The sequence below is a fragment of the Thermalbibacter longus genome (assembly GCF_023806485.1).
GTDB lineage: Bacteria > Chloroflexota > Chloroflexia > Thermomicrobiales > Thermomicrobiaceae > Thermalbibacter > Thermalbibacter longus.
Genome location: NZ_JAMSLR010000012.1, coordinates 1 through 57671 on the forward strand (window position 1 = coordinate 1; position 57671 = coordinate 57671).

Below are 57671 nucleotides of genomic sequence, written 5' to 3' on the forward strand. Positions count from 1 at the left end.
GCCCGTCGCCGCCTCCACGATCAGCACATCCGCCCGCGACAAGATCCCTCCAGCCCGCCAGAACCCCGTTCCCCAGCGGCCGATCGGCCTATCGTAGCACCAGCAGGCGCTCTGTAGTGACCCCCTCTCTGCCGGTGCTGGGCGGACTCCGTGCTGCTCGGGCGTCCCGCGCTCCGGCTGCGCTCGATCGAACGGTGCCCGCGCACTGGCCTGTCTCGCGCGATAGCCTCCGGCCGGGATGGGGCCTATACTGAGCCGTGCCCTCGATCCGGAGGGTGCCTCCCTCACTCCCGACCGGGGAAGGTCGAGCGCGAACACAGTCGAGAGGGACAATGGGACGTCCACCACGCGCACCGGAGATGTCGATCCGCGAGGAACTACCGCGCGAGCTCAGTCGCGGCGGGCAGATCGCTGTCGTCACCGGCGTGCTGTTCGGCACGTTCCTGGCAGCACTGGACACCAGCATCGTCGGCACGGCGATGCCCACGATCGTCGGCCAGCTCGGGGGGCTGCCGCTCTACCCGTGGGTCTTCTCTGGCTACCTGCTGACATCGACCACTACTGTGCCGCTCTACGGCCGCCTGGCCGACCTGTACGGGAGGAAACGGCTGTTCGTCGCCTCAACGCTGCTCTTCCTGCTCGGCTCGATCCTCTGCGGCATCGCCCAGTCGATGCCGCAGCTCGTGCTCTTCCGCATGCTGCAGGGCCTGGGCGCCGGCGGGATCATCCCGGTCACGCTCACCATCCTCGGCGACCTCTTCTCGATCGAGCAGCGAGCTCGCTTGCAGGGTCTGACCAGCGCGGTTTGGGGTACATCGGCAGTGGCCGGGCCGACTGTGGGCGGCTTCATCACCGACACACTGAGCTGGCGCTGGGTATTTTACGTCAATATCCCCTTCGGGATCGCCTCCCTGCTGCTGATCGGCCTGGCCCTGCGCGAGCGTGTGGCGCGGCGGCCGCATCGCATCGACTATGCCGGCGCGGCCGCTCTGACTGCCGGGCTGACGCTGCTCCTGCTCGGCCTGCTGCGAGCGGGACAGGGGCGTAGCTGGTCGGCGCCCGACGTGGCCGGGAGCCTGGTGGGGGGCGCGCTGCTGCTCGGGGTCTTCCTGCTCGTCGAATCCCGCGCGGTCGAACCCGTGCTTCCGCTGCGCCTGTTCCGGCGGCGTCTGATCAGCGTGGTATTCGCCGGTGGCGTCCTGATCGGCGCTGGGATGTTCGGTGTCACCTCGTACTTGCCGCTCTTCGTCCAGGGCGTGCTCGGCGGCACTGCCATCACCGCCGGTACGGTCGTGATGCCGTTCGCGCTCGGCTGGTCGCTGGCCTCGACAGCCTCGGGCCGGATCATCCTGCGCTTCGGCTTCCGAAGCTCGGTCGTGGCTGGGATGACCGCGATGCTGGTCGCCGGGCTGATCCTCCAGCTCGTGCCGGGCCGCGCGGAGTTGCTCTGGCCGGTCGTGGCAGCGGCGCTCTTCGGAATCGGGATGGGCTTCAGCTCGACGGCGTTCATCATCGCGGTGCAGAACGCGGTCGGCTGGGAGGAGCGCGGCATCGTCACCGCGCTGGTGGGGTTCTCTCGCACGATCGGCGGGGCGGTCGGGGTAGCCGCGCTGGGAACAGTGCTCAGCGCAATCATGCGCTCGCGTCTCGGTGTGGCTGCCTCGGAAACATCGAGCAACGCGCTGCTCAACCCCGAGCTGCGGGCGGCGCTCGACCCTGCCCAGCTCGCCGCCCTGCGCGCGGCCCTGGCCGATGCGCTCGGCGCGGTCTATCTCGGCGTCCTGATCGCGGTCGCGCTGGCGTTCGCGCTGGTCGTGCTGAGCTTCCCCCGCCAGCCGGTTCAGGTCCAGACTCCGCACGTCCCCGCGCCCGAACACAGTGAGAAGTGGCGAGCCGGTGCTGAAGAGGCGGAGTGACGACCCGAACGGTACCAGAGGCCGCGCGCTCATCCGGCATCCTGAGAGCCGGAGCGAAGTCAGACAGATGAAGCCCGGAGCGTGCGCGCCGTCGCTGAGCGCTGGCGGTGGGCGCGACCCGCCGGCGACCGCCCAGCGACGGGCTATGGCCGCCAGACCAGGCAGGGGACGAGCTGCTCCTCGGCTTCCAGACCGGCGTGGGCGCCGAACGACGGGCGCGGGGTGACGCCGGGCGGGTCATAGGGGAAGCTGGCGCCGCCGCGAGCGATCAGGACCAGATCCCCTACCCGCCAGGCCGCCTCCGGGTGGTGCGGCGGCGGGCCGAGCAGCCCCTCGCTCAGCAGCGCCTCGCCGCTGGCGAGCCAGCCGTCCTCGCCGGCCAGCTCCAGCAGCTCCTGCCGGAGCGCCTCCCGCTCCTCGGATCGGGCATACCAGTACACCGCTCGCCGCTCGCCACCTGGAGGGACTACGACCCGCTCGAGGAGCGGCAGCCCGTTCAGCCGGTGCTCGCGCGCGGGGTCGAGCGGCACCATGCCGTGGTCAGCGGTGAGGACAACCAGCACGTCGCGGCGGGGCAAACGGGCCAGTAACTCCTCGACCAGCAGCCGGTCGAGCTGGCGCAGCTCGGTCAGCGTCGCCGGGTGGTCCGGTCCGGAGAAGTGTCCCAGGTTATCGATCGTGTCCCAATAGGCGGTGACCAGGCGCCGCCCGGGCTCGGCTAGCGCCCGGTGAACCAGCGCGACGAACTCGCCGGCTGTCCGGTAGCCGAGGTAGCGAGCCGCCGCGGAGTGCATCCGCGTCAGCGGCGTTTCCCGGAAGGCCTCCGGGGCGACCACGACGCAGTCGATTCCCAGCCCGGCAGCCAGCTCGGCGATGGTGGGCACCGGGAGGAAGGCCCGCGGATCGAGGCCCTGGCTGGCGTAGCTGGGGAATCGGCCGAGGGGAGTCCAGAAGAGCAGGTTGCTGAGCATTCCGAACTCGCGCAGGTAGCAGGTAAAGCCCACCAATCCGTGCCGCGCCGGCGGCTGGCCGGTGGCCAGCGTGGTCAGGCCAGCCGCGGTGGTCGAGGGGAAGATCGAGGTGAGGGGAAACCAGGCGGCCTGCTCGCGCAGCCGGGCCAGCGACGGGGCAACCCCTTCAGCCATCGCTTGCTGGAGCCGGCGGTAACCCAGCCCGTCGATGACCAGTAGCAGGACGGCCTCGACACCCCCGGCGAGCTGTTGCGGCCAGACCTCGGCGGAGACCGTCGGCCCCTCAGGCTCGCCACCGAGCGCGGCGAGGAGCGACCAGGGGAGGTTGACGATGCCGAAGCCATCGTAGCTCGGCCGGATCCAGGTCGGCTGCTCGTCGCCGAAGCGAACGGCGCGCAGGACGCGCTGCTCGGCGCTCTCGTGTGGCCGCACGGTGATCCTCCTATCCAGGCACCGGCTCAGATCGCTCGGCCGGCCAACGCGTCGTGCCGATCCAGGAGCTATAGTCAGGCCGGCAGCCCAGTATAGCCCGCTCTGCCCCACCCGGTTCGTGATCCACTTGGCACGCGTCTCCGAAGCGCATACTATCGGCGCGCGGCACGCCGGGGAGGATCGGGGAGCGAAGGGCGGGAGCGAAGCATGGCGCTGGCGTTCGCGGACCGGCTGGCGGCGGCGCAGGCCGGCACCCACGCGCTGATCGACCTCGACGCGCTGGCCGGCAACGTCCAGGCCGTGCGGGCGCGGTTACCTGAAGACGTCGTCCTGATGGGCGTGGTGAAGGCGAACGCTTACGGGCATGGGCTGATCCCCTGTGCCCGGGCGCTGCTCGCCGCCGGGGCACGCTGGCTGGGAGTGGCGCGGATCGAGGAGGGGCTGGCGCTCCGCGGCGCTGGCATCACCGCGCCAGTGCTGGTGCTCGGCCCGCCGAACTACGCCCTGCTTCAGCCGGCGCTCGACGCCGACCTGACGCTGGCGGTCGGCTCAGCGGCCGACGTCGCGGCTATCGCCCGAGCTGCCAGCGGGGACTTCGGCCCGGCGCGGCTGCACCTCAAGGTCGATACCGGGATGCGCCGGTTCGGCGTGGAGATGGATGAAGCTTTGGAGCTCGTGCAGGCGATCGTCGCCGACCCGCGGCTGGAGCTGGAGGGCCTCTTCACCCACTTCGCCACCGCCGACGAGCCCGACCCCGGCTTTCTCCGGGAACAGGCGCGCCGCTTTCGCCAGGTACGGCACCTCCTGGCCCGGCACGGCATCGCCCCGCGCGTCGTCCACCAGGCGAACAGCGCGGCTGCGCTCCGGGGCGTCGTCGGCGACGCCGACCTGCCCGGCGAGCGGCTGGTCCGCGCCGGGATCGTCCTCTACGGGCTGCCGCCCTCGGCCGCGGTGCCAGCCCCGCCGGACGCCCGGCCAGCCCTGCAGCTGGAGACCCGGCTGGCTCGGGTCTTCACTGTGGCGGCCGGCGAGGGGATCTCCTACGGGCACACCTACGTGGCCGGACGGGAGATCCGCTGCGGCCTTGCGCCGATCGGCTACGGCGATGGCCTCTCCCGGCTGCTCTCGAACTGCGGCTGGTTCGTCGTCCGGAGCACGCGCTGCCCGATCCGGGGGCGGGTGTGCATGGACCAGACGGTCATCGAGGTCAGCCGGGTGAGCGGGGTCGAGGCGGGCGAGCCGGCGCTCGTGCTCGGCGACGGGCGGAGCGGGGAGATGACGGCGGTCGACATCGCCGAGCTGTGCGGGACGATCCCCTACGAGGTCGTGACGGCGCTGGCGGCGCGGGTGCCGCGCATCTTCCTGCGCGGCGGCCAGCCGGTAGCCGTCAGCGACCTCGCCGGCCTGGTCGAAGAGCGCCCGTAGCCAGGACACCGGCGCAGCGAGCCACCGCCGCGGGAGCCAGCCTGCCGCGCTCGCTAGAATCGAGCGGGTTGACCCAGGAAAGGGCACGAGGCCGAGCATCCGGGCTATGATAGAGTCACATATCGTCTATAGATGTTGTGCACTGCGGTGAGAGCGAGCCGGAAAAACGAGCAGGGAACCGACGATGTCGCTTGAGCGCACCCTAAAAGAGAAGCGCGAGGAAATTTTGCGGATTGCTGCGAGATACGGCGCGCGGAACGTGCGGGTCTTCGGCTCTTTGGCGCGGGGTGAGGCGGACGAGCAGAGCGACATCGATCTGCTGGTCGAATTAGAGCCTGGGAGGAGCCTCTTCGATCTCGGAGGGCTCCAGTTCGAGCTGGAACGCCTGCTGGGCTGCCGCGTCGATGTGGTCACGGAGCGTGGTCTGAAAGCGCGCATCCGGCAACGCGTGCTCCGAGAGGCCGTGCCGCTGCGAGGATCGGCGCTACTACCGACCACCGAACAGTGACGTGCTGCCTGCATGTCTGAGCTCTAGTTACCCCAGCTCCCTGATATGTCCCTCGTGGAGCGCTCCGGGACACAGCCGGTACGATCGGGCCTTGACAAGCATTCCGGGGACAACCTACTCTATGTCTCAGCAAGGGGGAGATCTCAGCTACATCCCACAGTGGGTCGATGATTGCGTCCGGATATGGACAACGCGGGTTATCCAGTCCCCAGCCTGCCAATAGCTGGGACAGCGGCGCTATCGTCCACCGTGCCGCCCATCGACGCGTCATCCTTGCCTGCTCTGTGCGAGGCGTGCATGTGCACATGAGCCGAACCCACCGGCAGGCGGGTCAACGCCGACGCCGGCCACGTCTCTGTGAAAAGGATCGGACTCGAGTTCCCGAACCCGCCATGCACGGGACGAGAGCCGCGCCCGCACGTTGAGACAGTACAGTGAGAATTCTAGCGGGGAGGTTCGGCAGATGCCTCGCCGGTCGAACCAGGCGGTGCGAGACGCGAGCGGCGCTCTCATTGGGTATGAGGCCCAGCTCTGGCAGGCGGCGAACGCGCTACGCGGCTCGATGGACGCTGCCGAGTACAAGCACGTCGTCCTGGGGCTGATTTTCCTCAAGTACATCTCCGACGCCTTCGAAGAGCACCGCCGGAAGCTCGAGGCCGAGCGCGCCCAGGGAGCGGATCCTGACGATCCAGACGAGTACCGCGCCGTGAACGTCTTCTGGGTGCCACCGGAGGCCCGCTGGACTCGCCTGCAGGAGAACGCTCGCCAGCCGACGATCGGCCAGATCGTGGACGAGGCGATGGAGGCGATCGAGCGCGAGAACGAGTCGCTCCGGGGAGTCCTACCGAAAGAGTACGCCCGCCCCTCCCTGGACAAGCAGCGCCTCGGCCAGCTCATCGACCTCATCAGCAACATCGAGGTCGGCAACGGCGATGCTAGAGCCAAGGACGTGCTGGGGAGGGTCTACGAGTACTTCCTGGGCCAGTTCGCCAGCGCCGAGGGCAAGAAGGGCGGGGAGTTCTACACGCCCCGGTGCGTAGTTCGCCTGCTAGTCGAGATGCTCGAACCCTTCAAGGGCCGCGTCTACGACCCGTGCTGCGGCTCGTCGGGCATGTTTGTCCAATCAGTGGAGTTCATCGAGGCGCACGCGACCGGCAACGGGAACGGGGGCCGGGCCCGCTCCCAGATCAGCATCTATGGCCAGGAGCTGAACTACACCACCTGGCGGCTGGCCAGGATGAACCTCGCCATCCGGGGTATCGAGGGCAGGATCGAGCAAGGCGACACGTTCCACAACGACCGCTTCCCCGACCTCAAAGCCGACTACATCCTGGCCAATCCCCCCTTCAACATGCGGGAGTGGGGCGGTGAGCGCCTGCGGCACGACAAGCGGTGGAAGTTCGGCGCTCCGCCGGTGCGCAACGCCAACTTCGCCTGGGTGCAGCACATCATCTACCATCTCGCGCCCACCGGCTACGCCGGCTTCGTGCTGGCCAACGGCTCGATGTCGTCCAACCAGTCCGGGGAGGGCGAGATCCGCAGGAACATCATCGAGGCCGATCTGGTGGACTGCATGGTGGCCCTACCGGACAAGCTCTTCTATTCCACCCAGATTCCGGCCTGCCTCTGGTTCATCACACGCGACAAGAGCGGCCGCCCTCCGACCGGACAAACGAAGCCTCTGCGCGACCGCCGCGGCGAGGTGCTCTTCATCGACGCTCGGAAGATGGGGCGGATGGTAGACCGCACGCACCGGGAGCTGACAGACGAAGAGATCCAGCAGATCACCCGGACCTACCATGCCTGGCGCGGGGAGGCCGACGCCGGCGAGTACCAGGACATCCCTGGGTTCTGCAAGGGCGCCACGCTGGAGGAGATCCGCCAGCACGGCTATGTGCTCACGCCCGGCCGCTACGTGGGGACTGAGGAGTCGGTGGAGGAAGAGGAGGCGTTCGAGCAGAAGATGCACGCCCTCACAACCGAACTCCGCGAGCAGATGGCCGAAGCACGTCGTCTTGACGAGGCGATCTGGAGCAATCTACGCGAACTCGGGTTTGACAAGGCCAGAGAGATACACGGCGGGGAAGAACAGACATTACTGGATGTTGCCGTCACCGACCTGCTACGCCGGTTGCGAATCGCCGATCTTCGATCACAGGCATCGCCAGATATCCTGGAGCTCTTAATCGAACGCATTAAGGAGGTGCGTATCGAAATTTATCCAAAGGATCACAATCCGCCGCATTTCCATGCTCGACTGAACGATGGCGATAAGAGCGCAAGCTACCGTATCGATACGCTCCAACGTCTGGCGGGCAAGTTACCAGACTACCTAGAAACGGTAGTTATCCAGTGGGCGAGAGAACACCAGTCACTGCTATGGCAGTGCTGGTATGAGACGAGACCGACCATTGCAGCCGCAAGAGGAAACGTGAGCTAGGCCACAGTTGATCTGGAGACCTGAATCAATCTGGTATTGGCAGCCCAGTTATCAACGTCGTATAGCAAGTAGGCCTACGAGCTGTTGCTTACAAGGGACAATGAATCAAGCACAGTCCGTGAGCCTCGTACCGTGCTCATCACGTAAGCAAGGAGGGGTGGCATGAGCCTACCAAGATGCTCATGTAATCAAAATAAGGATAATGGATGGATAAGCTTTTCTTTGCGTGATCTTGCTGAATATATTAACGGTCGTGTTACTAGATCTTCAGAGCTGAGATCAGATGGTGTACCAGTGATCAAAATTGCTGAATTGAACCACGGCATAACCGAGACAACCGATCGAGTTCCTGCGGAGGTCGTGCAAGACGTTCACCGAGTTACACAAGGGGATGTTCTCTTTTCGTGGTCAGGTTCGGTGGGTATTTATCGGTACAGCGGTCCTCTTGGGGCGCTAAATCAGCACATCTTTCGTGTTGTGGCGAAACCGGGTGTCGATCAGGTATTTCTTTATTATCTATTGCTCTCGCAGATAGATACCTTTCGGTCATATGTCGAAGCCAAGAGAACAACCATGGGACATGTCACCTTGCGAGATCTTGAGAGGATTCACGTCGAGGTTCCTCCCCTCCCCGAGCAGCGCGCCATCGCCCACATCCTGGGCACGCTGGACGACAAGATCGAGCTGAACCGCCGGATGAGCGAGACGCTTGAAGCCATGGCGCGGGCCATTTTCAAGGCGTGGTTCGTCGACTTCGAGCCCGTCCGCGCCAAGATGGAGGGTCGCTGGCGCCGTGGTGAGTCCCTACCCGGTTTTCCCGCCCACCTCTACGACCTCTTCCCCGACCGCCTGGTCGACTCTGAACTGGGGGAGATTCCGGAGGGGTGGCGGGTGGGAACACTCGGCGACATAGCCGAGAATCCGCGCCGGAGTGTTCAACCACACGAAATTGACCCAACTACTCCTTACATCGCCCTTGAGCACATGCCCAGAGGCCGCTTCGCACTCTGGGAATGGAGTACGGCAGACGAGCTAGAAAGTAACAAGTTCGAGTTCAAACGGGGCGAAATCCTGTTCGGGAAACTCCGCCCGTACTTCCACAAGGTCGGGGTCGCTCCGGTGGACGGCGTGTGCTCAACCGACATCGTGGTTGTGAAGCCGAAGAAAGGGGCGTGGTTCGGTTTCGTACTGGGTCACATCTCAAGCACAGCGTTTGTTGATTACACGAGCGCGGGCTCGACAGGAACCCGGATGCCACGCACAAGCTGGAATGACATGGCGCGTTATCAAGTGGCCCTTCCTCCAGAAAAAACTGCAGAGAGTTTTACTGCGGCGATTCGGGCTCCTATTGACCGAATGATCGGAGCTATTCATGAATCCCGCACTCTCGCCGCCCTGCGGGATGCACTGCTGCCCAAGCTCATCCGCGGCGAGATTCGGGTGCACGATGCAGAGCGATTCCTCGCGGAGCGGGGACTATGACCTTTGATCCAGAACGTCACCATCGCCGATCGATCCGCCTGAAAGGACACGATTACGCGCAGGCAGGGGCCTACTTCATCACTATCTCCACGCACGATCGCGCATGTCTCTTCGGGCAGGTGGTCGATGACACGATGGAGATGAGCGACTACGGGCGCATCGTCGAGGAGGAATGGCTGCGGTCGTCCGAGGTGCGCCGGGAGATCCTGCTGCATGCCGGCGAATTCGTCGTCATGCCGAATCATGTCCACGGCATCGTCTGGATCGTCGATACCGGTAGGGGCGACCGGCCGGTCGCCCCTACCGAATTCATTACCCAAACCAGGCCGGGCACCGCTGCGCGCGCCAACGGGCCTGCGCCCCGTTCGCTCGGCGCGTTCGTTGCCGGGTTCAAGGCCGCCACCACGAAACGGATCAACCAGCGGCGCAACACGCCCGGCGTGCGGGTGTGGCAGCGCAACTACTACGAGCATGTCATCTGCGATGAAGCATCGCTCGACCGTATCCGTCGCTACATCGCCGAAAACCCGATGCGCTGGGCGTGCGACCCGGAAGACCCGCAGGCTATCGAGACCGAGCTAGAGGAGCTCTGGAATCCCTCATGCGGCATGAACCACCGCGTGAGTGTGCCTGGTCAGGCAGCACGCGGCCGCTCGGGATCATCCATAGGCAGAGCTCTGCGAGACGAGTTTCAGGAGCGCGGACCATGATCTCTAGCGACGTGACCCATGTTGGCTTCAGCGATGAGTCTAGCTGGAATACAGGTAGATTCGGGAGCGTTGCCCTCATTACTGGGTCAATCGCGCCGATTACACAGGTAGAGCAAAAGTTAGCAGAATCCCTTCAGCAATTACGTGCGCGGGAACTTAAGTGGAGCGAGCTGCGCAGAACACACGAGAGAAGCATTGCGGAGGAGGTTTGCAAACTAGTTATTGATATGATCTGCTGCGACCAACTGCGAGTAGACGTTCTTGTTTTTGATAAGACAGATAGCCGCCATAACGTCCCCGGTAGAGACGATTCCGCAAATCTTGAGCGTCTGTATTATCACCTGTTTCATAATGTACTGAGATTACGATGGCCCAGTGGCGCTATCTGGACGCTATATGCAGATGAACAGTCAACCATTGCTTGGGACAAGCTTGAGGAGATCCTTCAGACCGTCTCTCGTCGCCAGTCCCCCCAGGGTCAGCTGCTCGCGGAAAGCCACAGCTCGCAACAGCGCGACGTGGCATTTCAGGTTGCGGAGATCCACCCCAGTTCATCAAGAGAGCACCCCCTTCTGCAGATGGCAGACCTATTCGCAGGCATGGCGGTATTCGCGGCGGAGCACTGCACCGAGTTTTGCAACTGGAAGAGGAAAGAAACAGGTCAGATCTCCTTTTGGGATGAGTTAAGTACAGGTAAATCCCTTCCAAAGGCATCGCTGCAGAGATTTCACTTTCTGCATTACTTCTGCCGTCTATGCAGTGAGCACAGGCTGGGAATCACTTTAGAGTCGCCACGCGGCCTTCGAACGCGTGACCCGCGCAACCCTCTCAACTTCTGGTGGTACGAGCCGCAGCACCCGGCAGATAAAGCACCGACGAAGAAGCAGGGGTGAGTATGCAATTCACTGAATCACTTGTCGAATCGGCAGCCCTTGCCTGGCTCGAGGCGCTGAGATGGGAGATCAAGCACGGCCCGGAGATCGCCCCGGGAGAGCCGTTCGCCGAGCGCGACGACTACCGCGAGGTCGTTCTCAAGCAGCGCCTGCAGGATGCCCTGATCCGGCTCAACCCGGACCTTCCCCTCGAGGCTGTGGAGGTCGCCCTGCGAACGCTCACTAATCCTCAGGGCTCGACGCTCGAGGCGAGGAACCGGGCCTTCCACCGTATGCTCGTCGATGGTGTCACCGTCGAATACCGGACGTCATCTGGCCAGATGCGGGGCATCCAGGCCCGCGTGCTCGACTTCGATACCCCGGAGAACAACGACTGGCTCGCGGTCAACCAATTCACCGTCACGGAGCGGAGCGGGCGAGGGCTTGCGCCTACCCGCCGGCCCGATATCGTGCTCTTCGTCAACGGCCTGCCGCTGGCCATCATCGAGCTGAAGAATCCAGCCGACGAGGAAGCAACCATCTGGACCGCCTTCCAGCAGCTCCAGACCTACAAGGCGGATTTGCCCACCCTCTTCACATTCAACGAGCTGCTCGTCATCTCCGATGGGCTAGAGGCGCGCCTGGGCACGCTCACGGCCGGGCGTGAGTGGTTCAAGCCCTGGCGAACGATCTCGGGGGAGCAGGTCGAAGACATGGGCGCACCGCAGCTCGAGGTGCTGCTGAAGGGCGTATTCGATCACGCGCGCTTCCTCGAACTGATTCGGGATTTCATCGTCTTCGACGACGACGGGAGCGGCAGGCTGGAGAAGAAAGTCGCGGGCTATCACCAGTTCCACGCCGTGCGGACTGCGGTGAGAGAGACGCTGCGCGCTGCCGAAATCCACGCGGCCGCGGTCGCTGAAGGGCGGGGCCACTACGAGGCGGGCATCAAGCGCGGCGGCGAGCCGGGCGACCGGAGGATCGGGGTCGTCTGGCACACGCAAGGCTCGGGGAAGAGCCTGACCATGGTGTTCTATGCCGGGCGGATCATCCGCGAGCCCGCGATGGCGAACCCGACCGTCGTCGTGCTCACCGACCGCAACGACCTCGACGACCAGCTCTTCAGCGTCTTCGCTCGCTGCCAGGACCTGTTGCGCCAGCCGCCGGTGCAGGTGGAGAGCCGCGCCGACCTGCGGCGAAATCTCGCGGTGCAGTCCGGCGGCATCGTCTTCACCACTATCCAGAAGTTCTTCCCCGAGGAGCAGGGCGACCGCATGCCGGTCCTCTCCGAGCGGCGCAATATCGTCGTTATCGCCGACGAAGCGCATCGCAGCCAGTACGACTTCATCGACGGCTTCGCCCGGCACATGCGCGATGCGCTGCCGAATGCCTCTTTCATCGCCTTCACCGGTACTCCGCTGGAGCTGGCAGATCGCAACACGCGCAACGTCTTCGGCGAGTACATCTCGATCTACGACATCCAGCGCGCTGTCGAGGATGGCGCCACCGTGCCGATCTACTACGAGAGCCGGCTGGCCAAGCTCGATCTGCCCGACACGCTTAAGCCGAAACTGGACGAGGAGTTCGAAGAGGTCACCGAGGGCGAGGAAGCCGAGCGCAAGGAGCGGCTGAAGTCGAAGTGGGCCCAGCTCGAGGCGATCGTCGGCGCGGAGCAGCGGCTCAAGCTCATTGCCCGCGACATCGTGGAGCATTTCGAGCGCCGGCTGGAGGCACTCGACGGGAAGGCGATGATCGTGTGTATGAGCCGGCGCATCTGCGTGGACCTCTACAACGAGATCATCCGGCTCCGCCCAGACTGGCACCACGACGACGATGACAAAGGCCAGATCAAAGTCGTCATGACCGGTTCGGCCTCGGATCCTCCAGAGTGGCAGCCTCACATCCGCAGCAAGCAGCGGCGGGAACTCCTGGCCCGGCGCTTCCGTGACCCGGACGACCCCCTCAAGATTGTGATCGTCCGCGACATGTGGCTCACCGGGTTCGACTGCCCGAGCCTCCACACTATGTATCTCGACAAGCCGATGCGGGCGCACGGGCTGATGCAGGCGATCGCGCGCGTCAACCGGGTTTTCCGCGACAAGCCGGGCGGTCTCGTGGTCGACTACCTGGGGCTAGCCCACGAGCTGAAAGCCGCCCTCGAGGCCTACACCGAGAGCGGTGGGAAAGGGCGAGCGACGATCTCGCAAGATGAGGCCGTCAAGGTGATGCTGGAGAAGTACGAGGTATGTCGCGACCTCTTCTATGGATTCGACTGGTCAAGCTGGTATACCGCAACGCCGCAGGAGCGATTGCGCCTCGTACCCGCTGCCCAGGAGCACATCCTAGCACTCGAAGACGGGAAGAACCGGTTCCTCGCAGCAATGCAGGAACTGGCCAAGGCATTTGCGCTGGCGGTCCCGCACGAGGAGGCCCTCCGTATCCGCGACGACGTGCACTTCTTCCAGGTAGTGCGGGCGGCGCTGGTGAAACGATCACCTGGAGAATCGAGAACCGAAGAAGAACTCGATTACGCCATTCGCCAGCTCGTCTCTCGCGCGGTCGTTCCGGAGGGTGTCGTAGACCTCTTCGCGGCCGCTGGGTTGAAGAAGCCGGATATCTCAGTGCTGTCAGAGGAATTCCTGGCCGAAGTGCGCGGGATGCAGCACAAAAACCTTGCTGCGGAACTCCTCCGCAAGCTGCTCGAGAACGAGATCCGCACCAGGCGGAGCAAGAACGTGGTACAGGCCCGCTCCTTCGCCGAGATGCTCGAGCGGGCAATCCGCCGCTACCAGAACCGCGCCATCGAAGCCGCACAAGTCATCGAGGAGTTAATCGAGCTCGCGAAGGAGATCCGAGAGGCCGATCGCCGCAGCGAGACGCTGGGGCTCAGCGACGAGGAGATCGCCTTCTACGACGCCCTGGCGGCGAGCAAGGACGCGGTGACAGTGCTCGGCGAGCCGACCCTGCGCCAGATTGCCCAGGAGGTCCTGCGGATCGTGCGCGAGAATGTCACCATAGACTGGACGGTGCGGGAGAACGTGCGGGCCCAGCTCCGCGTGCTGGTGAAGCGGGTTTTGCGACGCTACGGCTATCCTCCCGACCAGCAGGAGCGAGCAGCGCAGACGGTGCTGGAGCAGGCGGAAGTCTGGTCGGAGCGCTGGGCTGCCTGAGCGAGCCGCCTTATCGAAACTTGAGGATATCCACGCTGCGAGGCAGATAGTCTCGGTGTCGCAGGGAACACCGGGTATTGCAGCGAGCCTCCAAGCCGGCGAGCATGTCTCCAGGCGAGGCATGCCGGCACGGTATTATCACTTCTGGCCATTTGCTGAAATAGCGCTGGGCGTTGTTTTGTTGTTTTCACGAACGTGAATAGGCGAGCGGGACAATGAAGCGCGGCGTCACCGGCCGATACCTGATCGAGGATGTAGGTGGCGAGCTCGTGCGTTCGTTCCGTTTCCCCCGCCTCCGGATCCGCCGCTCGAGTTCTCTGCGGAGCGACAGCGAAAGTTGGAGCACGCTCTCGTCGCCCTCGGCCGGTTAGCCGGCGTCACCGCGTGTTCCCCTACGTGGCCTACTGAGCCATCCTCAATGAAGGCGCGGAACCGCTCTGACAGCGAGCCTTTCAACGGGCCCAGGCTGTGGGCGGTGCGTGGCCCCTGCCACATCTCCTCACTCTCCTCACCGCGACAGCGGGGCTGCGCGAGCGTCAGCGGAAATAGGCCTGAACCAGCTCGTTGAACTCCTCCGGCGACAGCCCCGCCTCCGCTTGCTCATCGCCGTACATCAAGAGCATGTAGCGCATCTCCTGCCCCCTTTCGCTTCTCCTGGTACGCGCCGCGCGCCCGCTCGCCGTCTTCATCGAGATGACGAACGAGGAGCGGGAATTTCGACACCGAACTCGAGCCCGCAGGTGCGTGGCTTCTCTCACTGGTCCATTTCCCCTACCAGGAGCACCGGTGAGGGTGAGAGAATTAGAGCGCACCGCCGTGCTTGGGATGATGGCACGCGTCCGAGCCACGAGCGGCCGAAGCCGCGGCACGATGCCGGAAAGGCTGTGACACGGTGCTGCCAGGTGGGGATGGGGCAGAAGCCGCCAGGGACAGCGACCAGCGTATCCGCGTCCTGATCGTGGACGACCACGACCTGTTCCGCGAGGGGCTGCGGCAGCTCATCGAGACCGACGACGCTATCGAGGTGGTCGGCGAGGCGGCTACCGGCGAGGAGGCGATCGAGCGCGTCCGGGATCTCCACCCCGATGTGGTCCTGATGGACATCAGCATGCCCGGGCTAGACGGGATCCGTGCCACCGAGCATATCGTTCGCCACTTCCCGAACACCCACGTGGTCATGCTGACGATGTACCAGAACGATGAGTACCGGCACCACGCCGCCCGTGCCGGAGCCAGGGGATACCTCGTCAAGAGCATCCGGCCGGAAGACCTGTTCCAGGCGATCCGCCTAGCTGCCGAGAACGGCGCGAAGGACGAGCCAGCGCCGCCGGTCACGCTCGTGGACGAGAACCACCAGGTGACGGCGCTCGACCTCGAGCCTCCGCCACCGCCGCTCAGTCCACCTCTGCCACCGGAGCCGGAGCACCCGCCGGAGCCAGCAGCAGGCCAGCCCGTCGAGCCGGATCTGCCACGGCTCACCGATCAGGAACGCCTGGCTCTGCTGGAGGAGCGGCTGCGCCTCCTCGAGACCCAGCTCCAGCAGCTCCTCACGAGCGGCGCCACAGCGGCGCCTCCGGCTGAGCAGGTCACGACACCGCCGGCACCCGCGCCAGCACCGCCACCCCCGCCACCCGAGCCCGGTGAAGCTGAAGAGCCTCGGTCCGAAGAGCCCGAGCCATGGCAGGAAGTGATCACCTGGGAAGAACCCCCGACCTGGGAAGCGACTGAGGCCGAGCACTCGGCCACGGCAAAGCCAGCAGCCGGCCGCGCATTCGTCCGGGTCGGGGCAGTGGCGCTCGCGCTCGGCGCAGTCGCGCTGGTCGCGCTCGCGCTCATCCAGGGCTGGGTCGGCCCTGTGGCCCAGCTCATCGTTGGGCTCGCCGCCAGCGCGCTGTTGCTGGCTGGCAGTCTCCGGCTCCTCGAGCGGCAGGGGTGGCTGCTCGGGCAGATCGTCCTGGCCGCTGGGTTGCTCACCGGCGGCTTGTGGCTGCTCGCCGGTGTGCGACTCTACGAGCTGATCCCGACCGAAGCCGGGCTGGCAGCGACCCTGATCCTGGCGACGACTGCTGGGATGATCGCTGTCCGGGCCGGCTCGCAGGCGGGGGCCGCCCTGGCGCTCGTCCTGGCGCTGGGAATGCCAGCGCTGCTCGGACTGTCATTCACGCCGGCCACGGCCGCGTTCCTGGCAGGCACATTGATCCTGGCAACCGCGGTCACGTTGCGGCAGGGCTGGCCCTGGCTACCAGTGCTGGTCTTCGTCCTGCTCGCCCCCCAGCTCGGCCGCTGGGTCGCGCAGGGCATCTCGCTGTGGCTCGGCCTGCTCGCGCTGGCCGGCCTCTGGGCCTCGATCGCTCTGGCGGCCACCGCCGGGGCGCTCCAGAGGACTTCGCGTCGCCCGGCCCGCTGGCCGGCGCTGCTCCTGCTGGCGAGCACAGCATTCCTCATCTGGGCTGGCCTCTCGCTCCTCGATGGCACGGCAGCGCGTTACCAGGGGCTGTTCCTCCTGGCGACCGCGCTGGCCACCGGCCTGCTCGGCGGCTACATCCTCAGTACCCGGGACGATCGTCACCCACTCGGCCTGGCCGGCCTGGCCGCCGCGCTTGCAGCACTGGCGCTGCTCTTCCCGCTCAGGCTCGATGGACCACTGGTCGCGATCGGCTGGGCGACGCTGGTGCCCATACTCGCCTGGGTCTACGACGAGCGGCGGCACGGATACGCCGGGCTCGCCGCGCTGGCACTGGGCGCGCTCGCCTTCGGCCACCTGGTGGCCGTCGAGTACCCTCCAGAGCAGCTCATGGCTGGCCTGGAACGCGATACCCCCTTCACCGGCCCTGAGAGCGGCGCTTTCGCCGCCATGCTCGGCGCGCTCGCGGTGGCGGGATGCTTCGTGCGCTCGCTGCCGGTGCGCTCATGCCTGGCGACGGCCGGCCTGCTGCTCGCGATCTACGTGCTGCCCTTCGAGACCTCGGGACTGGCGCTGACCGCCGGCTGGGCGCTGGTGTTCGTGCTGGCAGTCGCCCTCGAGCGCCGAACGAAGCTCGGTGCCACCGGCTGGCAGGGACGGCTGGGGGTTCCGCCCTTCGCCAGCCCCCTCTATCTGCCGATACTGGCTGCCGGCAGCCTCGCGCTCCTCCACGCGCTCAGCTCGCCGCTTTCTCCCGACCGGCTGGGCCTCTTCCTATTCCCGAGCGCCCCCCCGACCGGCGAGCCGGCGCTGGCAGCCGGGATCCTCATCGCCGCGGCGCTGGCAGCCGGGCGGCTCTCAGGCAGCGTGCGGGTTCGCCAGCTCGCGATCACCGCAGCGATCCTCATCACGGCCTACCTGCTGCCATCCGAGCTACCCGATGCTCCGCTCGTGCTCTCCTGGGTCGCGCTGGCCGTGGCGCTCTTCTGCGTGCTGCGGCGCTGCTCCTGAGCCGCCCGGCACTCACCGAGCGAGCTCCTGGCGCCTGACCATCGCGTCGCGCCGCTCGAATACCTCTGGCCGCAAGCGCGTACCGAGCCCGGGGCCGTGCAACGGCGCGATAAAGCCGCCCTCGAGCGGCGGGAGATCGGTCACCAGCTCCCGATACCAGCCCCAGTAGTGAGCGCGCACGATCTCCTGGATCAGGGCATTAGGGGCGTTGACCGAGAGGTGAACCGAGGCGGTCAGCAGGACCGGCCCGGTGCAGTCGTGCGGGGCGATCGGCAGGTGGTAGGCCTCGGCCATCGCGGCGATCTTCTTCGCCTCCCCCAGGCCGCCGACCCAGCCGATATCCAGCATCACCACGCCGACGCAGTCTCCCTCCAGCAGCTCGCGGAAAGCGAAGCGACTCCCGAGCGTCTCGCTGGCACAGACCGGCACGCGGGTGCTGCGGGCAAAGTGGGCGAGGTCGGCCAGGCTCTCCATCTTGATCGGGTCCTCGAACCAGAACGGCTCGAAGGGCTCCAGCGCCCGCGCGATGCGGATGGCGGCCGGCAAGCTCCAGAGCGAGTGCAGCTCGACCATGATATCCATCCGGTTGCCGACCGCGTCCCGGATCTTCCGGAAGGGTTCGAGCCCCCGCTCCAGCCCTTCCGGGGAGATGAAGAGCCCGCCAGTCTCCTCGGCATAGGGATCGAAGGGCCAGATCTTCATCGCCGTGATCCCCTGCGCGAGCAGGCTCTGAGCTAGCTCATCGGCACGATGGATGAAGGCATCGAGATCCTCGTACGGGCCCTCCGGTTCCCCATCAGGAAGCCCCCAGCCGGCGGTCAGCCGCTCGCTGGGCCGGGCGCGCACGTAGCGGTAGCCGGCGCAGGTGTTGTACACCCGGATCCGCTCACGGCTAAGCCCGCCGAGGAGCTGGTAGAGCGGCCGGTCGACCGCCTGGCCGAAGAGATCCCAGAGTGCGAGCTCAACCGCCGAGTTTCCCCGCGTCTCGACCCCGCTGCTGCGAAAGCCGAGGTAACCGATCATGGCCCGGGCGTGGCGATCGATCTGGAGCGGGTCCTTCCCCAGCAGGTACGGCGCGACGGTCTCGTGAACGTAAGCCTCGACCGCCTGAGCGCCATAGAACGTTTCCCCGAGCCCGACGAGCCCTTCGTCGGTATGAATCCGTACCCAGAGGAGATTGGGGAACTCGCCAAGCCGGACAGTCTCGATCGCCGTGACTTTCACCCCGCACCTCACTCCAGCCGACCAGCACCTTCTCGACGCCGTACTCATCGTGTCATACGATGAGTACGGCCCAGGATAGCGGCCGAGACCACCCGTGTCAAGCGCGGAGAAGACCGGCAAACGGGGTATTTTCAGCGAGAAATCGAGAAGATGTGCGATACTTCAGACAGTGGGGAGAGGGAACCCCGGGCCTGCGGCGGCGCGGCCGGTTCGTGCCCACGATCACCGAATCTGACCGCGCTCGGGCCCAGCCTCGGAGCGCATCGCAGAAAGCGGGGTCACTCTTGAACGATTCCCAATCCGGGACGTACCGTCCGGTCAACCAGGCACGCCTGCACGAAGGCGTCGTCCAGCAGATCACCCAGCAAATCGTCAGCGGTGCGCTGCAGCCTGGGATGGCGCTGCCCACTGAACCGGAGCTTGCGCGGCAGTTCGGCGTCAGCCGAACCGTCATCCGCGAAGCGGTTCGGGTGCTTGCCTCGAAGGGGCTGATCACCGTGCGGCACGGGAGCGGCATGTGGGTTCAGCCGCCCGACGCTTGGGATCACCTCGACCCGCTCATCCTCTTCGAGCGCGTCCGCTCGGGCCAGGATGTCGACTGGCTGGACGAGGTGCTCGAGCTCCGCAAGGTGCTGGAGCTGGCCGCCGCTGAGCTGGCCGCGAAGCGGCGCACGCCGGCCGATCTGGAAGCGATGGAGGCCGAGCTGCGGGCGATGCGCGGCCTCGTCCACGATCCCGCAGTCTTCGCTCAGCATGACGTGGCATTCCACGAGGCGATCATGGCCGCGGCACGCAACCGGCTGCTGCGCGAGGCGCGTCGCCCACTGTCGCAGGTGCTCTTCAGCGGCTGGCGGCTGACCGGTCGGACACCCGAGCGCGTGCGGCGCTCGCTGGAAGGGCACGAAGCGATCTATGCCGCGATCGCGCAAGGGGATCCCGATCAGGCGCGCGAGGCGATGCGCCGCCACCTGGAGCAGTTCGAGAAGAATATCCGCGAAGACCTTCTCCCCCGGTACCTGACTGCCCGCGAAGGGGCGAGCAGCGAGCTGCGCGAAGCGTGACCAGTGGCGACTACTCGGCCCACTCGCGGGCACGCTCGACAGCTCGTCGCCACCGGGCATAGCGGCGCTCGCGCTCGTCTTCGCCCATCGCTGGCTCGTAGCGTACCGCCGGCCGCCAGTTCGCGACGACGTCGGCGGTCGTCCACCAGCCCAGACCCAGGCCGGCCAGCAGCGCCGCGCCGCGCGCCGTCGCCTCCGTCGTCTCGGCGACCTCGACCGGCACTCCTAGCACATCGGCCTGGAACTGCATGAGGAAGGAGTTGCGGGTCGGCCCTCCATCTACTCGCAGGACTTGCAACGGCGCTCCAGCGTCAGCTTCCATCGCCTCGACTACATCCCGCACCCGGTAGGCGATTCCTTCCAGGGTGGCGCGTACCACGTGCGCCCAGCTCGTGCCGCGGGTCAGGCCGATGATCAGCCCGCGGGCCCGCGGATCCCAGTAGGGCGCGGCCAGGCCGGAGAAGGCCGGGACGACGTAGACATCACCGCTGTCGGCCACCGAGCGCGCGATCTCGTCGCTCTGCTCCGGTCGGTCCAGGATGCGCAATCCCTCGACGAGCCACTGCACCGCCGCGCCGGTCGTGTAGATGCCGCCGTCGAGGGCGTAGCTCGCCTGACCGCCGATCGTCCAGGCGACGGTCGTCACCAGGCCGTGCTGGGAGAGACGCGGCACCGGCCCGATCTGCATCAGCACGAAGGTGCCGGTTCCGTAGGTTGCCTTGACCATCCCCGGTTCCAGGCACGCGTGGCTGAAGAGCGCCGCCTGCTGATCCACGGCCAGTCCGGCCACCGGCACAGGCTCCGGCCAGCCGGGCAATTCCACCGTGCCGACGACGCCGGTACTCGCCACGACGTCGGGCAACATCGAGCGCGGGATCTCGAAGAGGTCGAGTAGCTCGGCGTCCCAGTCCAGAGTACGCAGGTCGAGGAGCGAGGTACGGGAGGCGGTGGTCGTATCGGTCAGGAAGAGGCGGCGAGCGGAGAGGTTCCAGAGGATCCAGGTATCGGTGGTACCCACGAGCAGCCGGCCGGCGCGGGCCAGCCGCTGCGCGTCCGGCACATGGGTGAGGATCCACCAGACCTTGGTCGCCGAGAAGTAGGGATCGAGGTAGAGTCCGGTACGCTCGTGCACCAGCCGCTCGTAGCCGGCCGCAGCCAGCTCGGCGCAGCGGCCGGCCGTGCGCCGGTCTTGCCAGACGATGGCGGGGTAAACCGGCTGCCCGGTCTCGCGATCCCAAGCCAGGACAGTCTCGCCCTGGTTCGCCAGACCGAGCCCGGCGATCTTCGTCTGCGGGGGCAACGCCGCCAGGCAAGCCGCGATCGCGGCCCGCGTCGTCTCCAGGATGTCCTGCGGGCTCTGCTCGACCCAGCCGGGCTGGGGATACTGCTGCGGCAGCTCGGCAGCCCCCTCCGCCACGATGCGCATAGCGCGGTCGAGGGCCAGCACCTTGGTACGTGTCGTTCCATGGTCGATACCGAGGATGATCTCCATGTCCGGCTCCTCCTGACGCTTCGTGGAACGGCCTGGCGAGCTGCCGGCAGCCGGCGCTCCTGGGCCAGTTGCTAGCCGGAGATCGGGAGATACCCCTTTACCTTGCCGCCCTCCAGGTTGAGGATCGCCGCCCGCAGGATGCCCTCCGCATACTCGCTCCCGACGTTCACGCACAGCGTACGCCCCAGCTTCCGGAAGCCTGGCGACTCGTGGATGTGGCCGTGCAGCCCCAGCAGCGGCTGGAACTCCTCGATGACCCGCCGCACGGCGCGCGACCCTACCGGCTCCATCAGCACCTGGCCGCCGGCATAGCGGATACGCAGCTCCTGGTCGAGCGCGGGGGCCGTATCGAGGCCAGAGTCGTAGGGTGGCACGTGCACCAGCAGGATCGATCGAGCGGGTTCGCGAACTCCGCTGAGGAGGCCACGGAGTTCCCGATCGATCTGCTCCTCTGGCCAGTCGCGCGGGCAGCGCCAAGGCGTCTCGTTGCTCACCCCGAGGCCCACGAGCGTGTACTCCCCGCCGGCCAGCTCGATCCGGCGTCGATCCACGTTGACGACGCTGCCCGCGCAGCGCTCCAGAATCTCGTCGACGAAGAGCGGGTCGTCGTTGCCCGGGATCAGGTAGAGCGGGATGCCGCGAGGTCGCAGGTGCTGCTCGGCCAGCTCGATCCAGCGCGTAAGCTGCTCCTCGATCCCGCGACGGAAGAGCTGGGCCTGCTCGGCCGGGTGCTCAGCGTAATACTGGGCTTCATCCGCCGTCATCTCCTGGGCGTAATACCCCACGTTGGCGATCAGGCGGCGGAGCTGCTTCAGCTCGGTCTCGGTCTCCGCCGCCCGGCGAACACCAGCGATGACCGCCTCGTACCTGCCGTCGACCCGAATCAACGGCACCAGCGCCTTCCCGGTCAGGTCGCCCCCCACTACCAGCGCCCGAGCCTCGTACATCAACCCGGCGCTCAGGAACTTGCGAAAGACCAGCTCCGAGGCGTGGAAGTCCGACGAGTACACGATACGGAACAGCTTCACCGGCCACTCCTCCAGCACTGCCGGGTCACGTCGCTCCTCCTCTCGAGGCGTCGCCCCCTACACCGGTGGGATCTCGCGGAACGTCCAGGCGAGATCCACGCCCTCGCGCCGCAGGCGGTAGAGCCGGCTCGCCACGTGGACGGCGATACCGATCAGGAAGATCAGCAGGAAGGTCAGGACCGTGCCGCGGCCGATGCCGCCACCCACCGCTGGGAAGAGGAAGGAGGCGAGGATCATCCAGCCCAGGTACACCAGCGTGACCGCTCCGATCAGCGTCACCACCGGGAGCGATCCCAGCTTGGCACGCACGATGCGCGGCGCGGCTTCGAACAGGTCTGGCTTGAGGAACGGCAAGAGCGTGATCGCCAGTACCGGGACGATCTGGGTGATCACCGCGAAGAAGACGAAGTGGAGCTGGGTCGCCAGGATGCCGCGGGTCGCGGCGTCGAGCACGCCGATCTCGGCCAGGATCGCGATCAGCGTCACCGCCACGACGGGACTGCCGACCCGCGGGTGGACGTAGGCGATCCCGCTGGGGATGATCCGGTCGAACGCCCAGGAGAAGATGATCCGGCTGGTGTAGAAGAAGTAGGTCTGGGCCAGGTTGATCAGCGTGTAGATCCAGCCGATGGTGATCAACCCCACCACCAGCACGTTCGGCCGCAGGATCGAGGCGTAGAAGGTGATCCAGGGCATCGCGAAGGTGTCGGTGTTGTTGTAGAGATACCCTTCGGCCGCGATCCACTCCAGCGGTACCAGCCGCTCCAGCAGCAGGTCGGCCGCCGAGAAGACCAGCCAGGTGATGATCAGCGCCGACCAGGCGCCGATCAACAGGTTGCGGTGGGCCTCCTTCACCTCACCGGCGAAGAACGTGGGGATGTAGTAGCCATAGTAGATCCAGAAGCCCATGATCAGCCCGGCGAGCGTCATGATGGCCACGTTGGGCGAGTACTCCATCCCGGCCTGCACCGCGAGGTCGATTCGGCTGGCGAAGGAGCCAGCACCCATGAACCGGTCCCAGGCGCTCTGGAACGCCTCCGGCCCTGGCGCGGTCGCTAGCGCAAAGTAGATCACCGCCCAGGCCGCCAGACCTAGGAAGAAGCCGACCTCCAGGATGCGGACGATCGTCTGCGTCGGGAGCAGCATGGTGGCCCAGGTCAGCAGGACACAGGCGGTGCCGATCACGAGGATCCCGGTCGAGGATGCAGACCAGGTCGCCAGGTCGGTCGCCGTCTGGTTGTTGAACAGGATGCCGATCGTCCGCAGCAGCGTCGGTAGGGCCGTGCCGGGGATCCAGGCGATCAGCCCGCCGGCGACCACGCCGCTGAAGAGAGCCAGTACCCAGCTCGCCCCGAAGGCCAGGGTCGGGTTGAGGATCCGGCTGGCCAGGACGTAGTCGGCGCCCGAGCGGGGCATCGCGGCTCCGATCGATGCGTAGGTATACGCGTGGAACAGGCCGAGGATCATCGCCACAGTCAGCACCCCGATGATCGAGGCGCCCGGCCAGACGGAGGCGACCCAGGAGAACGGGATCAGACCGGACGACGACAGGCTGATACAGTGGACTCCGAACACCATCGCGCCGAAGGCGCTGATAGTCCGCACCAGGCCGGAGCTCTGGCGGACGAAGAGTCGCTGCGTCGCGCTCATCACATGACCTCCCCTCACTCTCGCCGCAGCCGTGTGGGCGAACGATCGCCCTCGCTCACGCGAACGGCCATCCGCGGGCCTCGACGGTGAGCGGCGCGTCGACCGGCCCCTCGGGGCGCAGCCTGAGATAGACGCTGCGATGCGGCTTGGCCGCCGGGGCGAACGCCTGCCCCCAGCGCGTTCCCGAGACCACTGCGCGTAGCCGGACGGCACGCTGCGCCGGCTCGACGCGCACGGCCAGCGTCACCGGGTCGAGCCGCTCGCCGTACCAGCGGAGCCGCTGCGGCACGACGGCACGCACGCCCGTGCCGGGAAGCACCTGCTGGACTCGCTCGTTGCCGGTCGGTGGCGACGACAGGTAGCGCCAGACGCCCAACGCTGCCCGTTCGCCGTCCGCGAGCGCGTAGTCGGCCGGATCGGCGGCATGCACGAGGTTGCCGCAGGCGAAGATGCCGGGCAGCTCGGTCTGGAAGTCCTGGTCGACCAGCGGTCCCCCACCCGTCCGCGGATCGGACGGGATCCTCGCCTGGGCCACCAACGTCGCCTCCGGGACGAACTCGCCCGAGAAGATGACCGTGTCACACGGGATCTCGTACGACTCCGCGGTCTGCCTCCCTTCCGCGTCACATGGCACCACCTCCACTCCACGTACCCGCCAGTCTCCCAGGACGCGCGACACCCGGTGTCCCAGCCGCAGTGGGATACGCAGGCTACGCAGCGACCACCATTCGTTGGCCAGATAGCCCTGCCGGTAGGGTCGCTCCTCGACCACCGCCGCGATGCGGCAGCCGGCTCGCGCCAGCGTCCGCGCAGCTACCAGGCTGATGTCGTCAGACCCGACGATCACCACGTCCCAGCCAGGCAGCAGCCCGAGGAAGGTGTGCAGGCGCTGCACCACGCCGGTGTTGAAGACCCCCGACGGGCGCGGGCCGGGCACCAGCCGGGTGCTTCGCGGCCGTTCTCGGCAGCCGGTCGCCAGCAGCAGCGCCTGGGCCCGGTAGCGAACCAGCCCGCTGGGGCTGACAGCCAGAACCGTCCGCTCAGGCGTGACTTCCAGGACAGTGGTCTCGCTCTCGATGCGTACCCCGGCCCGCCCGGCGCGCTCCACTAAGCGAGCAGCGAACTCCCGCCCGACCATCAGCCTCCGGAAGGCCCAGAGGCCGAAGCCGGGATGCTCGCACTGCGCTGGGAGCCCGCCCGGCACCGGCTCGCGGTCGAGCACCAGCGGCGCGACGCCCAACTCGGCTAGCCGGGTCGCCGCGCCCAGCCCGGCCGGCCCGGCGCCGATGACCAGCACGTCCACCTCCCGCTCAGCGATCACTGGCCCCTCAGCCATGCCGATGCCTCCCTGGCGGCTCGACCGGCGGCCCGACGACCGGCGAGCCCGGCCCCGACTTCGTCAAGCCGGTGACCGGTATCCGCAGCTCCCGGCTCATCACCTGGAGGATGGCGGCGGTACAGTAGAACCCCTGGCAGCGGCCGGCCATCGCCCATGTCCGCTTCTTGACCGCGTCGAGCGTGGTCGCCGGGATCGGCGCCCGCACGGCGTCCCGGATCTCCCCCTCGCTCACCAGCTCGCACAGGCACAGCACGCGGCCGTACGCGGGATCGGCAGCCACGAGCTCCGGCCGGGAGCACGGACGCGGCAGGCCCGGCACCCAGCGCCGCCGTGGACGCGGCCGCAGCGGCGACTCGCTGCTCGCAAGCGGCTCGCCGGCCTCGAGCAGCCCGCGCACGACCTCCCGCGCGACGGCCGGCGCCGAGGAGAGACCGGTCGAGCGGATGCCGGCAGCCAAGACGAGCCGGTGGCGGGGATGGATCTCGATCACGTAGTCACCCGCGGGACTCGCCGGGCGCAGTCCGGCGTAGGTGGCGATCACGGGCTCGTCGGCGAGCGCCGGGGCCAGCCGCAATGCCCCCTCGCGGGCACGCTGCAAGCCGCTCGCCGTCACGGCGAGATCCCGCTTATCGCTGACGTCCTCGGCCGTCGGGCCGAGCAGGACGTTCCCGTTGGCCGTCGGCGCGACCAGAATACCCTTCGAGATTGGCGTAGGAACCGGGAGGTGAATCAGTGGCACCTTGGCGCGGGCCGATTTGTCCAGCACCAGGAACTCGCCCTTGCGCGGGGCGATCACCAGGCCATCAGCGCCCGCCCAGCGGGCGATCTCGTCCGCCCACAGGCCGGCGGCGTCGATGAGCCAGCGCGTGGTGATCTGGCCACGATCCGTCAACACCCGGTAGAAGCCGTCCGGGCTGCGGTCAACCCCAGTCACCCGGTGGCCGAAGTGGAAGACCGCACCGTTCACGGCTGCCTGCTCGGCCAGCGCGACTGTGGCCGTAAAGGTGCAGGTCACGCTCTCGCGCGGTACCAAGAGCCCACCGACGACGGAGGGGTTGGCGGCCGGGGCGAGAGCCAGCACCTGGTCGCGCGTGAGCAGCTCGACGTCGGTCACGCCGTTCTCGAAGGCGTTGCGCCGCCAGCGCTCGAGCTCCCGGGCCTGCTCCTCGTCGAGCGCCAGCATGACCGCACCGGTGCGGAGGATCGGGACATCGAGTTCAGGTGCCTCACGCTGCCAGAGCCGCCAGCCCTCGGTGACCAGCCGGGCCTCTCTCGTCCCCGGCTTGGCGTCGAAGCCGGTATGGAGGAGGCTGCTGTTCGCCTTGCTCGCTCCCTCGCCGACGTCCCAGGCCTGCTCCACGACCCCGACGCGCACCGGGGAGCGAACCAGTTCGCGGGCGATGGCACAGCCGATGACGCCAGCCCCGACGACCAGGTAGTCGTAATCGCAGGCTGCAGTGACCACGCTCACCACGTCACCCCGGTAGGTGCAGCATGACCCGGAAACGGACACGGTCGCCGCGGTAGAGGTCTTTGGCGTACTCGACCGGCAAACCGGTGGAGGTGAACGCCAGCCGCTCCCAGAGCATCAGTGGCGCCCCTTCCGGCACGCCGAGCACCTCGGCCTCGAAGCGCCGGGCCAGCGTCGGCTCCAGCGTCTGCTCGGCGCGGACGAGAGCCAGACCGTACTCCTCGTCCAGGATCCGGTAGATCGAGCGGCCCTGGAGGTCGAAGCGCTCGAGCCCTGGGCAGAGCTTGACCGGGAAGTGCGAATACTCGAGCGCGACCGGCTGGTTATTGCCAGTGCGCAGCCGGACGATCTGGTAGACCTGGTCACCCAGCGAGAGGTTGAGAAGCTGGCAGAGCTTGCGGCTCGCCGGGACCGTCTCGACCGAGAGCACCTGGGCGCCGGGCTCGAGCCCGTGGCGGCGCATGGTCTCGGTGAAGCTGAGCAGGAGGTGGGCCGGCACGTCGACCTTGGGGTCGGCGACGTACGTGCCGCTCCCCTGAACCCGACGGAGGAGCCCCTTGCTCACGAGGTCGTTGATGGCCTGCCGGATCGTGCCGCGGCTGGCACCGAACTCGGTGACCAGCTCCCGCTCGGCCGGGATGCGCGTCCCCGGTGGCCACTCGCCCGACTGGATACGCTCAGCCAGGGCCTCACGGATCTGGATATAGAGGGGAACCGTCACAGTCACCGCTCCGCTCGCTGCTTTGGTCTAGATGTCTAGACCATTATCGGAGCGACGTCGGCGGCCGTCAAGCCCCAGCAACGTCGATCGACTTCGCTCATTCCAGACCAGCCTCCGGCCTCGCAAGGGAGATGAGCTCCGCGCACCCCACCCACCGGCCACGCGAGCAGGCAGGCGCCGCGCGCTCGCGTCGCAGCCCTGGCGTCGTCCGCGTACTGGCCCGGGTCGCCGCCTGCTCTTAGGGCGAGAGTGCGCGCGGGCCCAGCCCGTGATCCGCCCCGCGCGGCGACCTGCCCCCGAGCGCGCGCCGCACAGGGCCGATCCTCGTCGCCTGCTTATCGTGACAGGAAAACGACAGCATCAGAAAACGAGACAGTTACTTGACGAAGGCGTCGCTTCTCGTCGAGTAGCCCGTCTGGCTCAGCGCGACGGTTCGGTAGCCACGGGCTGTCCCTGCGTGGTGGCCCCCGCCTGGTAGCCACTCCGGCATCCTGCGAGCGCCGCCCGAGGTCAGAGCTGCCGCTGGGCTTCCCAGCGCGGCGGCACGCTGAGTACAGCGCGCGTTGTGCGCGTCCGCGCGTCCAGGTAGTCCGAGGAGGTGCAGGCGAGCGGTCAGAAGAGGCCCGCCTTGAGATAGGCGAGGCCGAAGAGGAGCGAGACCAGGAGCAGCGTCACCAGCACGCCGAGCAGCGCCGGGAGCCAGGCTGAACCACGAGCGCTTGCCCCCTCCGGCATCTCAGCCGGGTCGTTGACTTGTGGCCGGTCTGGCCCAGTCTCGACCATGGCGCACGCCTCCGCAGCCTGGCCCCTCGGATCGTCCCGGACGTCCTTCCCGGCCTAGCCGGAGACCTTCGTCGGTCTCCTGTCCCCGTACAGCACAGCATGCCGGTCTAGAGCCATAGCGGCGGCCGGAACCCTAAGCGGCACCGGACAGGCCCCGGCCCGGGAAGGAGCCCACCGAGCGCGGCAGCGCTAGCGCGCTCGCTGCTCGTAGAGCTGGCGGGTGAGCATCGCCTGCCCGATATGCTCGCGGTTGTGCCCGATCGCATGCAAGACCCACCACGCGCCTGGGAAGCGCCGGTTCAGCCGGTCGCCGGCGGGCGCGCGCACGGTGGCCAGATCTTCTTCGGTCAGGCGGTCGATCCGGGCCATCGACTCACCCTCGACCGAGTCGATCAACTGCAGCAGGGATGTAGCGTCCGGCGCCTGGTAGCGGAAGGCCGCCTCGCGGTCACGCTGGAGCGTCTCGCCCAGCGCAGCGGCCAGCAGGTAGCGCTCGGCGTCGAGCAGGTGCGCGTACAGCACTGCGATCGAGTTCATCTCCGCGCCCGGCGACCAGTTCAGCGCCTCGGCATCCAGCCCCTGGATCAACTCGCGCATCACCTGGTGCTGGTCGCGCAGCGCCTGCCGGAGGCCATCCCGCAGCGCCTCCATCCCCTGAGCCATCCGTGTCCTCCTTCCCACGTCTCACCGGCGCGAGCGACGCCACCCCTCGGCGCGCTCCTCTTCCATGAGCTGCTCCAAAAGTCCCTGGTAGCTCGCATAGCGGCCCGCGTCGATGGCACCCGACTCGACCGCCGCCCGCACGGCGCAACCAGGCTCGGCGAGGTGCCGGCAGTCGGCATAGTAGCACGCCCCGAGATAGGGGCGGAATTCAGGGAAGCAGCGATCCAGTTCGCTGGACTCGACACCCCACAGCCCCAGGGTACCGATGCCCGGAGTATCGGCGATGAAGGTCTGCTCGTCGAGCTGGATCAGCGAGGTCACCGTGGTGGTGTGGCGACCGCGACCTGTCGCCTCGCTGAGCTCGCCGATCCGGATGTCCAGGTCTGGCCGGAAGGCCTTCACCAGGCTGGACTTGCCGACACCCGAAGGGCCGGCGAGCGCCGAGAGCTTGCCAGCGAGACAGGACCACAGCTCCTCCAGACCAGCGCCGGTAAGCGCGCTCGTCTCGACGACCCGGTAGCCGGCTCGGCGATACGGGTCGAAGAGCCGGCGCTTGGCGCCGTCGTCGAGGTCGATCTTGTTGACGCAGACGACCGCTGGGATCTCCTGCGCCTCAGCGATCACCAAGAAGCGGTCGAGCATCGGCAGGCTCGGCTCGGGTTGGGCGACCGCGAACACCGCCACGAGCTGGTCCAGGTTAGCCACGATGACCTGCTCGGCGTCCTCCGCGCCACGGGCACGCCGGGAGAGCGCCCGCGTCCGCGGCGCCACCGCCTCGATCACGCCCTCACCCGGCGCGACCCGGCGCACCTCGACTCGATCGCCGACCGCGACGAGATCGGTCTTGCGCCGCTCGCGCTTCAGGCTGCCCCGCACGACGCAGCGGAGCACGCCTTCCGGTGTCAGGACGTCGTAGTACTGCCCGTAGCCCCGAATTACGAGGTTCGGCGGCCAGCCCGATCTCACCTCACACCTTCCGCCGCGCAGCAGCTCCGGCGCTAGCCCTACTCACGCATCTCTCTGTCGCATCGCTGCGAGTCTACCAGGCGGCGAGCGCTGCGGCAGTCAGGACGGCTCGAGACCAGCTAGCGCTCAGGCCCACCGGCGGCAACCGGCACGGTCGCCTCGGTGGCAGCCCGCAACGTCTCGGCTTCGGCCGGCCGCGTTGCCGGTAGCGGCAGGGCATGCAGCACGAGGTAGCAGAGGCTACCGAAGAGCAGCGCCACGATGCCCGAGTGCGCCAGAGACGAGGCGAGGCTGAGCCGGCTGAAAACGAGCGCGGCGCCGCTCGCCGATTGTGCCAGCACTAGCCCCAGCGCGATCAGGCTTCCCCAGAAGAGGTCCGGCCGTTGCCGACGCCAGCGAGCCGCGTAGATCGCCAGGACGGCCAGCAGCAGCGTGCCGGCCAGGGCCGCCAGGCGGTGCAAGAACACGATGCCCACCGGCCCGGAGAACCCGGGAAGGAGCTGTCCCTGGCAGAGCGGCCAGTCCAGACAGGCCAGGCTGGCATTGGTATGGCGGACGTAAGCGCCGAGGTAGACGATCAGATACGTGAAGCCGACGGAGCCCCACGCGAGCGCCGCAAAGCCAGGCGGCAGCGGCGATAGGCGGTACCGCTCGCTGCGGCCCTCCTCTAGGAGCACCACCGCCATCAGCAGCACGCTGGCGAAGGCGGTGAGAGAGACGCCGAAGTGGAGTGCCATCACCAGCGGTGACTGCGGCGCCAGAACCGCCCAGGCGCCCAGGCCGGACTGCACCAGGAGCGTCAGCACCATCAGCGGCAGGAGCACCTGGATCTCCCGCCGCCGACGCCAGTACAGGAGGACACCGACAGCGAGACCGGCCATCAGTATCCCCTCGATGCCGGTGATCAGGCGGTGGCTGTATTCGATCAGCGCCGGCGGTGAAAGCGGCGGGATGAGCCGGCCATGACAGAGCGGCCAAGAGCGCCCGCAGCCCTCGCCGGAGCCGGTCGTCGTCACGGTCGCTCCGAGCATCACCACCAGGAACATCCCGACCGCCGTCGCGACGGCTAGCCGCCGCACCAGGCGTCGCCCGCGCCCTTCGACCATCGGTTGCCTACCTCCCGCCCGCTCGGCCGGCACGGGCCGGCCCGCGCCGGTTCCGTCACCGCGCTCAAGGATAGCGCGGGTGGATGGCGACGGCCCGGTGGCGAGAGCAGCCGCGCAAGCGAGAGGGCGAGGACACCAAGCCGGGCCCTAGGAGACCGGCCAGCCCGCAGCGAACCGGAGCCTGAACCGGCGGCACGAGCGATGGCCCGCGTATGCTGAAGCCTTATGGGCTGCTCGGCCCTACGGATCAGGCGCTCCGCCGCTCGCCTGGCAGCAGGCCGATCAGGCGGAGGAAGGACTCGATCTTCTCGAGCTCCCAGAGGCTCATGTCCACCGTCACCGTGAGCGAGATGCCGGCCTCGCCGGGCAGAGTCCAGCGCTGCGCCTGGGGGTACCCGGGTGACGCTGGCGCGAACTCCGCCGCTGACGCTTCGTCCGGCTGCGCGGCTTCTTCAGCCCGCAGCGCCTGGACACGCGCGGCCAACTCCGGAGCCAGCACCAACCGCGAGGGCTGCCCCCGAACCCCGCGCCGGAACAGCCCGAGCCCAGCCTCGTCGGCCAGCCGGAAGAAGAACGTGCGCGCTTCCTCCACGCGGTTCCGGGGCTGGCCTAGGCGCATGTCGACCTGCCACACCCGCTCGACCCAGGGGGCATCGACCACGCTGAGCCCTTCGGCCAGTGCCCGCTCGAGGACGACCCCGTAGGGCGGATACTGGAGGATCGCTCGAGCGAGCTCGAGCCGCCGCTCGTCGTCGCTCGTTGCGTAGGCCAGTCGCCGGCCAGCTTCGGTCAGCCGGATCTCCGCCCCGTCGTCCCGGCTGATCAGGCCGAGCTGCTCGAGGGCGTTCAACGTCTCCCGCAGGGTCTCGCCGCCGCCGAGCCGCGCTTCCAGCGCCGCGCGCTCGATCCCCTTGCCCTTAGCGTACTCCAGCACCTGAAAGAGCAGTCTCGGCTCGGTACGGTACGGGAGAAGGATATCCATGCATTCCTCCGTTTCGATCACGTCGATGACGCGTGCTGCGTGACCATCGATTACCTCAAGTATCCCAAGCCGAAGAGTACTCGTCAAGCGATGCTCGATCGTGTGATTCGTCACGCAACTGCAATCGGCACGCATGCGAGACGAATGACGGAGGATAGCGGCCCAGCGATCCGCTACCGGCCCACCCGGCACGAGCAGCAGCGCGCACTCGTGCTCCCGCCCGGACCCGCGATACCAGGTATCGGCCTGGTCTTGCTCGTGGCGCGGGCCGGCCCGCCCGATGAAGGAGCAGCGAGCCGCATCCGCAAGGCCCGCAACGCCGCCAGGGTCGCACTCGCCAGCGGAGCCTTCGCTGGCGCACGTAGCACTCTCCCGAGACCTCGACCGGAGCGCGTCCAGCCCTCGACCTGCCTCGCCACGAAGGCCCGAGGGGCGATCGCCTCGACCGTCCCGATCGATCGGGGCGCAGCCTCAGCCACTCCCCAGAGACGCATGCCGTATCGACCTCTCGGCCTCCTCGGAGCGCGAGCCGCACGGCCGAAGGGCCGAGGAGATACCCCCCCAGCCAGACAATCGCCACCGAACCCCTTCGGCGCACGCAGCGGCTTCGAGCCGCAGCGATGGCCCGCGCAGGCCATCGCTGCTCCGCCCGCGTCACAGCCTGCAGCGTGCCGCGCGACCATGCCCGCCGCCTAGAGGGCAGCGCGACGGCAGCCTCGCGCCAGCGCTGGCAATCGTCACTCGCGTTGGACAATAACTCCAGTGATACTTGGTTCAAAGAGAATACCAAAGTACTTGAGATACCACGTGGGAGCATGTTAGACTGTGGCTGGCGGCGATGCGAGCGGAGGCCCATGCCCAGGCGAGGGAGAGCGGGTGGCCAGAACGGAGGACCAACCCAGCGGCGCGCCGGCGCCACCGCGGCCCCGCGCTAGCTCCGGTCGCGCGCGGGCTCAGGACGCCCAGCCGGAGCGGTCGGGCGAGGATGCCCGCCGCCGCGGCTGGTTCTGGCACTGGAACACCATCATCACCCAGTTCGCGCCGCTGATCGGCCTGAAGGGGGTCGGGCTCCTCAACTCCTACACCGTCTGGACTGACCGCCGCGACGATTCGCCCTACCACGGCTATGCCTTCCCCAGCCAACAGGCTGAGGCCACCTTCTACGGAGAGGAGCGCGCTGAACTGATCACCATCAACAAGATCCTGGTCGCCCTCGACCTGATCGAGATCCGCAAGGAGATGGTCACCCGCGCCGACGAGGCCGGCCGCCGCTGGAAAGTGCCCCACAACTTCTACCGGGTGAAGGATCGACCGGACGGCTTCGCGCTCACGCCCGAGGCCGTCCTCCGCGTCGTCGAGCTGGCCGCCCGCGACCAGGCGGTCTACCGCTACATCCGCCACATCTTCTCCACTCGCTTCGCGCCGATCGACCGCGACAACGTCTGGCACCAGATCCTGCCGCTCGTGCGGCAGCACCCCACCTGGCAGCGGCTGGCTGCGCGCGCCGCCGACGAGGAGGCTCGCGCCTCCGCTCGTACCCGCGCCGGCCACGCCCGGCGCCGCCAGCTCCAGTCACCTGAGGCAGTGACTGATAGTCATGACCGGCCAGCAGAGAGCGAGGCACCTCTCAGCTCTGTTGGTGGGAGCAACCATGGTTCACAGCCCGCTGTTGCACCGAGCAACAACGGTCCGCCGGCGGGTGTTGCCCGGAGCAACAGTGGTTCGGCCGCTCTCGAGGAAGGCAGTGTTGATGGGCGCAACGAAGATCGGAGGAGCAGCGTTGCACAGTCCAACACGACGTATAACCAAGAGCAAGTCACTACTACCACGACTGAGCGTATCGATCACGAGGGCGATCCTCGCGAGGCTGTGCCACCCGCTCCGGCCACCGTTAGCCGATTGCTGCCCCCAGCCGAGCTCGCGTCCGGCCCACTGCCCGAGCCTTCGCCCGAGGTGGTCACCTGCTACGAGGCCGCCAACGGCCGCCCGGCGACACCGCTCGAGCGCCAGCTCCTCGGTGAGCTCGAACGGGAGTTCAGCGAGGCGGTTCGGTCGCGAGGCGCCGAGCCCTCGGACTGGCTGGTGGCAGCCATCCGCGAGGCGGTCAGCAGCGGGTCGAGCTTCGTCGCGCCGAAGCGGATCCGCGAGATCCTGGCCCGCTGGGTCGCGGAGGGCGTTCCCGGCTCGTCCGGGCCGATTGGGGTCTTCCCCGAGCAAGGGGATGATCCGGTTCGGCCGGGCTCGCCGGCAGACGGACGCGAGGTGAACACGAGCGATGGGCCGTCCCTGGTGCGGATGCTGGATTCGACTTCCGTGCCGCCCCGTGGATCGCGGCTCCGTCGTGGCCAGCAGATCGATGCTCGTCGCGCGATGCAACGCCCGATAAGTGGCTCGTCCCTCGAGGCGCAGGGGGCGATCGACCCGGGATCGCCAGCGAGCGGGCCGGAGTTCGCCTCGCTCCCGCCGGAGGTCGTCCAGCGGCTGGCTACCGCGCTGACCGCCGCCCTCGGTATCCCGATCCAGTTCGTGACCCCTGCATCGCAAGAGACTGCTCCTCTACACCCGCCGCCGGCCACGGCCGCCCTCCCTGATATGCCCACCGTGCCGCCTGTCCACCTGCCGGGCGGGCTCACCAACCACCAGCTCTGGGCGATGGCCCAGGAGTTGCTGCAGGCGCGGCTTTCGGCCGCGAGCTTCGAGAGCTGGATCCGGCCCGCCGTGCTCCTGGGTGTGTCGGAGAGCGGCGACTTCCTCGTCGGCGCGCCGAGCCAGGCAGCCTGCCGACGGCTAGAGGGACGCCTCCGGCCTGCCGTCGAAGTGGCGCTCTCGGAACTGCTCGGCCGGCCGGTCGCTATCCGAGCGGTCGTCCTCCAGGAGTGGTTCCGCCGCGCGGGCGTCGATCGCTCGCCTGAGCAGGACGAGTCACCCGCTTCACCGGGCTAGCTGACTCGCGCGCCGCGCCTGGTCGGCCGCACGAACAATGCCAGCGTTCCCGCTCGGCAGCGGCCCGTGCCCGGTGCTCCCCACCGTCGAGGTCGGGGTGTGAGGGCAGGCGCGGAGGATGGCATGAGCCAGCTACGATGGCCGGGGACCAATCTCCGGGCACCGGTCCCTGGAGTGGGAGGCCCTGGTAACCACTGGGGAGGCGTGGCGATGAAGGCACACGCTCGCTTTGTGCGCCGTGCCCATTGTCCATAGCGGAACACTCGGCTGCTCTAGAACGGATGATCGTATATCTGGCGGGGCAGCTCGCCAGTGCTGGGAAGGAGGGAGACGAGGCGGATCTGAGAGAGCGCCGACCTGCCAGGAGCGTTGGGTAGCGACGTGCCGGCTCGCTGCGAGGCCTGCCGCGCAACGTTCAGGCCTGAAGAGAGGAAGCCGTCATGAGCCTCGGTGTCAGAAGTGTCGGCATCTACATGGGCGACCAGGATCGGGCCAAGGAGTTCTGGACGCAGGTGATGGGTTTCGACTTGCTCCAGGACACCCCGATGGGAAGCGGGCCGGATGCTCCTCGCTGGATCGAGGTCGCGCCGCCCGATCGGCGCGTGATCCTGGTGCTGTATACGCCGGAGGACCAGCGAGATCGGATCGGCACATTCTCCAACGTGCTCTTCGAGTGCGACGACATCCAGTGGGCCTACCAGGAGCTGGTGGCAAGGGGAGTTGAGTTCCCGGACCCGCCGCGCCAGGAATTCTGGGGCTGGTGGGCGATGTTCCGCGATCCCGACGGGAACACCTACGGCCTCGGCCAGCGCGGTGAGTGAGCTAGTCTCCGGCGCGCGTCCGCTCGGACGGCGCTGGCCGGCGTTCGCTCTCCGCTCTCGGCTCGCCGGCTGGAAGCGTCTGCCAGAGCCAGATGGCGGCAGCCAGCAGCGTTCCTCCCAGCACGACGAAGGCCACACGGATGCTGAAGGCTGCCGCCAGCGCGGTGCCGCCTAATGGACCGACGAAGCCACCTATGGCAGTCGCGGTAGTGGTGAAACCATAGACAGCACCTCGCCGCTCCGGCGGCGTCAGATGGGCGATCAGCGCGTTGGCGGTCGGCAGCATCCCTCCGGAGGCGACACCGAAGGCGGCCTGCAGCAGGACTAGGTGCGGAACCGACTGCGCCACGGCCAGCGGCAGGTAGGTCAACCCGGCGAGCAGGCTGGTGGCGATCAGCAGCCCGCGAACGCCGAACCGGTCGCCGGCCCGGCCGATGACGACGGCCGCCACCGCGCTGGTGAGCCCGGCGATGCCGATCGAGAGGCCGGCCAGCGAGTTGACCCCGCCAGATCCCCGGGCGAGCTGCTCGACCATCAGCGGGATGATCGGCTGGAGCGCGCCGCTCGCGCTCCGCAGGGCCAGCAGGCCGATGATCACCGCCAGCAGCGCCGGCTGCCAGAGCAGATGCAGTGTGGAGAGTCCCGCGTCCCGGCTACTGGGCCCTGTAGCCGGCCGCTCGAACTCCTCCTTGACCAGCAGAAGCACGATCCAGCCACCGAGAAAGAGCATCGAGCCGGCTAGCAGGAAGGTGGCGCGGTAGCCGAGGGTATCGGCCAGCACGCCGCCGAGTAGCGGGCCGACGGCCGAGCCGGAGAAGACGGCCATCTGCATCAGCCCCAACCCGTACCCGAGCCGCTCCTTCGGCACGGTGCTGGCGGCGAGGGTCGTCGAGGCGGCGACCGTGCCGGTGAACGCTCCCTCCACGAAGCGGAGTGCCAGGAGTTGCCAGGGGCTGGTGGCCAGCGCCATCAGCGAGATCGTCAGCGACCCGGCGAACATGGCACGGAGAACCATGAGCTTGCGCCCATAGCGATCGGCGAGCGTGCCCCAGATCGGGGCCGTGATCGCCATGATCGCTGCTCCGCCGGCATTGATGGCACCGGCCCAGAGCGCCTGCTGCTCGAACGTCGTCGCGCCGAGTTCGGCGACATAGAAAGGAAGGAAGGGGGTTCGAAGGCTAAACCCGATGATCGTCAGCGTCTGGGCGACCCACAGCGCGTAGAGCGTTCTTCGCCAGGAACTCGGAGCCTCATTCACGAATGGCCATGTCTCCCCCGCCCGGGTCCGATCCCGTTGTCCCGTCGAGCGCGCCGATCGGACCGTCGTTCCCCCGCAGTCGGAGACCCGCGAGCCAGTCTACGCCGCGCGCGCCCGCCTCGCAACCGTTCAGTCACCCGAGGGGCTAGCGCTCCTGTCCTCTCGCTTGCCGTAGCGCCCTCCCGGTACTGTCGCGCCAAAGCCGGCTCTATGCGCGAGAGGATGACCTCCTTGAGGGGGCTTGGGGGCTGGAGCCCGGTGCTCGAGCGCCAGGCCAGTCCAGCGCGCATGTCCCGTGCCCCGGCATCGAGACGAAGGTTCGACTACAAATTATGTCACCATACCCTCCGGCAGCCTCTCGCCTCGTGGCGTTGACACCACGTCTGGTGGCTGCCAGACTGCTGCTATCCCGGTGAGTGCTCGCGCCGGCGCTGACCTAGGAGCTGGACGAGAGAATCCCTGATCTGGTCGAGCGCTGCCGGTATCCCCGACCTTGCCACGCCACCGAAGGAGGCTGCCATGTCCGCCCAGCCGTTCCACCTCGAGGAAGCAACGATCGAACGGATCCGCGCTGCCCTGCGCTCGCGCGAGCTCACCTGCCGCGAGCTGGTCGAGCGCTACCTCGCGCGGATCGACGCCTACGATAAGAAGGGGCCGGAGATCAACGCGATCATCACAGTGAACCCGCGCGCGCTGGACGAGGCCGACGCGCTGGATCGCGCTTTCCAGCAGACCGGCGAGCTCTCTGGCCCGCTCCATGGCATCCCCGTCCTGCTCAAGGATCAGGCCGAGACGAAGGACATCCCGACGACGTTCGGCTCGATCGCCTTCAAGGAGTACCTGCCGGCGGATGACTCGACCATCGTCAAGAAGCTGCGTGCGGCGGGTGCGATTATCCTCGCCAAGACCAGCCTGCCCGACTTCGCCACCTCCTGGTTCGCCTTCTCCTCGGCCGGCGGCGAGACCAAGAACCCCTACGCGCTGGATCGCGACCCCGGTGGCTCGAGCAGCGGCACCGGGGCCGGCGTCGCCGCCAACCTCGGCGCAGTCGGCATCGGCGAGGACACCGGCGGCTCGATCCGCGTGCCTGCCTCCTTCAACAACCTCGTCGGCCTGCGGGTCTCGACTGGCCTGATCAGCCGGGCTGGCCTTTCACCGCTGGTCGTCTTCCAGGACACGGCTGGCCCGATGACCCGCACCGTGCGCGACACCGCGATCGTGCTGGACGTGCTGGTGGGCTACGACCCGGCAGACCCCTACACCGTCGCGGCACTCTGCGCGCACATCCCCGAGACCTATATGAGCTCCCTGATCGAGGACGGGCTACGCGGCGCGCGCATCGGCGTCGTGCGGCAGGCCTTCGGCTCGGACAGCGACGCCGATTCGCGGAAGGTCAACGAGGTGGTCAACCGCGCGCTCACGACGCTGAGCGAAGCTGGCGCCGAGCTGGTCGACCCGGTGGAGATCCCCGACCTGCTGGACTTCATCGTGACGACCTCGCTCTACCTGGCGCAGTCGCGCCACGACATCAACGCATTCCTGGCTGACCGGCCGGGGGCCCCGGCGCGCACGATCGAGGAGCTGTACAGCACCAACCGGTTCCACCCGCTCCTCGACCTCTTCGCCGACATCGCCCGCGGGCCAGCCGACCCGGAGGAAGAGCCCGACTACTACAAGCGGCTGGCGGCTCGGGAGCGATTCCAGCGGACGATCCTGAACGTCATGGGCGCACACCGGCTGGATGCCCTGCTCTACCCAGACGTGCAGGTGCTGCCGCCGCTGCGCAGCGACCTCTACGCCGGGCGCTGGACGACCCTCACTTTCCCCACCAACACGCTCATCGCCTCCCAGGCCGGCCTGCCGGCTATCTCCGTGCCGGCGGGCTTCACCGCGGAGGGGATACCGGTCGGGATCGAGCTGGTGGGGAAGCTCTACGACGAGCCGACTTTGCTGCGGCTGGCCTACGCGTACGAGCAGGCCAGCGCCGCTCGCCGGCCGCCGGCCAGCGCGCCGCCGCTCCCTGGCGAGCCGTGATCGCCGCCGGCTGGCGGTCGAGCTCGTGGAGATCGTGCAGGCTGAATCGGGGCGGGCTAAGCGGGCGCGGCCGCGACCAGGTCGTCCAGGTTCGACCACTCCATCGCTCGCCGGCCCGCCTCGATCTCGTGGATCACCCGTACCGTCGCCGCGTTCACCGGCGTTGGGACACCCAGCTGCTCCCCGTGAGCGACGACGACACCGCACTGCATATCGACCTCCGTCTTGCGTCGCTTGACCCGGAGGTCCATCCAGATCCCCATGTGCGGCTTGAGCGAATCGCGCATCTCCTCGGCGAGCCGGTCGAGGACTGCCTCGGCCCGTGCCTCCCAGCCCGGACTCTCCGCGAAGGCTGTCGGGTCGAACGCTCCGATCTGCTCCAGCCGGATCCCGCGCGCCTGCGCAACTCGGACGACCTCGGCACCGGCCAGCCGGGCAGCCAGCCTGGCGCGTGGGTCACCCAGCACCTCGGCCACCGGCGCATCCACGGTCGAGACCACGAAGGCGACTGCTCCATATACGAGCTTGCCCCAGAGGTAGCCCCAGATGTTGGTGGTCAGCTCGGTCGGCATCGCGTGGCTCAGCATCGAGCGCAACTCGTGCAGCCGCGGCGTGATCGTGCCGTCCAGCTCGCCCAGCACGATCGGCCGCTCGGTCGCCAGCCGGATCAGCCCTGGCTCCAGATAGTCGGCCCCGAAATGGACGAACGCGCCCACAGTCCGCTCGGGGCCGACGAAGCGGGCGATGATCTCCTCGTTGAGACCGTTCTGCAGCGACACGATATATCCATCAGGCACCAGCAGCGGGGCGTACTGCTCCATGGCCGCTTCGGTGAAGTGCCCCTTGACGCAGAGCAGGACGATCTCCAGCGGGCCGCGCACCTCCTCCGGCAGGGCCGCCCGTACCGGGTAGCACCGATCGCCGCGGATACCGGTGATCCGCAGGCCCTCGCTGGTCATGATCCGAACGTGCTCGGGCACCACGTCGACCAGCAGGACGTCGTAGCCGGCCTGGGTCAGGAAGGCGCCGACTGTCCCACCGATCGCCCCGGCACCGATGACGGCGATGCGTGCCATCTCTGTGCTCCCTTCGCGTCGCCCGGTCTCCGGCCATCTCTGGGCTGCCTCACTGGCTGATGCTGTCGGTCTCCGGCTCTCGTCCCGCTCGGGGGGTGCCTCGCCAGGGCCGGTGAGGGCATACTATCCCACCGGCCGGGGTGACGCAGCCCGGCGATGCCCCGCTCCCGGCTCGAACATGGCGATGAGGGCGGCCGGGTTGTGGCCGCATGCCCGGCAGCGGGCCGGAGCGGGTGGTATCCTGCTGGCCGCGAACCGGGTACAGGCGGGATCCGAACCCGCCCCTGCGGAGGTGACTGTGGGGACGCTGACGGTGCGATGGTGTTCTCGGATGACGCTGCTCCTCGCGCTCCTGCTCTTCGGCTCGCTGCTGCCCGCTCCTCGAGCGAGCGCCGGCGACCCGGGCACTGGCACGGGGACAATGGCGACCGGCTGGATCGTCTGGGTCGAGCCCGGGACGTTGGGCGATCCAGGGCTGCAGCAGGCGCTGGCTGGCCTCCAGGCACGCTCCATCGCCCCGGGCGGTGACCAGCTCGTGATCGAGTTCCATGACGCGCGGCAGGCGGCCGATCGGGTGGCCCGGCTGCTCGCGCGCGCTGGGATCCGCTACCTGGAGCCCGAGGTTCGCTATTTCTTCCAGTACGAGCCGAACGACGAGCTGTTCGCCCAGCAGAGCTGGGCAGCCACCACTCGCCTCCCCGAGGCCTGGGATCTGACGACCGGCCGCGACGACCTGGTGGTGGCGGTCATCGACTCCGGGATCTATGCCGATCACCCTGACCTGGCCGGCAAAGTCCTGCCGGGGTACGACTACCTGCGTCGCGACCCGGATCCTGACGATGAGGTCGGCCATGGGACGGCGGTGGCCGGGATCATCGCGGCGCACGCGGACGATGCTCAGGGGATCGCGGGCGCGGCCGGGTCGGTGAAGCTCCTGCCGCTCAAGGTGGGCGATGCCAGCGGCGCCTCATCGGCCACCATCGCCGAGGCGATCTACGCCGCCATCGAGCAGGGCGCCGACGTGATCAACCTGAGCCTGGGAGCAGACACGCCGAGTGCCACGCTGGAGCGGGCCATCGACTACGCCTACGAGCAGCGGGTCGTCGTCGTGGCTGCCGCTGGGAACAAGCCGGATGCCGTCACCTTCCCGGCCAGCTACGCCAGGACGATCTCGGTCGGCGGCGCGGTCGCTGACGGCACTGCCCTGGCAGAGTTCTCCTCGCGGATCACCCGGGTGGACCTCGTCGCCCCGGCGGTGAACAACCTCACCACCACCTGGAGCGACGCGGGTCCCGGCTGGGGAACCGTCTCCGGCACCTCGTTCTCAGCGCCGATCGTCTCCGGAACCGTCGCGCTGATGCGCTCGGTCCAGCCGGAGCTGACTGTCGAGCAGACCCGGAGCCTGCTCACGAGGACGGCACAGCCGCTGCAGCCGGCAGGGCAGCCTGGCACTGGTGCTGGGCTGCTCGATGCCGGGGCGGCGGTTCGACAGGCACTGCTGCCCAGCCTGGCGCGGACATGGCAGGTTGCCGACCGGCCGGTCAGTGAAGGGGTCGTCCAGCGCACCTGGCTCTGGGGCCCCTACGCCTTTGCGGTCCGGACCGAGCCGTACAACGAGTCACCCCAGGGGACCAGGCTGGTCGCCTACTACGATAAGGCGCGCATGGAGGTAACCGAACCGGAGGCGCCGCAGGACACGCCCTGGTATGTGACCAACGGGCTGCTCGTGCGCGAGCTGATCACCGGACAGGTCCAGGTTGGGGATACGACCTTCCTGCCGGCGTCCCCGGCCCAGATTCCGGTTGCCGGCGACCCGAACGATACGCTCGGCCCCACCTATGCCTCGTTTGCTCGCCTGCTCGTGGTACCGCCGCTGGAAGCGGAGGCCGTGATCGACCAGACGATCGATCGGGGTGGTCAGGTCGGCGCCGACGAGCGCCTCGCCGGCTATGGCGTGCTCGCCGGCCCGCTGATCCCGGAGACGAACCATCGCGTGGCCAGTGTCTTCTGGGAGTACCTCAACAGCCAGGGGGTACTCTATCAGGGCGGGGAGTACTTGACCGGTGCGCTCTTCGACCCGGCCTTCTACGCCACCGGCTTCCCGATCACCGAGGCCTACTGGACCAGGGCGACCGTGGCTGGAGTGGTGCGGGACGTGCTGGTGCAGTGCTTCGAGCGGCGCTGTCTCACCTATACGCCGGATAACCCGGAAGGCTGGCAGGTCGAGATGGGCAACGTGGGCCAGCACTACTATCGCTGGCGCTACGGCGAGCCGCCGTACGAGCCGTCACCTGAAGACCCTATGGCCGTGACGTTGCGGCTCAGCTAGCATCCTGTCAAGGGAGCGACGTCGCTCGCGATCTCCCCGCGACAGGTTTCGGGTGACCGGCGCGCCACTGCGCCATTGTCCCCGCTCAGCGGACGATCGCGCGCGGGATGCCCGCGACGATGGCCTCCAGCTCGGCGAGGGTTACCAGCGCCAGGTCGCCGTGCAGCGTCAGCTTCAGCGCCGCGAGCGCGACCCCGTACCGGAGCGCGCGGGCTACATCTCCGTCGTCCAGGTAGCCGTGCAGAAACCCGGCGGCGAAGGCATCCCCGGCACCGACCCGATCTACTACTGTGGCCTGCACCGGTGGGGCCTGGAAGCGCTGCCCATCGCCCGTCTGGGCGAGCGCGCCCTCATCGCCCAGCGTCAGGACCGTCACCGGCGCGTGGAACAGCTCGACCAGACCCGCCAGCACCTGGTCCGGAGAGCCATCGAGGCCCCAGATGGTCGACGCGTCGCCACGCCCGCAGATGAGCACACTCGCGGCGCGGCAGAAGGGCGCCAGCGCCTCGGCCGCCTCGGCCGGCGTCCAGAGCAGGCTGCGGTAGTTCACGTCGAAACACAGCGGCACGCCGAGCTGCCCGGCCCGCTCGACCAGCCGTCGCGCGATCTCGCGGCAGGCGGGGCTCAAAGCCGGAGTGATGCCGGTGAGGTGCAGCAGGCGTGCCCGGGCTACCATCGAGAGGTCGATCGAGTCCGGGTCGGCTGTCGCGATCGCCGATCCGGCCCGATCGTAGAGGACCTGCGTCGGGCGGGGTGCCGCGCCGGTGTCGAGGAAATAGATGCCAACGCGCCCGCGCTCGACCCAGTGGACCGGTGAGATGTCCACTCCGTGCCAGCGCAGCTCGCCGGCGATCCGCCGCCCGAGCGGGTTCTGCGGCAGTACCGAGCACCACGCGGCGCGACGACCCAGCCGTGCCAGCGCCACCGCCACGTTCGACTCTGCCCCGCCGATCCGGACCTCGAGGCTGCTGGTCATCTCCAGCCGCTCCCCAACCGGTACCGAGAGCCGGATCATCGTCTCTCCGAAGCTCAGCACATCCCACTGCACCGGTATGTCTCCGTTCACGCGCCAATAGTGGCCAGTTCCTCCATCGAGGAGACCTCGAGTACCGGCTGCCGGCCGAGCGCGTCGATCGGGCGCCCAGAACGGTTAACCCAGCAGACGCTGAGCCCGAAGCTGGCTGCCCCCGCCACGTCGAACCCGTTCGCCGAGCAGAAGAGGATGCGTTCCGGGGGGACGACCAGCGCGGCCGGTGCCAGCGCGTAGACCGCAGGGTCCGGCTTGTAGCGCCGGACCGCGTCCGCGCTCAGAATCGCCTGGAAGTATCTCCGCAGGCCGGCGTGGCTGAGGCCGGTCTCGAGCATTGCCGGGCTCCCGTTCGAGAGCACTGCGAGTGCCCACCGGCCTGCCAGTTGCTCCAGCGCCCCGGGCACCTCCGGGAACGGGGTAAGCTCGAGCCAGCCCTGAAGCAGGGCGTCACGCTCTCCGGCAGTCGGAACGATCCCCATCTCGGCGCAGGCGGCGTCGAGCGCCTCGACCGTCACCTGCCAGAAATCGACGTAGTCCTCCAGGATGGTGCGCAGGAACGCGTGCTCGAGCTGCTTGGCCCGCCAGCGATCGAGCAATGGGGCATCTCCGGCGACCTGCCGGCAGCGCTGGGCCAGTGCGCCGATATCGGCCAGCGTGCCGTAGAGATCGAAGACGACGGCGTCGAAGTCGAGCGCCCGCCTCATTCTTCCATCCTCTCCTGGCACGAGCTGTTGTCCTCTCGCGTTCGCGACGCTCGATTCCCACTGCTTCACGCATCGATGCCAGTATCGCGAATCGCCGGTTCGTGGCCAACTGCCAGCCGCGCACTCGCCGTATCGCTTGTCGGCAATGGGCATCACCTGGCTAAACGATGGCCAGCAGTTGAACACGAAATGATCGCCAGGGAGTCTGGTCGTGCATCCGGTAGCTGAGTAGATTACGCACCAGGTTTACTCTTCATAACAGGCCAGGAGCGATCGATGCAGCTTCCGATCCGCGCGCTGCTGGTTACGACCCAATCTTCCATGGTTGATTCTGTCAAACGCGCCCTCGATCCTGGCGCCTTCCTGGTGCGAACCACGCCTTTGCTGGAGGAGGCCCTAACCCTCTGCTGGGATTGGCGGCCTCATCTGGTCATCGTCGATACGAGCCTGGCTGGGGGCAAAGCCCTGGCTCGTCTCGGCTACTCGCTTCAGAGTGTCAATATTCCCCCGGCCATGGCTGTCACCTGGCGGGATGATCCGTCCCTCAAGCTGGCGGCCCTGGAGCAGGGAGCGGATGATGTCATCTCGGTCCCCTTCTCTCCCGAAGAGTTCCTTGCCCGCGCACTGGTAATCGTGCGGCGGACCTACCGGGAGGCAGCCACCCTCACTCCGATACTCCGGATCGGCGACCTCGAGATCGATACCTTTGACCGGCGGGTACGGGTGAATGGGGTTGAACTTCGGCTGACCGCGCTGGAGCAGAGCTTGCTCTACCTGCTCGCCTCCAACGCAGGGCGGGTGCTTACCCGCGACGAGATCCTCGACACTATCTGGGGTGCCGATTACGTTGCTGAGAGCAACGTGGTCGACCGGCACGTCCACAACCTGCGCGCGAAGCTCGAGTTAGGCCGGTGTCGCTCTCATTACATCGCGACGGCGCACGGCCGGGGCTATTGCTTCACTCCCGCTGCGATGGGAGCTACCCGTCCCTCTTCGCCCTCTACCGCTCCGCTGGCCCGGCGTCGACGAGGCGAGATCCGCCAGCCTGGATTGGCAGTCCAGGAGAGCCACTAGCGCCTCGCGACCGTCCCCCTGGCGCCTTCCAACGCCTGGCCCAGTGGAGTCCTGAGCCGCCCCATGCAGGGCGGCTCAGGTTGTCGTCGATAAACCATGCCTGGCAGGTTCTCCTCAACCTTCACTGATCAGGTAAAGGGTGAGAAATGACGAAACTTCATGAAGTCTCTTCATGACTTCGCTCCACCGTTTCGATCACACTGTCTTCAACGCCTGGAGAAGTGGTCAATCGATGGCTCTACAGCCATTCTGCGATGACGGCCCTGTGGAAAGGCATCCCTGATAGAGCGAAAGGAGACCCCTCGAGCTTCCCCGAGAGTCACCGCCTGGCAACACGACATCCGTGCTGGCTGGCAAGTGCGGCCACGCAGTCGTGACCGGGCATCAACCGAGCAGGGAGGGAATCCGCCCATGATACGGTCGATCGTGTCAACGAGCCTCAGCTATCGGCTCCTAGTCCTCGTTGTCGCCGCGTTGCTGGTCTTTCTCGGCGTGCGCCAGATGCAGGGCGTTGCCCTCGATGTCCTGCCCGAGTTCAAGCCGCCGACCGTAGAGGTTCGAACGGAAGCCCTCGGCCTCTCCGCGGCGGAGGTGGAAGAGATCATCACTACCCCGATCGAGAAGGACTTGCTCCCGGGAATGCCGTGGCTCGACACCTACTACTCCGAATCGCTCCCCGGCTTATCGCGGATCGTCCTCGTCTTCGAGCCCGGCACCGACCCGATGCACGCGCGCCAGCTAGTGCAGGAGCGCCTGACTGCGGCGTTTGGGTTGCCGAACGCCGCTGACCGTCCACCAGAGATGCTCCAGCCGCTTTCGTCAACGAACCGGGTCTTGATGGTGCGCCTGAGCTCGCAGGAGCTGTCACCGATCGAGATGTCCGTGCTCGCCCGCTGGACGATCCGGCCCCGCCTGCTGGCCGTGCCCGGTGTCGCTAACGTCTCGATCTGGGGCCAGCGAGAACGCCAGCTCCAGGTACGCGTCGATCCCGAGACCCTGCACGAGCACGGCGTCACGCTCCAGCAGGTCATCGAGACGACCGGGAATGCGCTGTGGGTCTCGCCGCTGACGTTCGTCGAGGCGTCGACGCCCGGATCCGGCGGGTTTATCGATACGCCCCAGCAGCGACTCGGGATCTACCATCGCTCGCCCATCAGGACGGCCGAGGACCTCGCTCAGGTAATCCTAGAGGGCGAGCAGGGGCAGATCCCGGCGGCTGACGGCCAGCCATTGCGCCTGGGTGACATAGCCCAGGTCGTCGAGGACCACCAATTGCTGATCGGCGACGCGGTTGCCGAGGAGGGCCCCGCCGGCTTGATCCTGATGATCGAGAAGTTGCCAGAGGCCAACACGCTGGAGGTAACGCGGGGGGTGGAGCAGGCGCTGGCCGAGCTGCAGCCGGGGCTGCCGGGCATCGAGATCGACCCCACCATCTTTCGTCCGGCCTCCTACATCGAGCTCTCGCTGGACAACCTGAACCGCTCGCTGCTGCTGAGCCTGCTGCTGGTGGCGCTGATTCTGGCGTTCTTCCTGTTCGAGTGGCGCTCGGCGCTGATCTCGATCGTGGCGATTCCGCTATCGCTGGTGGCGGCGGGGCTGGTGCTGGCGGTGCGTGGGGCGACGGTGAACACGATGGTGCTGGCGGGGTTCATCATCGCGATTGGGGTGGTGGTGGACGATGCGATCATCGACATTGAGAACATCGTGCGGCGGCTGCGGGAGCGGCGGCGGGCGGGGGCGACGCAATCGACCCAGGCCATCATCCTCGATGCCTCCCTCGAGGTCCGCAGCGCCATCATCTACGCCACGCTGATCGACGCCGCGGCGGTGATCCCGGTCTTCTTCCTTGGAGGGCTGACGGGGGCGTTTTTCAAGCCGCTGGCGTTGTCGTATGCGCTGGCGGTGCTGGCGTCGATGCTGGTGGCGATGACGGTGACGCCGGCGCTGGCGCTGCTGCTGCTGCGTGGGGCGCCGTTGGAGAAGCGGGAGCCGCCGGTGGTGCGGTGGCTGCAGCGGGGGTATGGGTGGGTGCTGGAGCGGATCATCCGCCGCCCCCTCTGGGCCTACGTCACCGTGGCCATCATCGCCGCGGTCGGCCTGTACTCCGCCTCGCATCTCGGGCAATCCCTGCTGCCGGAATTCAAGGAGCGCGACTTCCTGATGCACTGGCTGACCAAGCCCGGCACTTCCCAGCCGGAGATGGTGCGCATCACCACACGCGCCAGCCGGGAGCTGCGCGCCATCCCCGGCGTGCGCAACTTCGGAGCGCACATCGGCCAGGCGTTGCAAGGCGACGAGGTGGTCGGTATCGACTTCGGGGAGAACTGGATCAGTGTCGACCCCAACGTCGACTACGACAAGACGCGCGCTGCCATCCAGGAGGTCGTCGACGGCTATCCCGGTCTCTACCGCGATGTCCAGACCTATCTGAAAGAGCGGATACGGGAGGTGCTGACCGGATCGGGCGAGGCTGTCGTCGTGCGCATCTACGGGCAGGATCTCGAGGTCCTGCGCGAGAAGGCACACGAGATCGAGCAGCGGATCGCGACGGTCGAGGGGATCGTCGAGGAGCACGTTGAGCATCAGGTCGAAATCCCGCAGATCGAGGTCCAGGTCGACCTCGCCGCTGCCCAGCGCCACGGCCTCAAGCCGGGCGATGTCCGCCGCGCCGCCGCAACCTTCATGGCGGGTGAAGAAGTCGGCGATATCTTCTGGGAGGGCAAGACCTACGACGTGTGGGTCTGGTCGGCGCCGGAGAAGCGCGCGAGCGTGACTGACCTGGAAAACCTCCTCATCGACACCCCTTCCGGTGACCAGGTCCGCCTTGCCGACATCGCGGATGTCCGTCTCGCGCCCACCCCGAACGTGATCAAGCACGAGAACGTACGCCGGTACATCGATGTAACCGCCAACGTGCGCGGGCGCGATCTCGGCTCAGTGGTGCACGACGTGCACGAGCAGCTCGAGCAAGTCTCCTTCCCGCTGGAGTACCACGCGACGGTGCTGGGCGAGTTCGCCGAGCGCCAGGCGGCCCAGCGCACCCTGCTCACCTTCGCCCTGGCCGCGGTCGTGCTGATCTTCCTGCTCTTGCAGGCCTCCTTCGGGAGCTGGCGGCTGGCGGCGCTGATCTTTCTGACGCTGCCCTCGGCGCTGGTGGGGGGCGTGCTGGCGGTGCTGGTCTCGGACCGGACGATCTCGCTGGGGTCGCTGGTGGGGTTTCTGACGGTGCTGGGGATAGCGGGGCGGAACGGGATCATGCTGCTGAGTCACTACCAGCACTTGGAGCGGGAGGAGGGGGAGGTCTTCGGGCCGGGGCTGGTGCTGCGGGGGGCGAGGGAGCGGCTCTCGCCTATCCTGATGACCGCCTCCACGACTGGACTGGCCCTGGTACCGCTCATCGTCGCCGGGAGCATCCCGGGCCATGAGATCGAGTACCCGATGGCGGTGGTGATTCTGGGTGGGCTGGTGACTTCCACCTTGCTCAACCTGTTCGTCGTCCCCTCGCTGTACCTGCACTTCGCGCGGAGATGGAAGCGAGTCGAAGACTCTGGCCCGGCGACAGCCGGCGCTGCGGATTGAGAGATCCACGGAAGGAGAGCCATCGCCATGCGTCCTGGAAGGCGAACGAGAAGAGCCCTTCGACCAATGCTCGTGCTGGCGATCGCCCTGCTGCTCGGCTCCTGCTCGATAGCCGAATCCGCAACCACCGGTTCGACGGAGGCCACCTCGACCGAACCTGTGACTGGGGCCTCCGAGCCTCCTCGACTCGAGAACTTCGACCCGGCGCTCTTCGATGAGAGCTCGACGACGATCGATAACCAGTGGTGGCCGCTGACGCCGGGTACCCAGTTCATCTACGAGGGTACCAGCATCGAGAACGAGGAGACGATCGCGCATCGCCTGGTCGTTACCGTCACCGACCTGACCAAGCAGATCGCCGGGGTCCGTACGCTGGTCATCCTGGAGCAGGATTACCAGGACGACCGGCTGGTGGAGGCCGAGCTGGCCTTCTTCGCGCAGGACCGGGACGGGAACGTCTGGCACTTCGGCCAGTACCGCGAGACCTACGACGAGAAGGAATTCGTCGGTGGGCGCGTCTTCGTCCAGGGGATTCCGGAGGGTGCTCGCGCCGGTATCATGGTGCAGGGTGATCCCCGCCCGAACACTCCCGACTACTCGCAGGGTTACGGACCCCCTCCCTACAACTGGACCGACCGGGCACGCGTCTCCGAGCTCGGCGCGAAGGTATCGGTTGCTTACGGCAGCTTCGATGACGTGCTCGTGATCGAGGAGTTCAACGCGGAGGAGCCAGGTGCTTTCCAACTGAAGTACTACGCACGGGGTGTTGGCCTGGTCCAGGTCGGCTGGCGCGGCAACGACCCGAACCAGGAGGAGCTGGAGCTGGTCGACGTCGTGAAACTGGAGGGCGACGCCCTGACTGAAGCTCGGGACAAGGCGCTCGAGCTCGAGGAGCGGGCGTATTTGTACGCCAGCACGCCACCGGCCGAGGTGCTCCAGACCGGTAATTAACGCGCGCTCGCCCGCCGAGCGGCAATCGAGGCCGCATGGCAAGCCGGCGTCACCCCGGATCGAAAGCTGGCAATGAAGGGATGGGTTCGTCATGATCTCTGAGAACGACGCAGCCGCAAGACGGGCTTCGGATCCGGTCACCCAGGAGCCGATCCTGGAGGCTGAGCACCTGAAGAAGTCCTACGGCGGGAGGCCAGCACTCCGCGACCTGTCGTTCACCCTGGCGCCCGGCCGTATCCTGGGTTTCCTCGGCCCGAACGGGGCTGGAAAGACGACCTCGATCCGGATCCTGACAACGATCCTGGAGCCCGATGAGGGCCACTTCGCCATCGCCGGGATCAGCTCTCGCTATCCCGAGCGGATCCGCGCCAGGATCGGGGTTCTGCCGGAAAGCCAGGGGTACCCCAAGGAGATGACAGGGATCGACTACCTGGTCTACTTCGGCCAGCACTACGGGTGGACGTCCAGCGAGGCCAGGCAGATCGGCTGGGCGCTCCTGGAGGTCGTTGGACTACAGCACCGGGCGAGGTCGCTGATCGGCAGCTACAGCCGCGGGATGCGACAGCGGCTGGGGATCGCGCGCGCCCTCGTGAACGATCCTGCTGTCGTCTTTCTCGACGAGCCGACGCTCGGCCTGGATCCACGAGGCCAGCAGGAGCTCCTGGCGCTGATCCGGCGGATCGCGCGTGAGCGTGGTGCCGCGGTTATCCTCTGCAGCCATCTCCTCTCGGAGATCGAGAGCGTGTGCGACGACGTGGTGATCTTGAGCGTAGGCCAGGTGGTCGCCAGAGGTTCGGTAACCGAGGTCATCGGGCAGGCCCGCGGGAACGGCGTGCGCATTCAGGTTCCGCTCTCGGCCGTGGCAGAGGCTGAACAGGTACTGGAAGCGTTGCCGGACGTCATCCGGGTCGTGCCGAAGGGGCAGGGGTCCGGCTGGATCCAGGTCGAGCTTCTGGACGGTGCGCCCGAAGACAACACCGCGAACAACGCTGTCCTGGAGGCGCTTATCCAGGCGAAGATCCCCATCCTGACGTTCGAGGCCGAAGGCAGCCGACTGCAGGAGGTGTTCCTCCAGCTTACCGAGGAGGCGATCCGATGAGCGAGGCAGCGATTGCGCACCGTGGCAGGATCGATCGCGCAGGTTCCTGGCGGCTGGTCCTGGCGAGAGAGCTGGCCGATCTCTGGCTCGGGGGGAAGGCACTGGTCCTCCTGACGCTCTTCAGCATCCTTCTGGGTGTCACGGCGTACCTGATGGCGACCAACAACGAGCTGCGGCTCATTCCCATCAAGGAGATCGCCTATCTGATGCTCAAGCTCACCGTCGCGTTCGGCATTTTCATGAGCCTCATCATCGGCGCGGACAGCATCAGCGGTGAGCGGGAGCGTGGCACGCTGGAAGGGCTCCTTTTGACGCCAACGAGTCGCCGCCAGATCGTGATCGGCAAGTTCCTCGCAGCCCTCTCCCCGTGGCCGCCCGCCTTCGTCATTGCTATCCCCCTGATCGCCGTGCTCTGCCGGGACAGCCAGGTGGTGAGCTGGGCGCTGCTATGGGGCGGTATCCTGGGGACCATCCTGGTGGTCGGCGTCACCGGCCTGGCCATGCTCGTGAGCTTCTGGTCGAGTTCGAACCGGACCAGCATCGCGGTGAGCCTGATCATCTATCTCGTCTTCTTGCTCCCCACCCAATTCCCCGGGCAGGCCCAGACCGGAGCGTTCGGAGACCTGCTCCAGAAATGGAATCCGCTGGAGGCCTCCAATGTGTTTCTCGCCAAGGTCATCGTGAACAACCGGAGCGTCGAGGAGATGGCCTCCTGGTTGCTAGCGCCGATCCTGTTCGCTGTCCTCACCCTCGGTCTGCTCTTCCTGTATGCCAGCCCGGGTCTCCGCCTGGAGCCCGGCAGGGCGCGGACGCGGGCGAACTGGGGCCGGGCGGCCAGCTTCGCTGCGATCGCCTGGCTCCCAATCACGCTTGCGCTCTCGTTCGCGATGACCCTCCCGACCGCGGCAGCGACCAGCTCCGAATCGCCCGTGCAGATCGCTGTCGACCGCGAGTGGGCAACGGCCAGGACCGGCGACGAGGTCGAGTTCACGACGCTGGTGACGAATGCTGGTTCGGAGACTTCCCCGCCGCTGATCGTAGCCATGAACATCATCAATCTCCAGGGAGAGGTGGTCGACCCTGAGGACTGGTCCCCACAGCGGACACAGTCCATCGAGCCGCTAGCGGCGGGCGCGTCGATCGAGCACACCTGGACCATCGACGCGATCCTGAAGGGCGACTATATGGTGTACATGGTTGTCGTCCCCCAGCCTGCCGGTCCGGAGTCCACCAGCGTGCCTGTCGCGAGTTCGGGTATTCACCTCACTGTAACGCCGTTTACCCGGATCAACCCCCGAGGGGTTCTGCCGCTCGCGGTCGGCATCCCGCTCGGGCTGACGGCGAGCACGGCGCTGCTTCGCTGGCGCCGGCGGCGAGCGATCGCTGCTGGGGAAGGAGAGGCGTAGCCTGGCAGCCGGCGTTGCCGTCTGATCGTTAGGGGCCGAAGAGAAGCGAACGAGTCGAACGATCGGGAGATTGTGCAATCGTGAGCAACCCGGAGCTGTTGCGGCCGTTGTACTAGATGAGAGGCAGCGCGCTTCGTGCGGGTGAGGGCGGCTCGTCCTCCTGGGCGAGCGGTGACCGCCGGCGCCGCTCCCCGAGATCGCGTTTGGTGAATACCGTGTGGAAATGGTCCCTGTTCCTGCTGGTCGCGGTTCTCGTTACGGTCAGTCTTCTCCCCGTCCAGCAGGCAGCGAGTGCCCCGTTCGCCAGCCCCGCGTTCGAACAGCTCTGGTCTGCCCAGAAGGGAGCGCGCATCGACCCCTGGGGTAGCACTCCGCTCGCCTGGAGGGTCGAGCCCTACGCGAACGCCCCCGGGGGCCGGCGGCTGGTCCAGTACTTCGACCGCGGGCGGATGGAGCTTCAGAGTCGCGGCGGCGCGGGGAACCAGGACGTCACCCAGGGATTGCTGGCGTGGGAGATGACGACGGGTCAGGTCGCGCTCGGCGATGCCCTGACCCGCCCGCTGGCGCCGCCGGTCATGTCGATCGATGGCGGTGACCCTGATCCCGGTGTTCCCACGTATGCTGGCCTGTCTCGCGTCGTGCAGCAGCCGGAGGCGGACCGGAGCAGCAGCCCTGAGCCGATCAGCGAGTGGATCGATGCCGACGGCCAGGTCTCGGACGCGCCGCCGCCGGTCCCGATCCGAATTGGCCAGTATGTGTCTGCTACCGGCCACAACCTTCCCCAGGTGACGGTCGATCTCCTCAACAGCCGGCCGTTCGGTGATGTCTCCTGGATGGATGTCCTGGGGTATCCGATCAGCGAGCCGTACTGGGCCCTCTACCGGCACGACGGGGCTGCCTCGCCATCGTTGATCCAGGTGTTCCAGCGCCGGATCCTGGTCTATACGCCCGGACTGGAGCCGGATCGGCAGTTTACGGTACCGAACACCGGGCGCCACTACTACCGCTGGCGCTACGGGGCAGAGGCCACCCAGTTGTGGCCGGACGTTCGTCCAGGGCGTCCAGTCCAGCACATCGTTGTGTCCCCCGGCCTCCAGGCCGGCATCTACGCCGAGGGCATCGAAAGCCCGATCGGCCTTGCGCTGTCGCCCGACGGCCAGCTCCTGATCCTGACGGCCGCTGGTACGCTGTTGAAGGTCAACGGCGAGGACGCGAGCGGTGCCGCGAGCAGCTTCACGACCTTCGCGAGCGGCCTGGTGAACCCGCGCGGCTTGGCTGTCTACGATGGGTGGGTCTACGCCAGCGACGATCGGGGGTTGATCCGCTTCATGGATGCCGACGGCGACGGCGTCGCCGAGCGTTCGGACCGGCTCTCGGCCGAGATCTCCCCGTTGCCGGGTCCGGCTGGAGCGCCGGTCATCGACGAGCAGGGCCGCATCTTCGTCGCTGGGGTGCCGCGTGGCGCCCTCTTGCTGAGCGCCGAGGCCCAGCAGCCACGCGTCTACCAGGTGACTCCACCGACCGTCAGCCCGGTCGGTGGCGAATTCCGGCAGCCAGGGCCGCTGATGGCCTGGGGTCGCCTCCTCCTGGCCATGGAGCATGCGGACGCGGCTCCGGCCCGGCTCGTGCGCGTGAGCACGGGCGACGGCACCGCTGCGCTGGCGGACGAGCCGGTGTTGACCTTGCCTGAGGGGTTCGTTGCCAGCGCGGCGCTGGTCTATTCCAGCCAGCTCTGGCCCGAGTTGATCCCGGGGACCATCTTCATCGCCGCCCGCGGCAGTGACCAGGGTGTGGTGTTCCAGGGACTCCCCACCACTGGCGATGCCGCTCCCGAGGTGTCCGAGTTTGCCACCGGGTTCATCGACCCGTCGGCGCTGGCCGTGGGGCTGGATGGAACGGTCTACGTGGCCGACGCGGCGGCGAGCCAGGTGATCAAGATCACGCCACGAACTATCGACACGCGCTAGCCCTCGGCCGGCCCACCGTTGGTCTTGCCCTCTCCTAGCTCCCGCGCGCGCCGGTAGGCCGCCCAGACGGCGCGCGCGATGACCGTCCGCAGCCCGCCCTTCTCCATCTCGTACAGCGCCGCGGCCGACGTCCCACCCGGCGTGGTGACCATGTTCCGCAGCTCGGCCGGGTGCCGGCCCGACTCCCGGGCGTAGAGCACCGAGCCGAGCAGGGTCTGCTGCACGAGCTGCTCGGCGATGGCGCGCGGGAAGCCGAGATGAACGCCAGCATCGATCAGGGCTTCCATGATCAGGAAGACGTAGGCCGGGCCAGTGCCGCTCAGCGCGGTCGCCATGTCGATCGCGTCCTCGCTGTCGACTCGGATCGCTAGCCCCATCGACTCGAGCACGGCTTCGACTAGTCCCTGCCCTGCCTCGTCTACCGCCGGAGCGGGATACCAGGTCGTCGCCCCGAAGCCGATCTGCGCTGGCGTGTTCGGCATCGAGCGCACGATGAGCGCATGCTGCAGCCCGCGGCTCAGCCGCTCGATCGTGGCCCCGGCGATGATCGAGAGCACCACCTGGCCTGGCGCAAGCTGGCCGGCTAGGTCGCGAATGACCGCGTCGAGCGACTGGGGCTTAACCGCGAGCACAACCAGGTCGGCTCCCTGAATCGCCTCGCGGTTATCCGCCGTCATCTTCAGGCCGAGCTTTGCCTGGAGCTCGCTCCGGCGCTTCGGATTCGGCTCGCCGCCGGTGAGCTGGTGGACGCTGACCAGCTCCGCCCGCAGCAGGGCCGACGCCATCGCTTCGCCCATGACGCCGCAGCCGATAAAGGCGATTCGCTTATCACGCAGCACGGCATGCCGATCGCTTCTCACGGCAGTACCTCTCCTTACGATCGCTCGTTGAGAGATGAACGGGGCTTAGGCGGCGGCCTCCGGGGCTGCCTGCGTCCAGCCGGGGTATTGGGGCTCAGGCGGTCCGGCCGGGTGAGCAGGCAGGTGCCGGAAGCCGCCCATTAGGGTCAGGGGAAGCGCTCTCGTGCCGGCAGGGCAGCAGGACGTGAATCCTGCCGGCCATGACCGCGTGGGGCACGCGGGATCGATCGAGCGGTACGCTGTCGCGATCCGTGCGCATAGACGAGCGGACGCCAATCACGAGCGCCACGAGTTCGACGCGTCCATTCTAGCCCAGTCCCCCGAATTTTCCCAAGGGGTACCGCTGGCCAGCGGCCTGTCAGATGCGCTCGTCTCCTTCGAGCTCGAAGTCCTCGTAGTACTCGCCCTCCTCGACGAAGGCTTCGATGAACTCGACCAGCCGATCCAGCGCCGTCTCGATGATTCGCTCGCCGAATTCGACGGAGGCCGCCCGCGCGTCTCCGAGCGCGCCGTTCGCGGTGATCTCGTCGAAGGTATAGGGCACGTGGACCGGTCCCGACCAGCGGGCGTGCGGGTACTCCTGTTGCAGGAGTTCCCCTGGGCTCAGCGCCTCGGTGCGCACAGCCCAGGGAGCCAGGTAGAGGAGTTGGCTCGTCTCGCTCTCGCAGGCATGACCGATCACCGCGGCCTTCTTGCCGGCCTGCACCACATCGCTCGCCAGCTCGCTGATAGAGACCCAGGCCGCCAGCACGTCCAGCTCGCGTCGCAAGCGCGCCACTAGCAGATCGAGCGCTGGCCGGTTGCCGCCATGCCCATTGATGAACAGGAACCGGTCGAACCCGTGCTCGGAGAGGCTCTCGACCACCTCGTAGAGCACCTGGGTGAACGTCTCCGGCGCGAGCGTGATCGTCCCCGGGAAGCTCATGTGATGCGGCGACACGCCGTAGGGCATGACCGGCGCCACCAGTACTTCGGGGTAGAGTCGCTCGGCCAGGCGAAGCGCGAACTCGTGCGCCCGAATACTGTCGGTCCCGAACGTGGTGTTCGGCCCGTGCTGCTCGGTCGACCCGACGGGGATGACCACCAGGCTGATCTCGGAGCTGGCTGCCTCCAGCTCCGGCCAGGTCAGCTCCCAGAGCACGTAGCGGTTGCGCCCCTCCTCCATGACGGCCCCACCCTTCAGTAGCAGTGTACCGACCAGCAACCGGTAGCCCCGCATAGTACCATGCATGCCGGGATCGTGAAAGCCAGCGCGAGGGAGTGTCGCTGCCGATGTCAACATCCCCGACCAGGCAGACGAAGGAGACAGCCGCGCCCGACACGCGCTACCCGCCGATCAGCGACTACGGCGCGATCGGCGATGGACGCAGCATCGCGCTGGTATCCCGGCGCGGCTCGGTCGACTGGTGGTGCCTGCCCCGCTTCGACAGTGACCCCGTCTTTGCCCGGCTGCTGGATGCTGACCTGGGTGGCTACTTTGCCATCGAGCCGCTGGAGCCGGCCGAGACGCGGCGCCGCTACCGCCCCGACACCAATATCCTGGAGACCGAATTCCACACCGCCTCCGGCCGCGTGCTGATCGTCGACTTCATGCCGGCGCTCACCGAGCGACAGAAGAAGATTTTCCCCGTGCCGTACCGGATGCTGGTCCGCCGGTTACGCTGCCATGCCGGCCGGGTAACGCTGCGCATCACCGTCCGCCTGCGCCCGAGCTTCGGGCGGCGCACTCCGGATGTCCAGCGGCTCCAGCCGGCCTGGTACTCGATCGGCTGGGCTGACCAGCTCTGCATCCTGTACAGCCAGGTGCCGCTCGAGATCCGTGGCGGCACCCTGACCGGGTCGATCACGCTCGAGCAGGGCCAGCGGCTCGACCTGGCCTTGGCCTACTCGCCGGAAGCCCCGGCCGAGCTGCCGATCCCCCAGCATTTCGACCTCCTCGAGCGGCTGACCGAAGACTTCTGGTGCACCTGGGTCGGGCACTGCTGGTACCGCGGGCCGTATCGCGACGCGGTGATCCGTAGCGCCCTGGCGCTCAAGTTGATGATCTACGCTCCATCAGGGGCCATCATCGCCGCGCCGACCACCTCCTTGCCCGAATACATCGGCGGCGTGCGCAACTGGGATTACCGCTACTGCTGGCTACGCGACGCGGCGTTCACCGTGCGCGTGCTCCTGAACCTGGGTTTCCACCGCGAGGCTGACGCCTTCGTCGACTGGCTGCTCCATGCTACCCGGCTCACCCATCCGGAGCTGCAGGTGGTCTACTCCATCTACGGCGAGACGCACCTGCCCGAGCGACTGCTGACCGACCTCGAGGGCTACCGGGGCTCGCGCCCAGTGCGCGTCGGCAACGACGCGTCCAGGCAGTTCCAGCTCGACGTCTACGGCGAGGTGCTGGACGCGCTCGCGATCTACCGGCGTACCGGCAGGCCGCTCGAGCGCGATGACCACACCCTTATCCGCGGCCTGGCGAGCGTGATTATGCGGCGCTGGCAAGAGCCCGACGATGGCATCTGGGAAGTCCGCTCTGGCCGCGCGCACCACGTGCACTCTAAGGCGATGTGCGCCGTCGGCCTGCGGCGGGTGCGCGAGCTGGCCCGCCTCGACGGCTTCTCGATCCCCGAGGGGGAGATCGCCCGTACCGAGGCGGCCATCGAAGACTGGATACTGCGGCACGGCTACGACCCGGAGCTGGGCGCGTTCGTCAGTGTGC

The 57671-nt window shown here is 67.5% G+C and carries 40 protein-coding genes and 1 pseudogene (1 of these 41 running past the window's edge); 22 read left to right on the forward strand and 19 right to left on the reverse strand.

Features of this window, described 5'->3' with window-relative positions; genetic code table 11:
- The first annotated feature begins 332 nt into the window (after nucleotides 1-332).
- Nucleotides 333-1916 (forward strand): MDR family MFS transporter, encoded by a 1584-nt coding sequence (locus NET02_RS13645; protein ID WP_284057980.1) that lies wholly within the window; start codon nucleotides 333-335, stop codon nucleotides 1914-1916.
- Between the two features lie 143 nt (nucleotides 1917-2059).
- On the opposite strand, the gene NET02_RS13650 is transcribed toward NET02_RS13645, so the two are convergent.
- Entirely contained in the window at nucleotides 2060-3319 is a 1260-nt protein-coding gene (locus NET02_RS13650; RefSeq protein ID WP_284057981.1) for an alkaline phosphatase family protein, read from the reverse strand.
- A 207-nt stretch (nucleotides 3320-3526) separates the two neighbouring features.
- Between NET02_RS13650 and alr the strand changes: the two genes are divergently transcribed.
- From alr to NET02_RS13690, 9 genes and pseudogenes are all read left to right on the forward strand, one after another.
- On the forward strand, nucleotides 3527-4744 hold the full coding sequence (gene alr / locus NET02_RS13655) for an alanine racemase (protein ID WP_284057982.1): 1218 nt from the start codon (nucleotides 3527-3529) through the stop codon (nucleotides 4742-4744).
- A gap of 184 nt (nucleotides 4745-4928) precedes the next feature.
- The gene (locus NET02_RS13660; protein ID WP_284057983.1) at nucleotides 4929-5252 is read left to right on the forward strand and encodes a nucleotidyltransferase family protein; all 324 of its coding nucleotides are present in this window, start codon (nucleotides 4929-4931) and stop codon (nucleotides 5250-5252) included.
- A 463-nt stretch (nucleotides 5253-5715) separates the two neighbouring features.
- A pseudogene (locus tag NET02_RS13665) lies at nucleotides 5716-7308 on the forward strand (class I SAM-dependent DNA methyltransferase); the annotation flags it as partial.
- Nucleotides 7309-7455: 147 nt separating this feature from the next.
- On the forward strand, nucleotides 7456-7692 hold the full coding sequence (locus NET02_RS16600) for a DUF4160 domain-containing protein (protein ID WP_347711047.1): 237 nt from the start codon (nucleotides 7456-7458) through the stop codon (nucleotides 7690-7692).
- A gap of 162 nt (nucleotides 7693-7854) precedes the next feature.
- Entirely contained in the window at nucleotides 7855-9174 is a 1320-nt protein-coding gene (locus NET02_RS13670) for a restriction endonuclease subunit S (protein WP_284057985.1), read from the forward strand.
- Entirely contained in the window at nucleotides 9171-9884 is a 714-nt protein-coding gene (locus NET02_RS13675) for a transposase (protein ID WP_284057986.1), read from the forward strand. The genes NET02_RS13670 and NET02_RS13675 overlap by 4 nt, the downstream gene beginning before the upstream one ends.
- Nucleotides 9881-10777, forward strand: coding sequence for a DUF3800 domain-containing protein (locus NET02_RS13680; protein ID WP_284057987.1), 897 nt, complete (start codon nucleotides 9881-9883; stop codon nucleotides 10775-10777). Before NET02_RS13675 ends, NET02_RS13680 begins: the two co-directional genes overlap by 4 nt.
- A gap of 2 nt (nucleotides 10778-10779) precedes the next feature.
- Nucleotides 10780-13926, forward strand: coding sequence for a type I restriction endonuclease subunit R (locus NET02_RS13685; RefSeq protein WP_284057988.1), 3147 nt, complete (start codon nucleotides 10780-10782; stop codon nucleotides 13924-13926).
- 892 nt (nucleotides 13927-14818) lie between these two features.
- The gene (locus NET02_RS13690; RefSeq protein ID WP_284057989.1) at nucleotides 14819-17341 is read left to right on the forward strand and encodes a response regulator; all 2523 of its coding nucleotides are present in this window, start codon (nucleotides 14819-14821) and stop codon (nucleotides 17339-17341) included.
- 12 nt (nucleotides 17342-17353) lie between these two features.
- On the opposite strand, the gene NET02_RS13695 is transcribed toward NET02_RS13690, so the two are convergent.
- On the reverse strand, nucleotides 17354-18565 hold the full coding sequence (locus NET02_RS13695) for a mandelate racemase/muconate lactonizing enzyme family protein (RefSeq protein WP_284057990.1): 1212 nt from the start codon (nucleotides 18563-18565) through the stop codon (nucleotides 17354-17356).
- 284 nt (nucleotides 18566-18849) lie between these two features.
- Between NET02_RS13695 and NET02_RS13700 the strand changes: the two genes are divergently transcribed.
- Nucleotides 18850-19626: a FadR/GntR family transcriptional regulator gene (locus NET02_RS13700; protein ID WP_284057991.1), complete on the forward strand. Its 777-nt coding sequence runs from the start codon at nucleotides 18850-18852 to the stop codon at nucleotides 19624-19626.
- 10 nt (nucleotides 19627-19636) lie between these two features.
- Here NET02_RS13700 and glpK read toward each other — a convergent pair whose 3' ends face one another.
- From glpK to NET02_RS13755, 11 genes are all read right to left on the reverse strand, one after another.
- Entirely contained in the window at nucleotides 19637-21118 is a 1482-nt protein-coding gene (glpK, locus tag NET02_RS13705) for a glycerol kinase GlpK (RefSeq protein ID WP_284057992.1), read from the reverse strand.
- Between the two features lie 71 nt (nucleotides 21119-21189).
- Nucleotides 21190-22146: a metallophosphoesterase family protein gene (locus NET02_RS13710; protein WP_284057993.1), complete on the reverse strand. Its 957-nt coding sequence runs from the start codon at nucleotides 22144-22146 to the stop codon at nucleotides 21190-21192.
- Between the two features lie 57 nt (nucleotides 22147-22203).
- A complete protein-coding gene (locus tag NET02_RS13715) occupies nucleotides 22204-23796 on the reverse strand; it encodes an APC family permease (RefSeq protein ID WP_284057994.1) in 1593 nt (530 codons plus the stop codon).
- 55 nt (nucleotides 23797-23851) lie between these two features.
- Nucleotides 23852-25132: an NAD(P)/FAD-dependent oxidoreductase gene (locus NET02_RS13720; RefSeq protein WP_284057995.1), complete on the reverse strand. Its 1281-nt coding sequence runs from the start codon at nucleotides 25130-25132 to the stop codon at nucleotides 23852-23854.
- Nucleotides 25125-26606 carry an NAD(P)/FAD-dependent oxidoreductase gene (locus tag NET02_RS13725; protein ID WP_284057996.1) on the reverse strand — a complete coding sequence of 494 codons (1482 nt, stop codon included), beginning with the start codon at nucleotides 26604-26606 and terminating at the stop codon, nucleotides 25125-25127. Before NET02_RS13725 ends, NET02_RS13720 begins: the two co-directional genes overlap by 8 nt.
- 4 nt (nucleotides 26607-26610) lie before the next feature.
- Nucleotides 26611-27333: a GntR family transcriptional regulator gene (locus NET02_RS13730; protein WP_284057997.1), complete on the reverse strand. Its 723-nt coding sequence runs from the start codon at nucleotides 27331-27333 to the stop codon at nucleotides 26611-26613.
- A 606-nt stretch (nucleotides 27334-27939) separates the two neighbouring features.
- The gene (locus NET02_RS13735) at nucleotides 27940-28110 is read right to left on the reverse strand and encodes a hypothetical protein (protein ID WP_284057998.1); all 171 of its coding nucleotides are present in this window, start codon (nucleotides 28108-28110) and stop codon (nucleotides 27940-27942) included.
- Between the two features lie 189 nt (nucleotides 28111-28299).
- Nucleotides 28300-28773, reverse strand: coding sequence for a DinB family protein (locus NET02_RS13740; protein ID WP_284057999.1), 474 nt, complete (start codon nucleotides 28771-28773; stop codon nucleotides 28300-28302).
- Nucleotides 28774-28794: 21 nt separating this feature from the next.
- Nucleotides 28795-29739 (reverse strand): ribosome small subunit-dependent GTPase A, encoded by a 945-nt coding sequence (rsgA, locus tag NET02_RS13745; RefSeq protein WP_284058000.1) that lies wholly within the window; start codon nucleotides 29737-29739, stop codon nucleotides 28795-28797.
- A 119-nt stretch (nucleotides 29740-29858) separates the two neighbouring features.
- Nucleotides 29859-30845, reverse strand: coding sequence for a COX15/CtaA family protein (locus NET02_RS13750; RefSeq protein WP_284058001.1), 987 nt, complete (start codon nucleotides 30843-30845; stop codon nucleotides 29859-29861).
- A gap of 247 nt (nucleotides 30846-31092) precedes the next feature.
- On the reverse strand, nucleotides 31093-31827 hold the full coding sequence (locus tag NET02_RS13755; RefSeq protein WP_284058002.1) for a hypothetical protein: 735 nt from the start codon (nucleotides 31825-31827) through the stop codon (nucleotides 31093-31095).
- Nucleotides 31828-32703: 876 nt separating this feature from the next.
- Here NET02_RS13755 and NET02_RS13760 point away from each other — a divergent pair.
- Both NET02_RS13760 and NET02_RS13765 read left to right on the forward strand, forming a co-directional pair.
- Complete coding sequence (locus NET02_RS13760) at nucleotides 32704-34770, forward strand: hypothetical protein (protein WP_284058003.1); 2067 nt, start codon at nucleotides 32704-32706, stop codon at nucleotides 34768-34770.
- Between the two features lie 440 nt (nucleotides 34771-35210).
- The gene (locus NET02_RS13765; RefSeq protein ID WP_284058004.1) at nucleotides 35211-35591 is read left to right on the forward strand and encodes a VOC family protein; all 381 of its coding nucleotides are present in this window, start codon (nucleotides 35211-35213) and stop codon (nucleotides 35589-35591) included.
- A 1-nt stretch (nucleotide 35592) separates the two neighbouring features.
- On the opposite strand, the gene NET02_RS13770 is transcribed toward NET02_RS13765, so the two are convergent.
- The gene (locus tag NET02_RS13770; RefSeq protein ID WP_284058005.1) at nucleotides 35593-36849 is read right to left on the reverse strand and encodes an MFS transporter; all 1257 of its coding nucleotides are present in this window, start codon (nucleotides 36847-36849) and stop codon (nucleotides 35593-35595) included.
- Between the two features lie 519 nt (nucleotides 36850-37368).
- On the opposite strand from NET02_RS13770, the gene NET02_RS13775 reads away from it, so the two are divergent.
- Nucleotides 37369-38883, forward strand: a complete 1515-nt coding sequence (locus tag NET02_RS13775; protein ID WP_284058006.1) for an amidase — start codon at nucleotides 37369-37371, stop codon at nucleotides 38881-38883.
- A 56-nt stretch (nucleotides 38884-38939) separates the two neighbouring features.
- On the opposite strand, the gene NET02_RS13780 is transcribed toward NET02_RS13775, so the two are convergent.
- Entirely contained in the window at nucleotides 38940-39959 is a 1020-nt protein-coding gene (locus NET02_RS13780) for a ketopantoate reductase family protein (RefSeq protein WP_284058007.1), read from the reverse strand.
- 331 nt (nucleotides 39960-40290) lie between these two features.
- Between NET02_RS13780 and NET02_RS13785 the strand changes: the two genes are divergently transcribed.
- Complete coding sequence (locus NET02_RS13785; protein ID WP_284058008.1) at nucleotides 40291-42288, forward strand: S8 family peptidase; 1998 nt, start codon at nucleotides 40291-40293, stop codon at nucleotides 42286-42288.
- An 85-nt stretch (nucleotides 42289-42373) separates the two neighbouring features.
- Here NET02_RS13785 and NET02_RS13790 read toward each other — a convergent pair whose 3' ends face one another.
- Both NET02_RS13790 and NET02_RS13795 read right to left on the reverse strand, forming a co-directional pair.
- Complete coding sequence (locus NET02_RS13790; RefSeq protein ID WP_284058009.1) at nucleotides 42374-43336, reverse strand: PfkB family carbohydrate kinase; 963 nt, start codon at nucleotides 43334-43336, stop codon at nucleotides 42374-42376.
- Between the two features lie 14 nt (nucleotides 43337-43350).
- Entirely contained in the window at nucleotides 43351-44022 is a 672-nt protein-coding gene (locus tag NET02_RS13795; protein ID WP_284058010.1) for a haloacid dehalogenase type II, read from the reverse strand.
- Between the two features lie 276 nt (nucleotides 44023-44298).
- On the opposite strand from NET02_RS13795, the gene NET02_RS13800 reads away from it, so the two are divergent.
- The 6 genes from NET02_RS13800 to NET02_RS13825 all read left to right on the forward strand — a co-directional run bounded on the left by NET02_RS13800 (nucleotide 44299) and on the right by NET02_RS13825 (nucleotide 54098).
- Nucleotides 44299-45096 (forward strand): response regulator transcription factor, encoded by a 798-nt coding sequence (locus NET02_RS13800; RefSeq protein WP_284058011.1) that lies wholly within the window; start codon nucleotides 44299-44301, stop codon nucleotides 45094-45096.
- 411 nt (nucleotides 45097-45507) lie between these two features.
- Nucleotides 45508-48675 carry an efflux RND transporter permease subunit gene (locus tag NET02_RS13805; RefSeq protein ID WP_284058012.1) on the forward strand — a complete coding sequence of 1056 codons (3168 nt, stop codon included), beginning with the start codon at nucleotides 45508-45510 and terminating at the stop codon, nucleotides 48673-48675.
- Between the two features lie 66 nt (nucleotides 48676-48741).
- Nucleotides 48742-49626 (forward strand): hypothetical protein, encoded by an 885-nt coding sequence (locus tag NET02_RS13810; protein ID WP_284058013.1) that lies wholly within the window; start codon nucleotides 48742-48744, stop codon nucleotides 49624-49626.
- Nucleotides 49627-49717: 91 nt separating this feature from the next.
- A complete protein-coding gene (locus NET02_RS13815) occupies nucleotides 49718-50725 on the forward strand; it encodes an ABC transporter ATP-binding protein (RefSeq protein ID WP_284058014.1) in 1008 nt (335 codons plus the stop codon).
- Nucleotides 50722-52131, forward strand: a complete 1410-nt coding sequence (locus tag NET02_RS13820; RefSeq protein ID WP_284058015.1) for an ABC transporter permease subunit — start codon at nucleotides 50722-50724, stop codon at nucleotides 52129-52131. Before NET02_RS13815 ends, NET02_RS13820 begins: the two co-directional genes overlap by 4 nt.
- A 215-nt stretch (nucleotides 52132-52346) precedes the next feature.
- Entirely contained in the window at nucleotides 52347-54098 is a 1752-nt protein-coding gene (locus NET02_RS13825; protein WP_284058016.1) for a PQQ-dependent sugar dehydrogenase family protein, read from the forward strand.
- On the opposite strand, the gene proC is transcribed toward NET02_RS13825, so the two are convergent.
- Both proC and NET02_RS13835 read right to left on the reverse strand, forming a co-directional pair.
- A complete protein-coding gene (gene proC / locus NET02_RS13830) occupies nucleotides 54095-54958 on the reverse strand; it encodes a pyrroline-5-carboxylate reductase (protein WP_284058017.1) in 864 nt (287 codons plus the stop codon). The genes NET02_RS13825 and proC overlap by 4 nt on opposite strands.
- A gap of 358 nt (nucleotides 54959-55316) precedes the next feature.
- Entirely contained in the window at nucleotides 55317-56189 is an 873-nt protein-coding gene (locus tag NET02_RS13835; protein ID WP_284058018.1) for a creatininase family protein, read from the reverse strand.
- Between the two features lie 41 nt (nucleotides 56190-56230).
- Between NET02_RS13835 and NET02_RS13840 the strand changes: the two genes are divergently transcribed.
- On the forward strand, nucleotides 56231-57671 hold the 5' portion of the coding sequence (locus NET02_RS13840; protein WP_284058019.1) for a glycoside hydrolase family 15 protein. 431 nt of this gene lie beyond the right edge of the window; the window shows 1441 of its 1872 coding nt (coding positions 1-1441); the start codon lies at nucleotides 56231-56233; its stop codon lies off the right edge, out of view.

Bases quoted from the DNA above. Each gene is read 5' to 3' on its own strand.
- NET02_RS13645 (WP_284057980.1), top strand. From the start codon at position 333: ATGGGACGTCCACCACGCGCACCGGAGATGTCGATCCGCGAGGAACTA.
- alr (WP_284057982.1), top strand. From the start codon at position 3,527: ATGGCGCTGGCGTTCGCGGACCGGCTGGCGGCGGCGCAGGCCGGCACC.
- NET02_RS13660 (WP_284057983.1), top strand. From the start codon at position 4,929: ATGTCGCTTGAGCGCACCCTAAAAGAGAAGCGCGAGGAAATTTTGCGG.
- NET02_RS13670 (WP_284057985.1), top strand. From the start codon at position 7,855: ATGAGCCTACCAAGATGCTCATGTAATCAAAATAAGGATAATGGATGG.
- NET02_RS13675 (WP_284057986.1), top strand. From the start codon at position 9,171: ATGACCTTTGATCCAGAACGTCACCATCGCCGATCGATCCGCCTGAAA.
- NET02_RS13680 (WP_284057987.1), top strand. From the start codon at position 9,881: ATGATCTCTAGCGACGTGACCCATGTTGGCTTCAGCGATGAGTCTAGC.
- NET02_RS13685 (WP_284057988.1), top strand. From the start codon at position 10,780: ATGCAATTCACTGAATCACTTGTCGAATCGGCAGCCCTTGCCTGGCTC.
- glpK (WP_284057992.1), bottom strand. From the start codon at position 21,118: ATGGAGATCATCCTCGGTATCGACCATGGAACGACACGTACCAAGGTG.
- NET02_RS13715 (WP_284057994.1), bottom strand. From the start codon at position 23,796: ATGAGCGCGACGCAGCGACTCTTCGTCCGCCAGAGCTCCGGCCTGGTG.
- NET02_RS13720 (WP_284057995.1), bottom strand. From the start codon at position 25,132: ATGGCTGAGGGGCCAGTGATCGCTGAGCGGGAGGTGGACGTGCTGGTC.
- NET02_RS13735 (WP_284057998.1), bottom strand. From the start codon at position 28,110: ATGGTCGAGACTGGGCCAGACCGGCCACAAGTCAACGACCCGGCTGAG.
- NET02_RS13740 (WP_284057999.1), bottom strand. From the start codon at position 28,773: ATGGCTCAGGGGATGGAGGCGCTGCGGGATGGCCTCCGGCAGGCGCTG.
- NET02_RS13750 (WP_284058001.1), bottom strand. From the start codon at position 30,845: ATGGTCGAAGGGCGCGGGCGACGCCTGGTGCGGCGGCTAGCCGTCGCG.
- NET02_RS13755 (WP_284058002.1), bottom strand. From the start codon at position 31,827: ATGGATATCCTTCTCCCGTACCGTACCGAGCCGAGACTGCTCTTTCAG.
- NET02_RS13765 (WP_284058004.1), top strand. From the start codon at position 35,211: ATGAGCCTCGGTGTCAGAAGTGTCGGCATCTACATGGGCGACCAGGAT.
- NET02_RS13775 (WP_284058006.1), top strand. From the start codon at position 37,369: ATGTCCGCCCAGCCGTTCCACCTCGAGGAAGCAACGATCGAACGGATC.
- NET02_RS13780 (WP_284058007.1), bottom strand. From the start codon at position 39,959: ATGGCACGCATCGCCGTCATCGGTGCCGGGGCGATCGGTGGGACAGTC.
- NET02_RS13785 (WP_284058008.1), top strand. From the start codon at position 40,291: ATGACGCTGCTCCTCGCGCTCCTGCTCTTCGGCTCGCTGCTGCCCGCT.
- NET02_RS13795 (WP_284058010.1), bottom strand. From the start codon at position 44,022: ATGAGGCGGGCGCTCGACTTCGACGCCGTCGTCTTCGATCTCTACGGC.
- NET02_RS13800 (WP_284058011.1), top strand. From the start codon at position 44,299: ATGCAGCTTCCGATCCGCGCGCTGCTGGTTACGACCCAATCTTCCATG.
- NET02_RS13805 (WP_284058012.1), top strand. From the start codon at position 45,508: ATGATACGGTCGATCGTGTCAACGAGCCTCAGCTATCGGCTCCTAGTC.
- NET02_RS13810 (WP_284058013.1), top strand. From the start codon at position 48,742: ATGCTCGTGCTGGCGATCGCCCTGCTGCTCGGCTCCTGCTCGATAGCC.
- NET02_RS13815 (WP_284058014.1), top strand. From the start codon at position 49,718: ATGATCTCTGAGAACGACGCAGCCGCAAGACGGGCTTCGGATCCGGTC.
- NET02_RS13820 (WP_284058015.1), top strand. From the start codon at position 50,722: ATGAGCGAGGCAGCGATTGCGCACCGTGGCAGGATCGATCGCGCAGGT.
- NET02_RS13835 (WP_284058018.1), bottom strand. From the start codon at position 56,189: ATGCATGGTACTATGCGGGGCTACCGGTTGCTGGTCGGTACACTGCTA.